The sequence below is a fragment of the Leucobacter triazinivorans genome, from assembly GCF_004208635.1.
Lineage (GTDB): Bacteria > Actinomycetota > Actinomycetes > Actinomycetales > Microbacteriaceae > Leucobacter > Leucobacter triazinivorans.
Map to the genome: position 1 here is coordinate 800,823 of NZ_CP035806.1, position 56,319 is coordinate 857,141.

Annotated in this window: 55 protein-coding genes (2 of these 55 running past the window's edge); 15 read left to right on the top strand and 40 right to left on the bottom strand. The window is 69.1% G+C overall.

Annotation, left to right across the window (positions count from 1 at the left end):
* From sucC to EVS81_RS03660, 3 genes are all read right to left on the bottom strand, one after another.
* Positions 1–1,002 carry the 5' portion of an ADP-forming succinate--CoA ligase subunit beta gene (gene sucC / locus EVS81_RS03650; RefSeq protein ID WP_130109184.1) on the bottom strand. It extends 165 nt beyond the left edge of the window, so 1,002 of the gene's 1,167 nt are visible here — the first part of the coding sequence; its start codon is at positions 1,000–1,002; its stop codon lies beyond the left edge, outside the window.
* Positions 1,003–1,108: 106 nt separating this feature from the next.
* The gene (locus tag EVS81_RS03655) at positions 1,109–2,134 is read right to left on the bottom strand and encodes a GGDEF domain-containing protein (RefSeq protein ID WP_240739951.1); all 1,026 of its coding nucleotides are present in this window, start codon (positions 2,132–2,134) and stop codon (positions 1,109–1,111) included.
* Positions 2,127–3,095 (bottom strand): GGDEF domain-containing protein, encoded by a 969-nt coding sequence (locus EVS81_RS03660; RefSeq protein ID WP_240739952.1) that lies wholly within the window; start codon positions 3,093–3,095, stop codon positions 2,127–2,129. Before EVS81_RS03660 ends, EVS81_RS03655 begins: the two co-directional genes overlap by 8 nt.
* Positions 3,096–3,289: 194 nt before the next feature.
* Between EVS81_RS03660 and EVS81_RS03665 the strand changes: the two genes are divergently transcribed.
* Positions 3,290–3,919 (top strand): TetR/AcrR family transcriptional regulator, encoded by a 630-nt coding sequence (locus EVS81_RS03665; protein ID WP_130109186.1) that lies wholly within the window; start codon positions 3,290–3,292, stop codon positions 3,917–3,919.
* Positions 3,920–4,012: 93 nt separating this feature from the next.
* Here the strand turns inward: EVS81_RS03665 and EVS81_RS03670 are convergent, their stop codons facing one another.
* Positions 4,013–6,610 carry an ATP-dependent helicase gene (locus EVS81_RS03670; RefSeq protein ID WP_130109187.1) on the bottom strand — a complete coding sequence of 866 codons (2,598 nt, stop codon included), beginning with the start codon at positions 6,608–6,610 and terminating at the stop codon, positions 4,013–4,015.
* A 132-nt stretch (positions 6,611–6,742) separates the two neighbouring features.
* Here EVS81_RS03670 and EVS81_RS03675 point away from each other — a divergent pair, with 132 nt between their 5' ends.
* The gene (locus tag EVS81_RS03675) at positions 6,743–7,735 is read left to right on the top strand and encodes an asparaginase domain-containing protein (protein ID WP_240739953.1); all 993 of its coding nucleotides are present in this window, start codon (positions 6,743–6,745) and stop codon (positions 7,733–7,735) included.
* Positions 7,736–7,859: 124 nt separating this feature from the next.
* Here EVS81_RS03675 and EVS81_RS15880 read toward each other — a convergent pair whose 3' ends face one another.
* The 4 genes from EVS81_RS15880 to EVS81_RS03695 form a co-directional block, all read right to left on the bottom strand.
* Positions 7,860–8,486 (bottom strand): TetR/AcrR family transcriptional regulator, encoded by a 627-nt coding sequence (locus EVS81_RS15880; protein WP_205879382.1) that lies wholly within the window; start codon positions 8,484–8,486, stop codon positions 7,860–7,862.
* A 10-nt stretch (positions 8,487–8,496) separates the two neighbouring features.
* Positions 8,497–9,798, bottom strand: coding sequence for an ABC transporter permease (locus tag EVS81_RS03685; RefSeq protein ID WP_130109188.1), 1,302 nt, complete (start codon positions 9,796–9,798; stop codon positions 8,497–8,499).
* Positions 9,795–10,517, bottom strand: coding sequence for an ABC transporter ATP-binding protein (locus EVS81_RS03690; RefSeq protein ID WP_130109189.1), 723 nt, complete (start codon positions 10,515–10,517; stop codon positions 9,795–9,797). The genes EVS81_RS03685 and EVS81_RS03690 overlap by 4 nt, the downstream gene beginning before the upstream one ends.
* Before the next feature lie 211 nt (positions 10,518–10,728).
* Complete coding sequence (locus tag EVS81_RS03695) at positions 10,729–11,751, bottom strand: glycerophosphodiester phosphodiesterase family protein (protein ID WP_130109190.1); 1,023 nt, start codon at positions 11,749–11,751, stop codon at positions 10,729–10,731.
* Between the two features lie 116 nt (positions 11,752–11,867).
* Here EVS81_RS03695 and EVS81_RS03700 point away from each other — a divergent pair, with 116 nt between their 5' ends.
* Positions 11,868–12,686: a Bax inhibitor-1/YccA family protein gene (locus EVS81_RS03700; protein ID WP_130109191.1), complete on the top strand. Its 819-nt coding sequence runs from the start codon at positions 11,868–11,870 to the stop codon at positions 12,684–12,686.
* A gap of 255 nt (positions 12,687–12,941) precedes the next feature.
* Here EVS81_RS03700 and EVS81_RS03705 read toward each other — a convergent pair whose 3' ends face one another.
* Positions 12,942–13,883: an NYN domain-containing protein gene (locus EVS81_RS03705; protein ID WP_130109192.1), complete on the bottom strand. Its 942-nt coding sequence runs from the start codon at positions 13,881–13,883 to the stop codon at positions 12,942–12,944.
* A 209-nt stretch (positions 13,884–14,092) separates the two neighbouring features.
* Between EVS81_RS03705 and EVS81_RS03710 the strand changes: the two genes are divergently transcribed.
* A complete protein-coding gene (locus EVS81_RS03710; RefSeq protein ID WP_130109193.1) occupies positions 14,093–14,839 on the top strand; it encodes a prepilin peptidase in 747 nt (248 codons plus the stop codon).
* Positions 14,840–14,875: 36 nt separating this feature from the next.
* On the opposite strand, the gene guaA is transcribed toward EVS81_RS03710, so the two are convergent.
* The 7 genes from guaA to groES form a co-directional block, all read right to left on the bottom strand.
* Positions 14,876–16,459, bottom strand: coding sequence for a glutamine-hydrolyzing GMP synthase (gene guaA / locus EVS81_RS03715; RefSeq protein ID WP_130109194.1), 1,584 nt, complete (start codon positions 16,457–16,459; stop codon positions 14,876–14,878).
* Positions 16,460–16,562: 103 nt separating this feature from the next.
* Complete coding sequence (locus EVS81_RS03720; RefSeq protein ID WP_130109195.1) at positions 16,563–17,033, bottom strand: DUF3817 domain-containing protein; 471 nt, start codon at positions 17,031–17,033, stop codon at positions 16,563–16,565.
* A gap of 318 nt (positions 17,034–17,351) precedes the next feature.
* Complete coding sequence (locus EVS81_RS03725) at positions 17,352–18,218, bottom strand: SURF1 family cytochrome oxidase biogenesis protein (RefSeq protein WP_240739954.1); 867 nt, start codon at positions 18,216–18,218, stop codon at positions 17,352–17,354.
* 14 nt (positions 18,219–18,232) lie between these two features.
* The gene (locus EVS81_RS03730) at positions 18,233–19,354 is read right to left on the bottom strand and encodes a GuaB3 family IMP dehydrogenase-related protein (protein WP_130109196.1); all 1,122 of its coding nucleotides are present in this window, start codon (positions 19,352–19,354) and stop codon (positions 18,233–18,235) included.
* Between the two features lie 126 nt (positions 19,355–19,480).
* Positions 19,481–20,983 carry an IMP dehydrogenase gene (guaB, locus tag EVS81_RS03735; RefSeq protein WP_130109197.1) on the bottom strand — a complete coding sequence of 501 codons (1,503 nt, stop codon included), beginning with the start codon at positions 20,981–20,983 and terminating at the stop codon, positions 19,481–19,483.
* Positions 20,984–21,056: 73 nt separating this feature from the next.
* On the bottom strand, positions 21,057–21,980 hold the full coding sequence (rarD, locus tag EVS81_RS03740; protein ID WP_130109198.1) for an EamA family transporter RarD: 924 nt from the start codon (positions 21,978–21,980) through the stop codon (positions 21,057–21,059).
* A gap of 271 nt (positions 21,981–22,251) precedes the next feature.
* Positions 22,252–22,548: a co-chaperone GroES gene (groES, locus tag EVS81_RS03745; protein WP_130109199.1), complete on the bottom strand. Its 297-nt coding sequence runs from the start codon at positions 22,546–22,548 to the stop codon at positions 22,252–22,254.
* A 316-nt stretch (positions 22,549–22,864) separates the two neighbouring features.
* On the opposite strand from groES, the gene EVS81_RS03750 reads away from it, so the two are divergent.
* From EVS81_RS03750 to EVS81_RS03760, 3 genes are all read left to right on the top strand, one after another.
* Positions 22,865–23,383: a DUF4190 domain-containing protein gene (locus tag EVS81_RS03750; RefSeq protein WP_130109200.1), complete on the top strand. Its 519-nt coding sequence runs from the start codon at positions 22,865–22,867 to the stop codon at positions 23,381–23,383.
* 101 nt (positions 23,384–23,484) lie between these two features.
* Positions 23,485–23,943 (top strand): DUF4190 domain-containing protein, encoded by a 459-nt coding sequence (locus EVS81_RS16165; protein WP_130109201.1) that lies wholly within the window; start codon positions 23,485–23,487, stop codon positions 23,941–23,943.
* A gap of 13 nt (positions 23,944–23,956) precedes the next feature.
* Positions 23,957–25,225: a class I SAM-dependent methyltransferase gene (locus tag EVS81_RS03760; protein ID WP_165384173.1), complete on the top strand. Its 1,269-nt coding sequence runs from the start codon at positions 23,957–23,959 to the stop codon at positions 25,223–25,225.
* A gap of 96 nt (positions 25,226–25,321) precedes the next feature.
* Here the strand turns inward: EVS81_RS03760 and EVS81_RS03765 are convergent, their stop codons facing one another.
* The 8 genes from EVS81_RS03765 to glmS form a co-directional block, all read right to left on the bottom strand.
* Complete coding sequence (locus EVS81_RS03765; RefSeq protein WP_130109202.1) at positions 25,322–25,714, bottom strand: DUF4190 domain-containing protein; 393 nt, start codon at positions 25,712–25,714, stop codon at positions 25,322–25,324.
* A 130-nt stretch (positions 25,715–25,844) separates the two neighbouring features.
* Positions 25,845–26,978, bottom strand: a complete 1,134-nt coding sequence (tsaD, locus tag EVS81_RS03770; protein ID WP_130109203.1) for a tRNA (adenosine(37)-N6)-threonylcarbamoyltransferase complex transferase subunit TsaD — start codon at positions 26,976–26,978, stop codon at positions 25,845–25,847.
* Between the two features lie 32 nt (positions 26,979–27,010).
* The gene (gene rimI, locus EVS81_RS16210; protein ID WP_338034665.1) at positions 27,011–27,736 is read right to left on the bottom strand and encodes a ribosomal protein S18-alanine N-acetyltransferase; all 726 of its coding nucleotides are present in this window, start codon (positions 27,734–27,736) and stop codon (positions 27,011–27,013) included.
* Complete coding sequence (tsaB, locus tag EVS81_RS03780; protein WP_130109204.1) at positions 27,733–28,398, bottom strand: tRNA (adenosine(37)-N6)-threonylcarbamoyltransferase complex dimerization subunit type 1 TsaB; 666 nt, start codon at positions 28,396–28,398, stop codon at positions 27,733–27,735. The genes rimI and tsaB overlap by 4 nt, the downstream gene beginning before the upstream one ends.
* Positions 28,374–28,862 (bottom strand): tRNA (adenosine(37)-N6)-threonylcarbamoyltransferase complex ATPase subunit type 1 TsaE, encoded by a 489-nt coding sequence (tsaE, locus tag EVS81_RS03785; protein ID WP_130111274.1) that lies wholly within the window; start codon positions 28,860–28,862, stop codon positions 28,374–28,376. Before tsaE ends, tsaB begins: the two co-directional genes overlap by 25 nt.
* Positions 28,863–28,900: 38 nt before the next feature.
* On the bottom strand, positions 28,901–30,046 hold the full coding sequence (gene alr / locus EVS81_RS03790) for an alanine racemase (protein WP_130109205.1): 1,146 nt from the start codon (positions 30,044–30,046) through the stop codon (positions 28,901–28,903).
* The gene (locus tag EVS81_RS03795; RefSeq protein ID WP_130109206.1) at positions 30,043–30,480 is read right to left on the bottom strand and encodes a holo-ACP synthase; all 438 of its coding nucleotides are present in this window, start codon (positions 30,478–30,480) and stop codon (positions 30,043–30,045) included. The genes alr and EVS81_RS03795 overlap by 4 nt, the downstream gene beginning before the upstream one ends.
* A gap of 61 nt (positions 30,481–30,541) precedes the next feature.
* Entirely contained in the window at positions 30,542–32,392 is a 1,851-nt protein-coding gene (gene glmS / locus EVS81_RS03800) for a glutamine--fructose-6-phosphate transaminase (isomerizing) (protein ID WP_130109207.1), read from the bottom strand.
* 32 nt (positions 32,393–32,424) lie between these two features.
* On the opposite strand from glmS, the gene coaA reads away from it, so the two are divergent.
* Positions 32,425–33,477 (top strand): type I pantothenate kinase, encoded by a 1,053-nt coding sequence (gene coaA, locus EVS81_RS03805; RefSeq protein ID WP_130109208.1) that lies wholly within the window; start codon positions 32,425–32,427, stop codon positions 33,475–33,477.
* 123 nt (positions 33,478–33,600) lie between these two features.
* Here the strand turns inward: coaA and EVS81_RS03810 are convergent, their stop codons facing one another.
* The gene (locus EVS81_RS03810) at positions 33,601–34,719 is read right to left on the bottom strand and encodes a class II histone deacetylase (RefSeq protein WP_130109209.1); all 1,119 of its coding nucleotides are present in this window, start codon (positions 34,717–34,719) and stop codon (positions 33,601–33,603) included.
* 86 nt (positions 34,720–34,805) lie between these two features.
* Positions 34,806–36,431, bottom strand: a complete 1,626-nt coding sequence (locus EVS81_RS03815; protein WP_130109210.1) for an amidohydrolase — start codon at positions 36,429–36,431, stop codon at positions 34,806–34,808.
* Positions 36,432–36,516: 85 nt separating this feature from the next.
* Between EVS81_RS03815 and EVS81_RS03820 the strand changes: the two genes are divergently transcribed.
* From EVS81_RS03820 to EVS81_RS03835, 4 genes are all read left to right on the top strand, one after another.
* On the top strand, positions 36,517–37,557 hold the full coding sequence (locus tag EVS81_RS03820; protein WP_130109211.1) for a LacI family DNA-binding transcriptional regulator: 1,041 nt from the start codon (positions 36,517–36,519) through the stop codon (positions 37,555–37,557).
* A 216-nt stretch (positions 37,558–37,773) separates the two neighbouring features.
* Complete coding sequence (locus tag EVS81_RS03825) at positions 37,774–38,748, top strand: sugar ABC transporter substrate-binding protein (RefSeq protein WP_130109212.1); 975 nt, start codon at positions 37,774–37,776, stop codon at positions 38,746–38,748.
* A gap of 222 nt (positions 38,749–38,970) precedes the next feature.
* Positions 38,971–40,461 (top strand): ATP-binding cassette domain-containing protein, encoded by a 1,491-nt coding sequence (locus EVS81_RS03830; protein ID WP_130109213.1) that lies wholly within the window; start codon positions 38,971–38,973, stop codon positions 40,459–40,461.
* A gap of 10 nt (positions 40,462–40,471) precedes the next feature.
* A complete protein-coding gene (locus EVS81_RS03835; RefSeq protein ID WP_130109214.1) occupies positions 40,472–41,512 on the top strand; it encodes an ABC transporter permease in 1,041 nt (346 codons plus the stop codon).
* Positions 41,513–41,584: 72 nt separating this feature from the next.
* Here EVS81_RS03835 and EVS81_RS03840 read toward each other — a convergent pair whose 3' ends face one another.
* The 9 genes from EVS81_RS03840 to EVS81_RS03880 form a co-directional block, all read right to left on the bottom strand.
* On the bottom strand, positions 41,585–42,721 hold the full coding sequence (locus EVS81_RS03840; RefSeq protein ID WP_130109215.1) for an alpha/beta hydrolase family protein: 1,137 nt from the start codon (positions 42,719–42,721) through the stop codon (positions 41,585–41,587).
* A 41-nt stretch (positions 42,722–42,762) separates the two neighbouring features.
* On the bottom strand, positions 42,763–43,956 hold the full coding sequence (locus tag EVS81_RS03845) for an NAD(P)/FAD-dependent oxidoreductase (protein ID WP_165384174.1): 1,194 nt from the start codon (positions 43,954–43,956) through the stop codon (positions 42,763–42,765).
* On the bottom strand, positions 43,956–44,162 hold the full coding sequence (locus EVS81_RS03850; RefSeq protein WP_130109217.1) for a ferredoxin: 207 nt from the start codon (positions 44,160–44,162) through the stop codon (positions 43,956–43,958). Before EVS81_RS03850 ends, EVS81_RS03845 begins: the two co-directional genes overlap by 1 nt.
* A gap of 55 nt (positions 44,163–44,217) precedes the next feature.
* Positions 44,218–45,423, bottom strand: coding sequence for an amidohydrolase family protein (locus EVS81_RS03855; protein WP_130109218.1), 1,206 nt, complete (start codon positions 45,421–45,423; stop codon positions 44,218–44,220).
* A complete protein-coding gene (locus tag EVS81_RS03860; protein ID WP_130109219.1) occupies positions 45,420–46,004 on the bottom strand; it encodes an amino acid synthesis family protein in 585 nt (194 codons plus the stop codon). The genes EVS81_RS03855 and EVS81_RS03860 overlap by 4 nt, the downstream gene beginning before the upstream one ends.
* A gap of 82 nt (positions 46,005–46,086) precedes the next feature.
* On the bottom strand, positions 46,087–46,869 hold the full coding sequence (locus EVS81_RS03865) for an SDR family NAD(P)-dependent oxidoreductase (RefSeq protein ID WP_130109220.1): 783 nt from the start codon (positions 46,867–46,869) through the stop codon (positions 46,087–46,089).
* Complete coding sequence (locus tag EVS81_RS03870) at positions 46,866–47,144, bottom strand: hypothetical protein (protein WP_205879383.1); 279 nt, start codon at positions 47,142–47,144, stop codon at positions 46,866–46,868. Before EVS81_RS03870 ends, EVS81_RS03865 begins: the two co-directional genes overlap by 4 nt.
* Positions 47,145–47,156: 12 nt before the next feature.
* Entirely contained in the window at positions 47,157–47,681 is a 525-nt protein-coding gene (locus EVS81_RS03875; protein ID WP_130109221.1) for an aromatic-ring-hydroxylating dioxygenase subunit beta, read from the bottom strand.
* A 3-nt stretch (positions 47,682–47,684) separates the two neighbouring features.
* Entirely contained in the window at positions 47,685–47,996 is a 312-nt protein-coding gene (locus EVS81_RS03880; protein ID WP_130109222.1) for an SRPBCC family protein, read from the bottom strand.
* A gap of 102 nt (positions 47,997–48,098) precedes the next feature.
* Here EVS81_RS03880 and EVS81_RS03885 point away from each other — a divergent pair.
* Positions 48,099–49,273, top strand: a protein-coding gene (locus EVS81_RS03885; RefSeq protein WP_130109015.1) for an IS3 family transposase whose coding sequence is annotated in 2 segments (ribosomal slippage) — positions 48,099–48,378 and positions 48,378–49,273 — 1,176 coding nt in all. Because the reading frame shifts where the segments join, the coding sequence is not laid out codon by codon here.
* On the opposite strand, the gene EVS81_RS03890 is transcribed toward EVS81_RS03885, so the two are convergent.
* The 4 genes from EVS81_RS03890 to EVS81_RS15750 all read right to left on the bottom strand — a co-directional run bounded on the left by EVS81_RS03890 (position 49,183) and on the right by EVS81_RS15750 (position 52,582).
* Positions 49,183–50,349, bottom strand: a complete 1,167-nt coding sequence (locus EVS81_RS03890) for an aromatic ring-hydroxylating oxygenase subunit alpha (RefSeq protein ID WP_130109223.1) — start codon at positions 50,347–50,349, stop codon at positions 49,183–49,185. The two genes, EVS81_RS03885 and EVS81_RS03890, sit on opposite strands and share 91 nt — an antisense overlap.
* Positions 50,350–50,394: 45 nt before the next feature.
* A complete protein-coding gene (locus EVS81_RS03895) occupies positions 50,395–51,420 on the bottom strand; it encodes a dihydrodipicolinate synthase family protein (RefSeq protein ID WP_130109224.1) in 1,026 nt (341 codons plus the stop codon).
* A gap of 62 nt (positions 51,421–51,482) precedes the next feature.
* Positions 51,483–52,331 (bottom strand): DODA-type extradiol aromatic ring-opening family dioxygenase, encoded by an 849-nt coding sequence (locus EVS81_RS03900; protein ID WP_130109225.1) that lies wholly within the window; start codon positions 52,329–52,331, stop codon positions 51,483–51,485.
* Positions 52,331–52,582, bottom strand: coding sequence for a hypothetical protein (locus EVS81_RS15750; RefSeq protein ID WP_165384175.1), 252 nt, complete (start codon positions 52,580–52,582; stop codon positions 52,331–52,333). The genes EVS81_RS03900 and EVS81_RS15750 overlap by 1 nt, the downstream gene beginning before the upstream one ends.
* 576 nt (positions 52,583–53,158) lie before the next feature.
* Between EVS81_RS15750 and EVS81_RS03910 the strand changes: the two genes are divergently transcribed.
* A complete protein-coding gene (locus tag EVS81_RS03910; RefSeq protein ID WP_130109227.1) occupies positions 53,159–53,833 on the top strand; it encodes a GntR family transcriptional regulator in 675 nt (224 codons plus the stop codon).
* 4 nt (positions 53,834–53,837) lie between these two features.
* Here EVS81_RS03910 and EVS81_RS03915 read toward each other — a convergent pair whose 3' ends face one another.
* Positions 53,838–54,767, bottom strand: coding sequence for a LysR family transcriptional regulator (locus tag EVS81_RS03915; RefSeq protein WP_165384176.1), 930 nt, complete (start codon positions 54,765–54,767; stop codon positions 53,838–53,840).
* 534 nt (positions 54,768–55,301) lie between these two features.
* Here EVS81_RS03915 and dctP point away from each other — a divergent pair.
* A protein-coding gene (gene dctP / locus EVS81_RS03920) for a TRAP transporter substrate-binding protein DctP (protein ID WP_130109229.1) crosses the window boundary here: on the top strand, positions 55,302–56,319 show its 5' portion. The gene runs 14 nt beyond the window's last position; the window shows 1,018 of its 1,032 coding nt (coding positions 1–1,018); it begins with the start codon at positions 55,302–55,304; its stop codon lies off the right edge, out of view.

Consider the following 56,319-nt stretch of genomic DNA (forward strand, 5'->3'; position numbering starts at 1 on the left):
GGCGAGCGCTCCCACGATGCCGTTGGCGACCGCGTCGCACGCGGTGATGCCGCCGAAGACGTTGACGAACACCGACTTGACCTGCGGGTCGCCGAGGATCACGTCGAGGCCGGCGGCCATGACCTCTGCCGAGGCGCCGCCGCCGATGTCGAGGAAGTTGGCGGGCTTCACCCCGCCGTGGTTCTCTCCCGCGTAGGCGACGACGTCGAGCGTCGACATCACGAGGCCCGCACCGTTGCCGATGACGCCCACCTCGCCATCGAGCTTCACGTAGTTGAGATCCTGCGCCTTGGCCTTCGCCTCGAGCGGGTCCTCCGCCGCCTTGTCCTCGAGCGCCTCGTGCTCGGGCTGGCGGAAGTCGGCGTTGGCGTCGAGCGAGACCTTGCCGTCGAGCGCGATGATCTCGCCGGCGCCGGTGAGCACGAGCGGGTTCACCTCGACGAGTGTCGCGTCTTCGCCCGTGTACACGTCGTAGAGCTTCTGGAACACCGGCACGACCTTCGCGACGAGCTCCTCGGGGAAGCGCGCGGCCCGGGCGATCTCCTCGGCCTTTGCCGCGTCGATGCCGACGAGCGGGTCGACCTCGATGCGCGCGAGCGCCTCGGGCTTCTCGACCGCCAGCTGCTCGATCTCCATCCCGCCCTCGACCGAGCAGAGCGACAGATACGACCGGTTGGCGCGGTCGAGCAGCACGGAGAAGTAGAACTCCTGCGCGATGTCGGCGCCCGCGGCCACCATGACGCGCTGCACGACGTGCCCCTTGATGTCGAGACCGAGGATCGCCTGCGCGGCGGCGAACGCCTCGTCGGGGTTCTTCGCGACCTTCACGCCGCCGGCCTTGCCGCGGCCGCCCGTCTTCACCTGCGCCTTGACGACGACCACGCCGCCGATCTTCTCGGCCGCGGCGCGCGCCTCCTCCGGCGTATCCGCGATGAGGCCGGCGAGCACCGGCACTCCGTATCGCTCAAAGATGTCTCGTGCCTGGTACTCGTACAGATCCACGTACTGTCCTTCGCTTGTCGGGGTGATCCGAGGCAGAAAAGTGTCTCGATGTCGAGATAAGTCGACCAGTCCGAAATTCTATCACCGCAGGATGTGGGCGCAGCGTTCAGCGGCGCTGCTTGCTGCGGTAGAGCGCCGAGTCGGCCCGGCCCGTCGCCGATTCGAGTGCCTCGTCCGGCTCGACCAGCACGGCTCCCCAGGTCCAGGAGTGACGCGCCGTCTGCTGCGCGTGCCGCAGGAGCGACTCGGCGGCGTCGAGACCCAACGGCAGCAGCAGCACGAACTCGTCGCCCCCGATCCGCGCCACGATCCCGTTGGAGCGGTCCCAGGCGCCGCGCATCCCCACCAGCTCGCGCCACGCGTGCGCCGATTCGCGCAGTGCGAGATCGCCGGACGAGTGCCCGCCCTCCTCGTTCACCAGCCTGAAGTCGTCGAAGTCGATGATGACGAGGGTCACGGGGAGGCCGCGGCGCGCCGCGCGCTGGCGCAGGCGCTGCGCGGCCCCGCGGAGACCGCGCCTATTGAGCACGCCCGTGAGCGGGTCGGTGGCGGCCTGCGTGCGCACCTGCCGACGCACGAGACGCGCGCCGGCGAAGGTGAACAGTGCGATCAGCACTGCGTAGCTCACGAGCGTGAGCGGCGAGCCGACCCCCGCTCCGAGGGAGGGATTCCACACCAGCGTCAAGCAGACGCGCAGCGCGCTCAGCGCCATGAAGGGGACGGCGATGCGCGCGGGGAAGAACCACCCGATGTAGAGTGCGGAGAGGGGCAGCGCGAGCAGCGCGTTGATCTCGGCGTGGGTGTGATGCGAGAACACGAGGAAGTAGGTCGACCACGCTTCGATCCCCACCGCCAGGATCAGCCCCAGCTGCCGCGAGTAGAGCCGCCCGAGGGCCAGGGGCACGGCCGCGCCCAGGGTGTACAGCACGAGCCACCACGTCACGATGTCGCGCTGGATCTCGGGATGCCCCACGACGAGGTCTACGGCGAAGACCAGCGCCAGGAGCAGCGAGATCATGGAGCTGACGAACGAGAAGGGCGTCTGCCAGCGCACGAATCGCGAGGCGAGCACGCGTGCGCGCTCGACGCCGTGCGCCCAGGCACTCGGCCGATCGGAGTGCCGCCTATGCACGCAGATCACCCCGCTTGCGGTGCTTCTGCTCGTAGAGCGCGCTGTCGGCGCGGGCCAGCAGCTCATCCGCCGTATCCCCGGGCACCGCCTCGGCGATCCCCCACGACCACGCGTTCACGGACCCCTGCTGCAGCCGCTGCACCACCGCGGTGCCCCCGGCGGCGTCCACCCCGGGCAGCAGCAGCACGAACTCGTCGCCGCCGATCCGGGCGACCACGTCGCCCGAGCGCATCTCCTCGCGCCAGGACTCGACGGTCGAGATGAGCGCCGCATCGCCCGCGGCGTGCCCGTGCGCGTCGTTCAACCGCTTGAAGTCGTCGAAATCGACGGCGACGACGCAGAATCCGCCGCGCCGCGCGGTGAGGCGCCGCAGCCGGGAATCGAGCCGCTCCACGAACCCCCGACGGTTGCACACCCCGGTGAGCGGATCGGTGGCGGCCACGCGCAGCTGCCGCCACCACAGCGTGAAGCCGACCCCGTAGCAGAACACCAGGCTCAGGAGTCCGTGCACCGCGACGGGCGTACCGATAGCGCCGTCGGGCCACAGGAGCGGGTTCCCCGCGATCACCGCGCTGAAGGCGCTCAGACTCACGAGAAGCAGAGGCACTGCGAACGCGGGGCGCACGAACCAGCCGAGGTAGAACGCGATCACCGGCATCTGCTGCAGCGATGAGATGACCGATTGCGGATCATCGGCGAGGCTGAGGAAGTACGACTGCGCGCCGATGAAGAGCATCACCCCGACGATCCCGATCCAGTTCGGCACGCTGCGCCCGAACGCGAACGCGGCGACACCCCCGACGAGACAGGCGATCAGCAGCAGCCAGACGAGCCACGGGCTGATCTGGTTGCTATGGAACAGCAGGTCGATGACGAGCGTGAGCGCGAGGAGCAGCGTCGCGAAGGTGAGGTAGAGAGAATGCGGGCTCTGACGTCGAAGCTGGTGAGACAGCCAGGCCATCGCGCACTTCCCCTCGTGCCGGATTCGCCCGCTCCGGCTGTTCGTATCCTTAGCGTACACAATTCGCCGGTTAGGAGCTTGACCGCACACTGCACGGTTCGTGCGCCGACCCGGATTCTCAGACTGGACGAGTACGCTGGTCTCGTTATTGCGCGGGATCTCCCCGCCGGGCGATGACGAGAATCGAGCGACTGGTGAACCGCACAGAAGAACCGAAGCCGGAGGGCCTCAGAGCGCGCAAGCGCCGGGCCACGGAGAACGCCATCGAGTCGTCGGCGGTCGCACTCGCCCTCGAGCTCGGCGTCGAGAACGTCACTGTCGAGGCCATCTGCGAGATGGCCGACATCTCTCGCAGCACGTTCTTCAACTACTTCTCGTCGCGCGACTACGCCATCGTGGGCCGCGCCGTCGGCATACCCGAGGGCAACGAAGCGTTCGCCATGCTCGACAGCGCTCCAGGCGACCTGGTGCTCGGCATCTTCCGCCTGTACTTCGCGGCGATCGGTCACTCCCACGTCAACTCTGACGTGGCGCGCCTGCGGATGCAGCTCATCGCCGAGCAGCCCGAGGCCGCTCGGCTCTCCCTCACCACCTTCCTCGAGTCCTCGTACCAGCTCACGGCGACCACGACGGCCTGGCTTACTGCGCACCCGGAGCACGCTCGGCTCGACGATCCGTTGCGCGAGGCCACACTCGCCGTGACCCTGGTGAATGGTCTGATCGCAGCGCAGATGAACGAGTGGTCCACCGGAAGCGGCGACACCTCCGCCACCGAAGACGGGGTGCGCGGGATCATGGACGACTACCGCGCGATCCTCGGCTGATCGGCGCCGGCCGACTGAGCGGGGCGCAGCAGCGCAGCCGAGCCCGCCGGTTGCGAGCCCGCCGGTTGCGAGCCCGCCGATTGAGCGAGGAGATCAATCGATCTTGGTGATCGGAGACAGCTTCACCAGCAGCTTGCGCTCACCGACCGAGTCGAAGACGACGTGAGCGATCCGCTTCGAACCGGATCCCGTGACCGCCGAGACCCTGCCGTCGCCGTACTCGTCGTGACGAATGCGGTCCCCCGGCGCGAGTTCGAGGTCGCCGTTGTCGCGCGCCGCGCCCCCGATCATGTTGGGGAAGCCCCCGCCCGCCGCCTGCGCCTCTTTGGCGAGACGCTTGCGCTCGCGCCACTTGTCGAGCGCCGACTGCATGTTGCCGCTCGCCGGCTCGCTGACCGCAGCGGAACCGCTGGACCGGCCGCCCCCGGCACCGGACCCCCCAGAGAACGACACCGACGAGTCCACGCCGCGCGAGCGAGACGCCGCACCCCCGTACCCCGATCCCGAGCCGCGCGGCGCGTTGAGCGCTCGCGAGGACGATCCCCCGCGCCCCGTGACCTCGCCCGGCGACTGCCGCCAGTCGATGAGCCCCTCGGGGATCTCCTGCAGGAAGCGCGAGGGCATGGCGACCGAGACGTCGCCGAAGGTGGCGCGGGTCGACGCGAGCGTGAGGTAGAGCCGCTCGCGGGCCCGAGTGATGCCCACGTACATGAGCCGGCGCTCCTCACTGATGCCGCCCACCTCGTCGACCGACATCTGGTGCGGCAGCAGCCCCTCCTCGACGCCGGTGATGAATACCGCCTTGAACTCGAGCCCCTTGGCCGTGTGCATGGTCATGAGCGAGACGGTGCCGCTCGTGTCGTCGAGATCGTCGGCGGCCGCGACGAGGCTGACCTCCGTGAGAAACGCCAGCAGGCCGGCGCCCGGCTGCTTCACGTCGAACTCGCGGGCCACGGCCACCAGCTCCTCGAGATTCTCGGCGCGCGCATCGTCCTGCGGGTCGCGCTTGGCCCGCAGCTTCTCGATCATCTCGGTCTCGTCGAGGATCAGCTTCAGCACATCCCCGACGGGCGCGGGCGTCGCCTCCTCGCCCGACACGTCCGTCGCGCCGCCCCCGGCGGCCATGCGAGCCGCACGCACCAGCAGCTCTCCGAGGGCCCGCACCGTGCCGCGCACCTTCGGGCCGAGCGCGCCCACCTCGTCGGCCCGCAGCATCGCGTCGTGGAACGAGATGGCGTGCGTCTCCTGGAAGTTGGCGAGGTGCGCCTCGGCCATCGGGCCGACACCGCGCTTGGGGGCGCCGAGCATGCGCGACCACGCGATCGGATCGTAGGGGTTCGCGATGCTCGTGAGATACGCCATCGCGTCCTTGATCTCGGCGCGCTCGTAGAACTTGGTGCCGCCGAGCACGCGGTACGGGATCGCGGAGCGGATCAGCAGCTCCTCGAGGGCGCGGGTCTGCGAGTTGGTGCGATAGAACACGGCGACATCGCTGTACGCCACCCCGGCGCGGTGCAGATCCTCGATCTCCTCGGCCACGAAGCGCGCCTCGTCGTGCTGCGAGTACCCCGTGAACCCGACGATCCTCTCGCCATCGCCCTCGGTGGTGAAGAGGTTCTTCTCCTGGCGGTCGAAGTTGTTGCCGATGACGGCGTTCGCCGCGGAGAGGATGTTCTGCGTCGAACGGTAGTTCTGCTCGAGCTTCACCACCTCGGCGCCGCGGAAGTCGCGCTCGAACTCGACGATGTTGCGGATGTCGGCGCCGCGGAACGCGTAGATCGACTGATCCGAGTCGCCCACCACCGTGAGACTCGACGCCGGCACGCGCCCGCTCCCGTCGAGCTCCCGCTCGCGCACCGGCGGCACGAGGCGCTCGACCTGGTCGGGCTCGATCGGCCGGGTCAGCTCGCGAATGAGGGCGTACTGGGCGTGGTTCGTGTCCTGGTACTCGTCGACGAGGATGTGCCGGAAGCGGCGCTGGTACACGGCGGCGACATCGGGGTGGGCCCTGAAGAGGTGCACGGTCTGCCCGATGAGATCGTCGAAGTCGAAGGCGTTGGCGCGGCGCAGCTCCTGCTCGTACATCTTGAAGATCTCGACGAACAGGCGATCGCGCGGGTCGCTCTCGTTCATGGTCGCCGCGTAGCCGTCGGCGTCCGTGAGTTCGTTCTTCAGCCGCGAGATCTTGGAGCCGGCGTTCGCCGGGGTGAAGCCGTAGGTGTCGGCGTCGACCTCCTTGATGATGCGCTTGAGCAGCGCCCGCGAGTCGGCCGAATCGTATATCGTGAAGCCGGCGACGTACCCGAACCGCTCCGCCTCGCGGCGCAGGATGCGCACGCAGGCCGAGTGGAACGTCGAGACCCACATGCCCTCGATACCCGCGCCGAGCAGCCCCTCGAGTCGCTCCCGCATCTCGGCGGCCGCCTTGTTCGTGAAGGTGATCGCGAGGATCTGGCTGGGCCAGGCCTCGCGGCCCCGGATCAGCTGCGCGATGCGGTGGGTGAGCACGCGGGTCTTGCCCGATCCCGCACCCGCCACGATCAGCAGCGCGGGGCCGCGCGCGATCACCGCGCGCTCCTGCGCCGGGTTCAGTCCGTCGAGCAGCGGATCGCGTCCGTCGAAGCCGTCGCCGCCCGCCGCGTCGAAGCCGCCGATCGGAGCCCCGGGCTCCAGAAGTTCAAAGTCGCTCATCGTCCCCCAAGTCTAGGCTGCGCCCCTGACACCGGTCTCCCCGCCCGGCGCGGCCCACCGGCGCAGAGGATCCGCGCACCGGTTCGACAGACCCCGCCGCAGGAGACCGCCTGGGTACGGGAGAATGGAGCAATGTCCGCACCCCAGCGCCCCACCGTGCTCGTCTTCGCGACGGGCGGCACCATCGGCATGCACCAGACCGACAGCGGCCTGGCGCCCGATCCCGACTTCCCCGAGGTGCTCGATCGCCTCGTGAGCGGCATCTGCGCTCCGCTCGGGATCGACGCCCGCATCAACCACCTACTGCCCGCCATCGACAGCGCCAACGCCGACGCCGAGACGGCCCCGCGCATCGCTCGCGCGATCAGCGCCAGGGTGCGCACGCATCGGCCCCGCGGCGTCGTCATCCTGCACGGCACCGACACCCTCGCCTACACCGCGGCCCGGATCGCCTTCGAGCTGTCCGGCCTCGGAAGTCCGGTGGTCGTGACGGGCAGTCAGCTCCCCCACGGGGCAGGGGGGACCGACGCCGCCGACAATCTGAGTCTCGCCATCCGCGCGGCGGTCAGGGCAGCGCCGAGTGCGCCCGTGTCGATCGCGTTCGGCGGCTCCATCCTGCCGGCGGTGCGGGCCGCGAAGCACGATGCCGTCTCGCTCACGGCGTTCCGCGCCGAGCGCGCGCTCGCGCCCGGAGGCGTCGGGATCCCGGCCGCTCCGAGTACCGAGGATGCCCCAGCCGCACCGGCCCGCGTGCTCTCATTCCGGTTCACACCGGCCGTCACCGCGGAGGATCTACGGGCCGCGGTCGGCGCCGGCCCCGACGGGCTGGTGCTCGAGTGCTACGGCAGCGGCAACGCGCCCGTGGCGCGCCCGGGCATGCTCGGCACGCTGCGCGAGCTCTGCGCGACGCTGCCGGTCGTCGCGATCACGCAGTGCGCCACAGGAGGCGTCGACCTCACCCGCTACGCGGTGGGACGGGAGCTCGCGGCAGCGGGTGTGATCGACGGTTCCGACCTCACCGTCGAGGCCGCGACGGCGAAGCTCGGCTTCCTGTTGGATCGCGGGCATCGGGGCGAGGATCTGCGCGTCGCCATGGAGCGCAACCTCGTGGGCGAGCGCGCCTGAGCGGCTCGCCCGCACTCCTGACCCGTCCGAGATCCCGATTTCCGCCGCATTCCGGCGGGACTCGCGACGGAAATCGGGATCTCGCGAGCACGGAATCTCGCGCGCGGGGCAGCAGCGGCGTCCCTCACCCTCCGGCGACGCGCCGGGCGAGCGCGGTGGCCCGGCGCACGACGCCGCCGTCCCCCGCGGCGGGCCCGCCGGCGATCCAGTCCTGCATGAGGTAGTGCACGACACCCATGGCGAGCGAGACCGTCATCCGGGTCTCATCGTCGAGCGCGGGATCCGAATCGCGCGAGGGGTCGTCCCCGACGAGCCGGGCGCGGACGAGGTCGACGATGGAGTTCTGCGCCTCCTCCATGCGGGCGAGCTCCTTCATCGCGAGCGAAGGGTTCTCCCGCAGGATCCGGTGCCGTGCGCGAAGCGTGTCCGGGCCGACCCCGCCGTGGTCGGCCAGGCCCTCGACGAGCGTGACGACGAGATCCTCGAGAGGGGATCCGCCGAGGCCCCCCGCGTAGGCCTCCCGGCGATCCGATGCGGGAAGCGGCGGATCGATCCCGAGCACCGCGCGCTCCTTGGAGCCGGCGTAGTTGAAGAAGGTGCGCGGCGAGATCATCGCGTACTCGCAGATCATCTCCACGGTCACGTGCTCGTAGCCGTGCTCGAGGGCGAGCTCCAGCGCGCCCCGCTCGATCGCCGCCCGCGTCGCGCGGCGCTTGCGCTCGCGCAGCCCGCCGCCCTCTGCCTCCCTCATACACCCATTGTCACTCATATCTCAGCGCATCGATGGGACGCTGCGCGGCCGCACGACGCGCGGGCAGCGTCCCGGCGAGGAACGCGATGAGCATCACCACGAGAATCACCGAGACGATCGAGACGGGCTCGAACAGCATGATCTGCAGGCCCGGAAGACCCGAGAGCACCGAGTTCGCGAGCGCCGAGCTGACGGCGGATCCCGCGAGGATCGCGATCCCGGCGCCCAGAGCGCTGCCGAGGAAGCCGATGAACACCGCTTCGCCGCTGAACAGCGCGAACACCCGACCGCTGCCCATGCCCATCGCCTTCATGAGCCCGATCTCGCGGGTGCGCTCCTGCACGCTCATCAGCAGCGTGTTGACGATGCCGAATCCGGCCGCGATGAGCGCGATCACGGCGAACGCGTTCAAGACCCCGATGATACCCGAGACGACGGTCTGGAACTGTCCGATCTGATCCTCGGTGGTCTGGGCGAGGAAACCCTCATCGGCAAGACTCGCCTTGATCGCTGCGATCTCCTCGTCCGTTGCGTCGGTATCGAAGAACGCGACCGCGGCCACGTACCCGGTCGGGGTTTCGACGAGCCGCCCCGTCTCCTGTGCCTCGACGAGCTCCTCGGTGAGGTGCGCGTTGATGCTCGCCCCCACGCTGAGCAACGAGGCGTTCTGCACGCCCGCGACGACGGCGAGCACCTCGTGAGACTCTCCGACGGCATCGGTCACCCCGAGCACGAGCTCGGCGCCGATCGCGGCCTGAGCGTCGTCGAAGCCGAGCGCATCGAGGAAGCTGTCCGGCAGCAGGATTTCGCTGCGGGCCTCGTCGGTCAGCGGCTCCCCCGCGGCAAGATCGGGCACGGTCGCGGCCGACATGGGGTTCAACGCGATCTCGAAGCGATCGCTGCCGGCCGCGGCGACGTAGTCGGCGCTCGTGAAGACGGTCGGATCCACGCGGAGCACGCCGTCGACGGCCTCGATCGACGCGATGTCGTCGTCGGTGAGGAGCTCCCCGAATCCCGGCGCGGCGCCTCCCGGGAAGCCGCCGCCGGCGGTCGCCTTGTCGGGATCATAGGGCGTCGGCCCGTCGTCGGCGGCGAGCGCATCCTCGTCGAGCGCGTGCGTGACGCTCAGCACCCCGTCGGCGCCGATCGCGCCGAGCTGACTGTCGATGTACTGGGAGATGCCTGCGCCGATCGCGCTCGTGATGGTGAGGGTGAACGCGCCGATGAAGATGGCGATCACGGTGAGAGATGTGCGCAGTCTGCTGCGGAACGTGTTCTGCACCGCGCTGCCGAGGATGTCTGCGAGCCTCATGCCGACGCCTCCTTCGCATGGTCGTGTGCGCCGGGCGGCGGAGCATCGACCTCCAGGCCGTCGCGCAGGTAGACCTGCCGGTCGCAGCGCGCCGCGAGTTCGGGGTCGTGGGTGACGATCACCAGCGTGATCCCGTGATCCCGATTGAGCCCGAAGAGGATGTCTTCGACCACCTCGCCGGTCGCAGTGTCGAGATTGCCCGTCGGCTCGTCGGCGAAGATCACCTTCGGATCGTTCACGAGCGCCCGCGCGATCACCACGCGCTGCTTCTGGCCGCCCGAGAGTGCGGTCGCCCGGTTCTTCGCCTTGTCGTCGAGCTCCAGGGCCCGGAGCGCCGCCATGCCGCGCTCGGTGCGCTCGCGCACGCCGACGCCGGCGATCTTCAGCGGGAGCACGACGTTGTCGAGCACGGTGGCGTTCGGAATGAGGAAGAACTGCTGGAACACGAAGCCGAAATCCTGGTTGCGCAGCCGATTCACCTCTCGGCCGCGCAGCCCCGAGGCGTCCGTGCCCTCCACGAGCACCGCGCCCCGGTCTGGTTCGTCGAGCAGCGCGAGAATGTGCATCAGCGTCGACTTCCCCGAGCCGCTCTTGCCGACGATGGCGACCGATTCGCCGGCGCGCACGGCGAGCGACACCCCCTTCAGCGCGGTGAATCGGCCGGCGCCGTGGCCGTACGATTTCTGGATGTCGACGGCGTCGAGGACGGTGGTTGGCATGCGGTCTCCGCTCATTCTTGCAGTCGTGCAATTCGGCACTTCTGCAAAAATACTCCACCCGTTCACCCGCCGTCTGAGTGCGGCCTGTGCCCTCGAGCAAGGATCCCGCGACTCGCAACCCCGCACAGGATGACGGCTGAAGCATCACGCGATGCTGCACCTGTCATTCTGCGCGCAGTCCCAGAATCCATGGCGTCGGCTCCCACAACCGCTATGCCTGCGCGAGCGCCTCGCGGATCGCGACCCCCAGGTCCGGGTGATCCACGAAGATCCCGTCGACCCCGGAGCTCAGCGCCATGCCGAACTCGCCCTGCCAGTCTCCCCACTCCGCACCGCGCAGCGAGGTCTGGAATCGGAGATTCAGGTAACGGTTCTCGGGACGCAACGTCCAGGTGTAGACCAGCAGGCCGCGCTCGTGCGCACGACGCACCAGGCTCGTGGAACCGACCGCCCGCCCCAGCGCGTTGACGCGCAGCAGATTGCCCTTCGCGACGCTGATGCCGTCCACGCGCTGCGCGAGCAGGTCGAGACCGGCATCGCCGCGGTACCAGGCGTAGCTGCGCGCCGGCGCTCCTCCCACGGGCTCGTCGGCCGGCGCACCGAAACGCTCGGTGAGGAAGACGAGGCGGGCGGGCGCGCCGGCCTCGCGCAGCCTGTCGAGCACACCCAGCTCGAAGCACTCGATCACCACGCGCTCCGGCCGCTCGTCCCAGCCCGCCGCGGCCAGCTCGGCGAGCAGCAGCGCACCCAGGTCCCAGCCCAGGCCGAGGTAGTACTCCGCGTGCTTCACCTCGATCACGGCCCCCAGCGGCCGCCCGAGGCTCGAGCTCTGCTCATCGACGATGGCCAGCACGTCGCGCAGGCGCAGGATCGGCTCTCGGCCGTCGAACCGGCGGTTCTCGGGCCGGATCCTCGCGAGGCGCTCCCGGCACCGCAGGGTCGAGAGTTCGGCCCAGGTGAAGTCCTCGGTGAACCAGCCGGTCTGGCGCGCACCGTCGATGGTCTTCGTGGTGCGCCGGCCCGCGAACTCGGGCCGATCCGCCACATCGGTGGTGCCCGAGATCTCGTTCTCGTGCCGCACCACCAGCACGCCGTCACGGGTCGCGACGACGTCCGGCTCGACGGCATCGGCTCCCAGCTCGCAGGCGAGCCGGTACGAGGAGGCACTGTGCTCGGGGCGATACCCCGGGGCCCCCCGGTGACCGATGACGATCGGCGCGGGCTGGTCTGGCATGCCTCCCACCCTAGCGAGCGGGGACACGGGCTCCCCGGCCCGAGAATCACAGCGTCGGCATAGCCTCGACCACTAGGATCGTGTCAGACCCATACGCCAGGAAAGGATTCCGACGCATGAGCAATCCGGCACTCAGCAACAACCCGGCACTCAACGGCAAGACCCTCACCGCCGACGAGTTGCGCCGCATCTACGAGCAGCCCGCGGCGCAGACGCAGCGGCCGGGCGTCGATACCCCGGCGACGGAGAGCGGCTTCGAGCAGCCGCCCGCGGCCACTCCGTCCGACCGGCCGATGACCTACGAGAACACCATCTCCAAGACGGCGATGCTCTTCATCATCGTGCTCGCCACCGCGGCCGTCGGCTGGTTCATGCCGGCGCTCGCCCTGCCCGCGGCGATCATCGGCCTGGTGCTCGGGCTCGTCAACGCCTTCAAGAAGGAGCCGAGCGTTCCGCTCATCGTGCTCTACGCGGTGTTCCAGGGCGTGTTCCTCGGTGGCATCTCGGGCATCTTCGAGGCGCAGTGGCCGGGAATCGTATCGCAGGCGGTCATCGGCACCCTCTCCGTCTTCGGGGTGACCCTGCTGCTGTTCCGCAGCGGCAAGGTGCGCACGAGCCCCCGTCTCAACAAGATCTTCCTCGTGGCGATCGTGGGCTACGCGGCGTTCTCGCTCATCAACTTCGTGCTGGTGATGTTCGTGCCGGGCATCGACGGCTGGGGCCTGCGCTCGGGCTGGATCGGCGTGGCGATCGGCGTGCTCGCGGTGCTCCTCGCCGCATACTCGCTCGTCATGGACTTCGAGCTCATCCAGAACGGCGTGCAGAACCGGGTGCCGGAGAAGTGGGCCTGGTCGGCCGCATTCGGCCTCATGGTGACGCTCATCTGGCTGTACGTCGAGATCCTGCGCATCCTCGCGATCCTGCGCGGCGACTGACACCGCTCGACCGCTGCAGAAGGGGTCCGGCTGATGCCGGACCCCTTCTGCTGTCTGCGCCACGGTGGCGCGCACTCCCGGTCATTCTGTGCGCAGTCGCAGAATCCATGCGCGATGGATCCTGCGACTCGCAAACTCGCGCAGGATGACGGCGCACGGACCCCCAACGCAGGATGACGGCGCACGGACCCCCAACGCAGGACGACGGCGCACGGCAGCCGCACCCAGGACGACGTATCGCCCGCCGGGCGCCGCCTAGGACTGGTCCTTCAGGCGCACGAGCCTCTCGTGGCCCGACTCCTCGAGCTCGACGACGTCGGAGCGGGAGCGCAGGAAGTCGGAGAAGGAGCGGAATCCCAGCGCCTTCTCGCTGAACGAGGGATCCATGCGCCGCATCTGCTGCTTCACAGCCGAGCTGTAGAGCCAGCCGGAGTCGTCCTTGTCCTGGCTCAACCAGAGCGCGCGGATCAGCAGCCCCGTCACGGCGATCTCGGGCTCGTCGGTGTCGAGCGGCTCGCCGTCATCGCCCACATCCGTCGACGACTGGGCCGCGGCGCGCTCGGCCTCGTCCTTCGTCGCGGCGGTGCCGGCGCCCTTCCGCTGCCGCTTCGCCGGCTGCTCGCGTTCGATCGCCTCGACGCCGGGAAGGGCATCGTAGGAGGCGAACTCGTCGCAGGCCGCGGTGAGCGCCTTCGCCGTCGAACCGGCAACCCCGATGCCCACCACGTAGCGCCCGAGGCGCTTGCAGCGCTGCGCCAGCGGCACGTAGTCGGAGTCGCCGGCGACGATCACGACGTGCGTGAGGTCGTCGAGGCGGAACATGTCCTCCACCGCGTCGACGGCGAGCCGGATGTCGGCCCCGTTCTTCGCGTAGGCCGCCGCGGGGAACAGCTGCACGAGATCGACCGCGCGGGCCACGAGCTGCGTGCGGTAGTCGGCGTTGATGGGCGCAGACCAGTCCGCGTAAGCGCGGGTGAGCACGAGGGTGCCGAACGACGAGGCGTAGTCGATGATCGCCCCGACGTCGACGATGGCTGCGCGCAATCGGGCCGCCGTCTCGGGATCGCCCGGGTTCTCGGCGATCCGCTGCCGATCCCGGGCGAAGGAATTGCGACCGTGCACGCGGTCATACCAGGAGAGCACGATGTTATCGAAGTCGAGGTAGACCGCCACGCGGCCGTTCTGAGTATCCGGCACCCGTCCAGTCTGCCAGCACCGAATGGATCGGGCCACCGCCCCGCCGCAGTCGTCGGTTACACTCCAGGTGTGATCGGACCTCCCGGGAGCCCCTGCGCCGGGAGCCGCGGGATCACAGTGGGCATCGAGCATGCAGTGCGCTGCGTACCGAGCGCCGGATCCCCGCTCCCCCGCTGCTGGGCTCGTACCCTCGACCGACGGGGCCGGCCGTGAGCACGGCGTGCCCGAGCCTGCTCCTCGCGTCGACGGCGCTGCTCGGGCTGCTGATCGGCGGATCACTGAACGAGCTGATCCTTCGCGCGACCGCCGGGCAGAAGTCGGGCGTGCCCGGGCGCGCCCGACGCGCATCGTGCGGGCGCGGCCCGATCCGCGATCCGCTCGTCGTAACCACCACCGGCGTCTGTTTCACCGCCGTGACCTGGTGGTGGCTCATCGACAGCGCAGACCCCGCGCTCGGAGACGGGGCGTCAGCCGTGATGCTGATCGCCTACCTGCACCTCGCAGCCGTGTCGATCGCGCTCGCGCGGATCGACCTCGACACCTCGCGGCTACCCAATGGGATCGTGCTGCCGTCGCTTCTGGTCTTCGCCTCGCTCACCGCCGCAGCATCGCTGCTCGATGCCGAACCGCGGCCGCTGCTGCGCGCGCTGTGCGGGGGTGCAGCACTCGCAGCGTGGTACGGCGCGTTCGTCCTGATTCGCCCGGGCGCCCTGGGTATGGGCGATGTGAAGCTCGCCGTTCTGCTCGGCACCGCATCGGCCTGGCTCGGCTGGGGGCAACTGGTCATCGGGGCGCTCGCGACGTTCGTACTCGGCGGGATGTACGGATCAGCACTGCTGCTCACGAGGCGAGCGGGTCGCGGCAGCGGTATCCCCTTCGGGCCCTGGATGATCATCGGCGCCTGGGCGGGGATGATCACCGGAGAAGGGGTCGCCGCCTGGTGGTTCGCCTCGTGAGACACCCGGGCGCCGTCGAGCGGCGGCACGTCGCCGCTACTCCCACTCGATCGTCCCCGGGGGCTTCGACGTGACATCGAGCACCACGCGATTGACCTCCGGCACCTGGTTCGTGATGCGATTCGAGATGCGCGCCAGCACCTCGTACGGCACCCGAGTCCAGTCGGCCGTCATCGCGTCCTCTGACGAGACGGGCCGCAGCACGATGGGGTGACCGTAGGTGCGGCCGTCGCCCTGCACGCCCACAGAGCGGACGTCGGCGAGCAGCACCACCGGGCACTGCCAGATCTGCTGGTCGAGCCCGGCCGCTGTGAGCTCCTCGCGGGCGATCGCGTCTGCCTCGCGCAGCACGTCGAGCCGTTCGCGCGTCACCTCGCCGACGATTCGGATCCCGAGACCCGGGCCCGGGAACGGCTGGCGACCGACGATGGCCTCGGGGATCCCGAGTTCGCGGCCGATCGCTCGCACCTCGTCCTTGAAGAGCGCCCGCAGCGGCTCGATGAGTTCGAAGTCGAGATCGTCGGGCAGACCGCCCACATTGTGGTGAGACTTGATGTTCGCGGTGCCCGATCCGCCACCCGACTCGACCACGTCGGGGTAGAGCGTGCCCTGCACGAGGAACTTGACCTGCTCCCCCTCGGCCTTCGCCTCTGCGACGAGATCGCGCTGCACCTGCTCGAATGAGCGGATGAACTCGCGGCCGATGATCTTGCGCTTCTCCTCGGGATCGGTGACGCCCTCGAGATGCCCGAGGAAGGTGTCGGCCGCGTGCACCGTGATGAGGTGCACGCCCGTGGAAGCCACGTAGTCGCGCTCGACCTGCTCGCGCTCGCCCTTGCGCAGCAGCCCGTGGTCGACGAACACCGCGGTGAGCTGGTCACCGATGGCCTTGTGCACGAGCGCGGTCGAGACCGCGGAGTCGACGCCGCCCGAGAGCGCCGAGATGACCCGGGCGTCGCCCACCTGAGCACGGATGCGCTCGACCTGCTCGGCGATCACGTTGCCCGCGTTCCAGTCGGGGGCGATACCCGCTACGTGGTGCAGGAAGTTCTCGAGAATGCGCTGGCCGTGGTCGGAGTGCTTCACCTCGGGGTGCCACTGCACGCCGTAGAGCTTCCTCTCGGGTGAGCCGAACGCCGCCACGGGGGTCACCGACGTGCGCGCGAGCACATCGAAGCCGGCGGGCGCCTGCTGCACGGCATCGCCGTGACTCATCCACACGTTCTGCGTCTCCGGCTGACCGCCGAGGATCGCGCCGCCGCCGCCCAGCACCTCCGCCTCGGTCGCACCGTACTCGCGGTCGCCGGTGTTGCCGACCTCGCCGCCGAGGGCGCGCGCCATGACCTGGAATCCGTAGCAGATCCCGAGCACCGGGATGCCGAGCTCGAAGACCGCCGCGTCGAATCGAGGGGCCCCCTCCTCGTACACCGACGAGGGACCGCCGGAGAGGACGATGCCGAGCGGCTGCTTCGCCTCGACCTCGGCCGCCGTGATCGTGTGCGGCACCAGCTCGGAGTAGACTCCGGCCTCGCGCACACGGCGGGCGATCAGCTGCGCATACTGCGCACCGAAATCGACGACGAGAACGGGACGATGCCCGGTATCAGTCTGTTCTGCCATTACCGGCCTTTCGGATCAAGAAGCTCGAGGAACAATTCTAGCGAGATTCCGCCCGCCGGTTGAGCGAGCAGAGCGAGTCGAATCCGCGGGCACTGGGCCAGGACTACCCGGCGGATCGCGCCGACGTCTCGACGACCGGGGCGTCCTCGCGGGACTCGAGGAACCCTCGCACCTCGCGCACGATCCGCGCCTCCAGGAAGAACGACATGAACGGGATCACGCCGCCCAGTGCGATGAGCAGGAATCGTCCGAAGTGCCACCGCATGGGGCTCCAGAGCAGGAAGTCGGAGATCAGGTAGACGACGTAGAACCAGCCGTGGGCGATGAGGATCGCCCGGAAGAGGTTGAAGCCCTCCGCCTGGAACTCGCTCTCGAGCCCCTCGGGCGCGAGCTCGATGAACTGCGCGAAGCCGTCGGGCGTGAAGAGGAAGAGCTGCACGTTGAAGGCGTACTTCATGACCATGACGGCGCACAGGAGCAGCAGCATGACTCCGGTGATGACCGACGTCACCTTGTAGAATCCGAGCGCCTTGCGAATGCGCGGGTAGTCGGTGGGCCTCGGCTGCAGTTGCATGAGTCCCATTCTATTTCAGCGATGCTGAGCACCTGGTCGATGCGGGGGCGGGCACCGCGCCGGTCGGCCGGGCCGAGCCCGGCGAGGCCGAAGCCGCCGGGTATCGTCCGCGAGGCCGCGTGGATCCTGCGACTCGCTCCGCTCCCGCAGGATGACAGACCGCAGCCCATCATCCTGCGCGCACCCCGTCATCCTGCGCGCAGTCGCAGGATCCATACTGCAGACGCGTGGATCCTGCGACTCGCTCCGCTCCCGCAGGATGACAGACCGCACCCCGTCATCCTGCGCGCAGTCGCAGGATCCACCCCGCGACTCGCGTCACTCGCCCTCGGCCGCCCGCAGGAGCTGGAGCTCGTGCTCCTTCTCCCACGCGTCGCGCGCGAGCCGATACCACAGGAAGATCGCGAACGCCGCGAACACGATCCACTCGACCGCATAGAAGACGTTGAGCCAGTTCACGCTCTCGGCCGGCTCGGGCGGGACCGAGTCGATCGCGTCGAGCCCGACTGCGGCGAGCAACTCGGCTCCCCCGTCGGCCGGATGCAGCACCAGGTACCCCGAGTGCACCGGCCCCGGGACCCGCTGCCAGGAGTTGACGAGCTGGGCGGGCACCATCGCGTGCATCACCTGCGGCGCCTCGTCAGCCCGCGGCACGACGGGCCCCTCGGGAGGCATGAACCGCCCCTCGAGATCTCGCACATCGCCGAGACCGGAGACCCGCGCAAGTTCATCGGCGGCCGCCTCGGCCTCCGCGACGCCCGGCGCCCACCCGATCGCCACCGCCAGACCGGTCTCGGGCGTACCCGGATCCGCCGCCACCGCGAGGTGGCCGACCACCCACGCCCCGGTCTCGCCGTCGTTCTCACGGGGGGTCACGATCTCCAGATCCTCGGGCACGAATGCCCCGCTCACACGCACCACCATTCCGGCCGCGACATCGGTCACGCCCGAACCGGCCTCGGCGAGTTCCGAGAGCGGCCGCGGGGTCTCGGTGTCGATCACCTGCTGCGCATCCGTGCGGATCGCGTTGTCCATCTGCCACTGGCCCAGCCACGCGAACACGGCGGCCACCAGCAGCGCGAACAGCAGCGCCAGGATCCAGCGCGGCCTGCGCATCACCTGGCCGAGCGTGGGCTCGCCCAGGTACTCCGGTCGCCGCGCCGGCGCGTGAAGGGTCGGTGACACGGTTCTCGCGCTCCTCAGCGCTCGGCGTGCACGATGCCGATGCGCTGGAAGCCCTTGAGCTCCGAGTAGCCGGTCGTCGCCATCGCGCGGCGCAGTGCGCCGATGAGGTTCGCGCTGCCGTCTGCGACGTGCGCGGGGCCGTTCACGATCTCGGAGAGCGGCGCTACCGAGCCGACGGGCATGCGCTTGCCGCGCGGCAGGTCCTCGTGATGGGCTTCCTGCCCCCAGTGCCACCCATTGCCGGGCGCATCGGATGCCTTTGCCAGCGCAGCGCCCAACATCACCGCGTCGGCGCCGCACGCCATCGCCTTGATCAGGTCGCCCGAGGTGCCGAGACCGCCATCGGCGATCACATGCACATAGCGCCCACCCGACTCGTCGAGGTAGTCGCTCCGCGCGCCCGCGACATCGGCGATCGCCGTCGCCATCGGGGCACGGATGCCGAGCGTGGCGCGCGTCGTGGAGGACGCGCCGCCCCCGAAGCCGACGAGCACGCCGGCCGCGCCCGTGCGCATGAGGTGCAGCGCAGACTGGTAGGTGGCGGCGCCGCCCACGATCACCGGCACGTCGAGCTCGTAGATGAACTGCTTGAGGTTGAGCGGCACCCGCCCCTCCTCCGCGACGTGCTCGGCCGAGACCGTGTTGCCGCGGATCACGAACAGGTCGACGCCCGCGTTCACCACGGTCTCCGTGAACTCCGCGGTGCGGTGGGGAGAGAGCGCGCCGGCGACGGTCACGCCGGCCTCGCGGATCTCGCCGAGGCGAGCGCGGATCAGCTCGGGCTGGATCGGCGCCGAGTAGAGCTCTCGCATGCGCTTCACCGCGACGATCTCGTCGTCGATGCCCGCGAGCTCCTCGAGCAGCGGCTCGGGATTCTCGTGGCGGGTCCAGAGCCCCTCGAGGTTCAGCACGCCGAGGCCGCCCAGCCTGCCCAGCTCGATCGCCGTCGCGGGTGACATCACAGAGTCCATCGGGGCGCCCAGCACCGGGATGTCGAACTGGAACGCATCGATCGACCAGGCCGTCGAGACAAGCTCCGGATCGCGCGTGCGCCGTGTCGGCACGATGCCGATCTCGTCAAAAGTGTATACGCGCCGTGCGCGCTTCCCGCGGCCGATCTCGATCTCGTTGCTCACCGGACCAGTCTATCGGGCCGCCGCCTGAGCGGTCGGTCTCCGCCAGTCGACGAGCGGCGGGTCGGGGCCGTTCGCAACGCGCGAGTCCCCCGCTCATCTCGATGAGGGGGGACTCGCGATCGGAGCCTACCGCCGGTAGTTCGGAGCCTCCACGACCATCTGCACGTCGTGCGGGTGCGACTCCTTGAGCCCGGCGGAGGTGATGCGCACGAAGTTGCCGCGCTCCTTGAGCTCGGCGACCGACCGGGCCCCGACGTAGAACATCGACTGGCGCAGGCCGCCGATCATTTGGTGCGTCACGGCGCCGACGGGGCCGCGGTAGGGCACCTGCCCCTCGATGCCCTCGGGGATCAGCTTCTCGTCGCTCGGCACATCGGCCTGGAAGTAGCGGTCCTTCGAGTACGAGGTGCGCTCGCCGCGGGTCTGCAGCGCGCCCAGCGATCCCATGCCCCGGTAGTTCTTGTACTGCTTGCCGCCCACGAACACGAGGTCTCCCGGGCTCTCGTCGGTGCCGGCGAGCAGCGAACCCATCATGACCGAAGAGGCACCGGCCACGAGGGCCTTCGCGATGTCGCCGGAGTACTGCAGGCCACCGTCGGCGATCACGGGCACGTCGAGCGGGGTCGCGGCCCTCGACGCTTCGTAGACGGCCGTGACCTGCGGCACGCCCACCCCCGCGATGACCCGGGTGGTGCAGATGGAGCCGGGGCCGACGCCCACCTTGACGGCGTCGGCGCCCGCCTCGGCGATCGCCTTCGCGCCGGCGTAGGTGGCCACGTTGCCGCCGATCACGTCGACCGCGGCGAACGCCGGATCGGCCTTGATCTTCGCGATGATGTCGAGCACGCCCTTGCTGTCGCCGTTCGCCGTGTCGACCACGAGCACGTCGACTCCGGCGTCGACCAGTTCACCGGCACGCTTCCAGGCGTCGCCGAAGAAGCCGACCGCCGCGCCCACGCGCAGCCGCCCCGCGTCGTCCTTCGTGGCGTGCGGGTACTGCTCCTCCTTGTCGAAGTCCTTCACCGTGATGAGTCCGGTGAGGCGCCCCTCTCCGTCGACGAGCGGCAGCTTCTCGATCTTGTGCTGACGGAAGATCGCCGCGGCGTCCTCCCGCGAGATGCCCTGGGGGCCGGTGATGAGCGGCATCCGGGTCATCGCGTCGGACACGCGCACCTGGGAGCGATCCTTCGGGTCGATGAAGCGCATGTCCCGGTTCGTGATGATCCCGAGCAGCACGTCGTTCGAGTCGACCACGGGCAGTCCTGACACGCGATACTCGCCGCACAGGGCGTCGACCTCGGCCACGGTCGCGTCGACCGAGGTGGTCACGGGATTCGTGATCATGCCGGCTTCGCTGCGCTTGACGCGGTCGGCCATCTCGGCCTGATCCTGGATCGAAAGATTGCGGTGCAGGATGCCCAGTCCACCGTTGCGGGCCATCGCGACCGCCATGCGCGTCTCGGTCACCGTGTCCATCGCCGCCGAGATGAGCGGGATGTTCAGGCTGATGCGGCGGGTGAGCCGAGTGGACGTGTCCGCATCGCTGGGGATGACGTCGGTGTGCGCGGGAAGCAGCAGCACATCGTCGTAAGTCAGACCGGTGAACGCGAAGGGGTCACGCTGTTCCATGGAACCTCATCTGTGTTGTGGTGGGAGCCTGGTCGGTGCCGAGGGTCGCCGATAGCTCTCCCCAGCATCTCACTCAGTCTAAAGGAACCGGGGCGGTGTTCGTCTGTGCCGTCGGCGAACGACGCAGCTGCGCCACCATGTCGGCGATGAGGATCATGAGTGCGACCCACACGGCGATGAATCCGATCCAGCGGCTGAGCGGCATCTCCTCGTGCATCACGAAGTAGCCGTAGAGGAACCCGAGAATCGGTGTGAGGAACTGCAGGAATCCCAGATACGAGAGCGGGAGCCGCCGGGTGGCCTCCCCGAAGAGGATCAGCGGCACCGCCGTCATGATCCCGCTGAGCAGCACGAGCACGGTGACGCCCGGCCCGAAGGAGAACGCATTGATCCCGACGAGACCGATCACCGCGACCAGCTGCACCGCGGCGACGGGCAGCGACGCCAGCGTCTCGACGGTGAGCCCCGTCACTCCGTCGACGTCCTCACCCGCGTGCTTGTGCACGGCGCCGTAGAGTCCGAAGGTGACCGCGAGGCCCAGGGCGATCCACGGGAACTGGCCGTAGGCGATGGCGGCGGTCGCGACCCCGACGGCCGCGATCCCCACGGCGATCCACTGCGGGCGGCTGAGGCGCTCCTTGCGCACGAGCACCCCGATGAGGATGGTGAAGAGCGGGTTGATGAAATAGCCGAGCGAGGTCTCGAGCACGTGCCCGGTCATCACACCGAGGATGAAGATCTGCCAGTTCGCGTACAGCAGTATCGCCGAGAGCGCGAACCACCCGAACAGGCGCGGTGATCGGAGGATCCTCCCGACCTGACGCCAGCGCCGCGTCAGGGTCACGAGGAGAGCGCAGAAGGCGAGCGTGGTCGCGACCCGCCAGGGCACCACCTCGAACGGCCCGACCATTGCGATGAGGCCGAAGTAGAAGGGGAAGGTCCCCCAGAGCAGATATGCCCCCAGCCCGTATCCCAGGCCCGCACGAGTTCGCGTCACCGCGTCAGTCTATCCCCGCTCTCGCCGCACGCTCACCGGTACGGACTCGGCGCGGGTTCGGGGCGGTCACGGTGCGTGCTCGGCGCGGGTGAGATGCGGGTCGGCTGCGGGTGAGGTGCGGGTTCGGCGGAGCCCGGTGCGCGCCCGGCGCGGGCGACGCACGGGGGCCGTCGGAGAACATCCGGGGCGCGGGAGACGGGGAGCGGAAGCCCCGGTACGACGACGGGCCCGCCGATCGAGAGGATCGGCGGGCCCGTGCGAGGGAGCGCGATTAACGCTCGACCACTGCGAGGATGTCGCGGGCCGAGAGCACCAGGTAGTCGTCGCCGCCCACCTTGACCTCGGTGCCGCCGAACTTCGAGTAGATCACCAGATCGCCGACGGAGACGTCGAGCGGGATGCGGGTGCCGGCATCCGAGACGCGGCCGGGGCCCACGGCGACGACCTCGCCCTCCTGCGGCTTCTCCTTCGCGCTGTCGGGGATCACCAGACCGGACGCGGTGGTCTGCTCTGCCTCGACCTGCTTGATAACGATACGATCTTCGAGCGGCTTGATGGCAACCGACACAGTTGACCTCTTTCCAAATGTCTGAAGGGTTCTCACGCCCGCCCCGTGCGAGCGCGCCTACAGCAGAGTCTATGACTCCGGTTGGCACTCTCGCAAGGGGAGTGCCAACCGACAGGGGCGGGATCGCGCACAGCGAACGAGCGGGCTCCACCGGGGAGGGACCCCGATGGAGCGGAGCGCTGCCGCAGGGCCCAGGAGAATCCGACTCGCTCGCGCGACCGTCCCCTAGAATTGGACGTGGCGCACAGCAAGACGCGTGCCGCAGAACCCACGGCCCCGCGGGGTCGGCGTACCGCCACGACCTCGAGGAGGGCTCATGTCCACACCCAGCACACCCCAGCAGCCGGGCGAACGGCCGGGAGCCGCGCAACCGGGAGACGCCCAGCCCACAACCCCCCTGCCCGAGGCCCCGCGACAGCCGGAGCACTCCGCGCCGCAGGGAGGCCAGCCCGCGTACAGCGGCGCCGCACCGTCGTACCAGCAGGCTGCGCAGCAGCCGTACGCGCCGGCGGGATCCACCCCGTACCGTCCGCAGAGCGCGCCCGTCCCGTCTCCCGCGACGACGCTCGGCCAGACCAACACCTACGCGCTCCTGGCGATCGTCTTCGCGTTCCTCGCGCCGCTGGCCGGCATCATCTTCGGCCACCTCGGCCTCGGCCAGATCAAGCGCACGGGAGACGCCGGGCGCGGCATCGCGCTCACCGGGCTCATCATCAGCTACGCCTACTTCGTGTTCCTGGCTATGTTCGTCATCATCTACGTCGGGTTCATCTTCGCCATGATCGGCGCCATCGGCTCCTTCGGCTCGATGGGCTCGGGGTACGATTCCTTCTGATCCGCGGCTCGAGACCGCGCCGCCGAGTGCGCCGCGCCCTCGCGAACCGCCCAGCACGCAGCGTCAGCGCTGCGCACTCTGCACCACGAAAGGACCACGCAGTGTCTCAGAATCAGCCTCCCGTGAACGGCGCTCCGGAGCCGCAGGATCCTGGCCAGGCGACGCAGCCGCCTGCACCGCAGGCACCTCAGTACTCGGCGCCGCAGCAGCCCCAGTACCCGGCGCAGCAGCAGTACCCCGCACCTCAGCAGCAGCAGTACGCGCAGCAGCAGTACGCGCAGCCTCAGCAGCCCTACGTAGCCGCGCAGCCGGCGTACGCGCCGGCGCCGCCCACCAACACCCTCGCGATCATCGCGCTCGTCGGCGCGTTCTTCATCTCGCTGGTCGGCGTGATCTGCGGGCACATCGCACTGAAGCAGATCGCCCGATCGGGCGAGGGCGGTCGCGGCCTGGCTCTGGCGGGCCTCATCATCGGCTACGTCGGCATCGCGGTCTGGGTCATCATCATCGTCTTCTACGTGTTCATCATCGGAGTGGCCATCTCGGCCAACAGCTACTGACCGCACGCCGGGAATGAGCACGCGTCACGGCGGAACGGGGGCACGGGGAACTTCCCCGCGCCCCCGTTCCGCGTCCGCCTCCCCCGGCTGGCACGAGCTCGCCTCCCCGGAGGGCCTCGCTCTGCTCGATCGCATCGCCGCGCGACAGCGCGACGGGCACGGTGTCGACGCGATCTCCCGCGCGCTGCGCGGTGAAGGCGTCGAGCCCGCACTGCTCGCCGCGGCACTGACCCAGACCGGGCTGCGGGCCAAGGCGCGCGCCAAGTTCGGCGAGATCGCTGCCGACCTGCTGTTCACGCGCGCGGCGCTGGAGCAGGCGACGCGCGAGCGGGTGGCCGACCTGCACGCCGAGCGGTTCCGGGCGGCCGGGTGCCGTTCCGTCGCAGACCTCGGGTGCGGCATCGGCGCCGAGTCCCTCGCGCTGCTGCGCGCCGGAATCGCCCCGCTGCCCGTCGAGCTCGATCCGCTGACAGCAGTGTTCGCCCAGCACAATCTGGCGGTCGCGGCCGGGCGACTCGGAGCCGCGATCCCCGGCGTGCGCGTGGGCGACGCGGAGCAGCTCGGCGCGGAAGACGCGGACGGCGTCTTCCTGGACCCGGCGCGCCGCACCGCGGGGCACAGCGACACCCGGCGCGTCGCGTCGCCCGACGATTACTCGCCGTCGCTGCGCTTCGCGTTCGCGCTGGCCGAGCGGCGGCCGACCGGCGTGAAGCTGGGGCCGGGCCTCGACCGCGATCTGATCCCGGATCGCGCCGAAGCGCAGTGGGTGTCGGTCGACGGCGATCTCGTGGAGACCGGTCTCTGGTTCGGCGCGACGGCCCGTCCCGGCATTCGCCGCGCGGCGCTGGTGCTGCGCGGCGCTGCCGCGCACGAGCTGACGGCCGACGCCGACGCGCAGGACGCCCCGGTGGAAGCGCTCGGCTCGTACCTCTACGAGCCGGACGGCGCGGTGATCCGGGCGCGTCTGATCGGGGCCCTCGCGCAGCGCCTCGACGCCGGCATGGTGAGCGGCGGCATCGCGTACCTCACCGGGGATCGGCTCGTGGAGACCCCGTTCGCGAGCGCGTTCCGCGTGGTCGAGGAGCTCCCCGCGCGTGAGAAGGACCTGCGTCGAGCGCTCGCAGCCCGCGGGATCGGCACGCTCGAGATCAAGAAGCGCGGGGCCGATGCGGATCCCGCCGCGCTGCGGCGTCGCTTGAAACTGCGCGGTGACGCATCGGCGACGCTGTTCCTGACCCGTGCAGCGGGCAGGCACGTCGCGCTGCTCGCGGAACGCTGCTGAGCGTCCCCATCCGCGATGCGCCGGCGGGCGCAACGACGGGACCGCGGGCTTCCGACCCCATGGCTCCTCGTCGCCGCGCCCGCACGAGCGCGGCGGCTACTGGGTCATGATCTCCGAGCAGAGCACTTCCTGCCCGGCGACGGTCACGGAGTACGCGCCGTCGAGGCACTGCTGGGCCGCGTCGATGCCCGCGCCCGCGAGGCTGGCGATCGACACGATCAGAATGATGTAGCCGATGGTGCCGAGCGCGCCGATGACGATGCCGATCACGCCGGGCACGTTGCCCGCCCCCGCCTTGCGCGACTGCACGACGGCGACGATGCTCAGCACGAGGCCGATGATCGGCAGCAGGATCGCCAGGATGAGGCCGACGATGCCGAGGGTCTTGCCGGGCACCGGCTGGGGCGCGGCCGCGTAGCCGGGCGCTGCGGGTGCTGCGGACGGTACGGGATTCGAGGCCGGCTGGCCGTTGGGCAGGTTCTCGGACATGATGCTCCTTCGTTCGTGCTCGGAGGAGGGTTTTCCCCACTTGCACTCTCCACACTAATGTTCACCGGGCACAAATGTCTGCTGCACCCGCCGCGCGCGCCGGGCCGATGCGGCGGAGCCGCGCCCGCGGTCAGCGCACCTGGATATCGGTGACCGGGAGCGTCGAGTCGGCCCCGAATGCGAGCCCGGAGGGAGCGTGACCCTCGGCGACGAGCCTGGCCCCGATCGCCGCGATCATGGCGCCGTTGTCGGTGCAGAGCGAGAGCGGCGGCACGCGCAGTTCCACCCCGGCTGCGACGCAACGCTCGTGCGCCAGGTCGCGCACGCGCGCATTCGCGACCACGCCGCCTCCCAGGAGCAGACGGGGCACACCCAGATCGCTGCAGGCAGCGAGCGCCTTCGTGAGCAGCACATCGGCGACCGCCTCGCGGAAGCTGGCGGCGACGTCCGCGACGGGCAGCGGTGACGCGCCACCATATTCCGCCTCATGCTTCTCGACCCATCGCGCCACCGAGGTCTTCAGGCCCGAGAACGAGAAGTCGTAGCGATGCCGCTCGAGATCCTTGGGGCGGGTGAGTCCGCGCGGAAACCGGATCGCACCGGGATCCCCGGCGACGGCGACGCGGTCGATCTGCGGGCCGCCCGGATACGGCAGCCCCAGCAGCCGCGCGACCTTGTCGAACGCCTCGCCGGCGGCGTCGTCGATCGTCTCCCCGAGCATCTCGACGTCGCTCACGAGATCGCGCACCAGCAGGAGCGAAGTGTGCCCGCCGGAGACGAGCAGCGCGACAGTGGGCAGTTCGAGCTCCCCCACCGCTCCGAGGGTCTCCCGCAGCCCGGGGCCCTGCAGTAGATCCGCACCGACATGCCCGACGAGGTGGTTGACCGCGTACAGCGGCACCCCGAGTGACACCGCGAGCGCTTTCGCGGCCGAGATCCCCACCATGAGCGCCCCAGCCAGACCGGGACCGCAGGTCACCGCGATCGCATCGAGATCCTCGAGCGCCACACCGGCGTCGTCGAGCGCGCGCTCGATCGTCGGAGTCATGGCCTCCAGGTGCGCGCGCGCCGCAACCTCGGGGACCACACCGCCGTAGCGCGCATGCTCGTCCATCGACGAGGCGATGGCGTTGGCGAGCAGCGTGCGCCCGCGCACGATGCCCACACCGGTCTCGTCGCAGCTCGTCTCGATGCCCAGCACCAGTGGCTCTCGCTGCGCCGTCGGGTCTGCGTCCTGCGCCGGCGACGCTCCGCTCTGCACCATCTGCGCTCCTCGCCCAGAATGACGGGTTCCACTCATCGGCGATCCTTCATCTCGAGTTTCATGACCAGCGCGTCGACCCCGTCGGGCTGGTAGTAGCGCGGGCGCACGGCGATCTCCTCGAATCCGAGCGACCGGTAGAGCGACTGCGCCACCGGGTTGTCGGCCCGCACCTCGAGGAACACGCTGCGCACGCCGCAGCGCACCGCCTCATCGAGCAGCGCGTCCATCAGACGCCGCCCGTTCCCGCCGCCGCGGGCCTCCGGGGCGACAGCGATGGTCTGGATATCGCCCTCGGCACCCACGGCGAGCAGTCCCGCGTATCCGCGCACCGCTCCGGCTGCGTCGACGAGCGCCAGGTAGCGTCGATGCTCGGCCGTGAGCTCCTCGCGCATCATCTCGCGACTCCACGCCTCCGCGCCGAACACCGCGCTCTCGATCGCCCAGATCGCGTCGAGGTCGTGGATCTCCGCGTCGCGGAGCCGCAGCTCCGCCGTACGGTCCGGGTGCTCGGCGACCGGGCTGACGGTGCTGGATCCTGCGAGTCGCTCCGCTCCCGCAGGATGACGAGGAATGGGGTCCGCTCCCGCAGGATGACGAGGAATGGGGTCCGCTCCCGCAGGATGACGAGAAACAGGCTCCGCTCCCGCAGGATGACGAGAAACAGGCTCCGCTCCCGCAGGATGACGAGAAACAGGGTCCGCTCCCGCAGGATGACCGGCGGAGCTGCTCGGCTCCGGGCGCCCCTCGGGGGCGCTCACCGGGAGACCCGTTTCGGGGCGCCGGGCTGGGCGACATCGGGCGCGCGCAGATAGACGGCGCGATCGGGTTCGAAGCCGCGCCCGGACGCCAGGCGCCGCGCCGCCAGCCGCACGAGCGCGGCCGCAGGGATCCGGTCCGGCCAGACATCATTCGCGCGCTCCTCGTAGTCCGCGCGAGCGAGCAGCAGCGGATCGGACTCACGGATCGGGATCCCCGCCCAGTCGAGCCCGGCGTACTCGGAGACGAAGAGCTCGCGCCGCTTCGCGTCCTGCACCACCCGCACACCGGTCAGCGCCGTGCCCTCCAGCGCATCGAGGGCGACGCCCTCGTGACCGTGGAGCGGCAGCAGAGGCACCCCGCGCCCCAGCGCGAACGCGTGCGCGGCGGCGATCCCGACGCGCAGGCCGGTGAACGGCCCCGGGCCGACGCCGGCGACGACGCCCGTCACCGAGCGGGGACTGGCCCCGCTCGCGCGGAACACCTCTTCGAGCAGGCCGCCGATCGCCTCGGAGTGGCCGCGCGGATCGTCGCTCGCGGCGACGTGCACCCGCCCGCGGCACCCCAGGGCCACACTCGTGCCGAGCGCGGTGTCGATCGCGAGCAGCGCGTGGCCGCCCAGTTCCGGCGCCTCCAGCATCACGACAGCACTCCCGTCCGCCATCTCGGCCCGTGCCCGGTGACGGTCACGGTGCGGCTCTCGACCGGCGTCTCCGACCAATCAACCTGCTCCTCTTCACGTGCGGCCTCGGCTGGAGCATCGGCCTCGGCATCGTCGCTCCCGCGAGGGCGATCGATCACCACTTCGACCCACGACTCGGGCGTCTCGACGAGGCCGGCGCCCCACTCCGCCACCACCACGGACCCCTCGAAGTCGAGGTCGAGGTCGTCCAGTTCGTCGGCTCCGGCGAGCCGGTAGGCGTCCACGTGCACGAGCGGCGCACCGCCCACGAGCGACGGATGGGTGCGCGCCAGCACGAACGTGGGGCTCTGCACCGGTCCGCGCACGCCGAGCCCCTCCCCGATGCCACGGGTCAACGTGGTCTTGCCCGCTCCGAGCGGGCCCGTGAGCAGCACGAGATCCCCCGCGCACAACCGGCGCCCCAGCTCGACCCCGAGATCGTGCATCGCGTCGGGATCCGCGACTCGCCGGATGACCGCGCCGCTCACGCCCCGCCCCCTTCGAGCTCCTCCGACGGCACCCGGAGCACTCGCGGGCCGACGCCGACCACGATCTCGTAGTTGATGGTGCGCATGAGCCCGGCCCAGATCTCCACCGGCGGGTGGCCGCACTCCGGGTCTCCGAAGAGCACGACGGGGTCGCCCAACCCCAGGCGGCCCGCCAGCGGGCCCACGTCGACGATGAACTGGTCCATGCCGATGCGGCCGACGATGGGTCGGTGCTCGCCGGCCACGGTGACCCAGGCCCCGGCCCCGTTCAGTGCCCGGGGCATGCCGTCGGCGTACCCCATGGGCACCAGGGCCAGCGTGGTGGCGGTCTCGCAGACGTGGTTGAAGCCGTAGGAGACGCCGGCGCCTGCCGGTACGCCGCGGAGCGCCACGATCTCGGAGCGCAGGGTCATCGCGGGGATCAGGCCGAGCTGCGCCGAGGTCTTGTCGGCGAACGGGCTGAGTCCGTAAGCTACGACGCCCACGCGCACCGTGTTGTAGTGCAGATGCGGTGAGGAGAAGGTGGCGGCGCTGGCCGCCAGGTGGATCATCTCGGGCTCGATGCCCGTGGAGCGCAGCAGTTCGACCGCCTCGTCGAAGCGGGCCGCCTGGGCCCGGTCGTTCTCCTCGCCCGCGTTGGCGAGGTGGCTGAACACGCCGCGCACCCGCACCAGACCGGCGCGCTCGAGCTCGGCCGCGCGAGCGAAGAGCGGAGCCCACTCCTCGGGGGCGGCCCCGTTGCGGCTGAGGCCGGTGTCGAGCTTGAACTGCATCGAGGCCGGCCGGCCCGCACGGTCCGCTGCCGCGGCGAGCGCCTCGAGCTGCTGGAGATGACTGACCCCGATCTCGATGTCGGCGGCCACCGCCTGCTCGAAATCGGCGTGCACGCCGTGCAGCCAGCAGAGCACCGGGGCCTCGATCCCCGCGTCGCGCAGCGCGAGCGCCTCCTCGAGATCGGCCGTGGCCACCATGGCCGCACCGCCCGCGAGCGCCGCCTCGGCCGCGATGCGCGCGCCGTGCCCGTAGCCGTCCGCCTTCACCACCACGATCACGGCACCGCCCGTGAGCTCGCGCACGCGGGTCACGTTGTGCCGGATCGCAGGAAGCGAGATCTCGGCGACCCGCATCGATCCTGTCCTCATGCCTGCCCCCGTCCGTCGTGCGATCCTGCCGTCGTGGCGAGCGTACCGCGCTCCGCAGCCGTCCCCGCCGACGCCGCGCTGCCGTCCGATTCCACCACCACGAAGGCGGTCGCCGCTCCCCCGTCGTGCGTCATCGAGAGGTGCGCGCGCCGGGCGCCGCGCGCGGCGAGGGCGGTCTCGAGCCCCGGCGTCGGTGCGAAGTACGGGGCGCGATCCTCGTCGCGCTGCACCTCCATGTCTTGCCACCGCAGCTCTGCGGAGCCGCCGAGCGCCTTGATGAGGGCCTCTTTCGCGGCGAACCGCGCCGCGAGCGACGGCGTCCCCAGTACCGCCTCCGCAGGAGTGAACAGCCGTGCGCGCAGCGCGGGCGTGCGCGCGAGCTGTCGTTCGAAGCGCGCGATGTCGACGGTGTCGACGCCGATCCCGACGATCATGTGGTCTCCGGTTCCCGCCGGCTCAGCCGCACCGCAAGGGGTCTCCTCCGCACCCGGCGGACTACTCGACCGTCACGGACTTGGCCAGGTTGCGCGGCTGATCGACGTCGAGTCCCTTCGCCGTCGACAACTCGAGCGCGAACCACTGCAGCGGAACGACCTGCAGCAGCGGCTCGAAGAAGGCATCGGCGAGCGGCAGGCGGATCACGTCGTCGGCGTAGGGCAGCACCGCGGTGTCGCCCTTCTCCACGACGGCGATCACGCGTGCGCCGCGGGCCCGGATCTCCTGGATGTTGGAGACGACCTTCGAGTGCATGAGCGGGGACGTCCGGGGGCTCGGCACCAGCACGAACACGGGCTGCCCGTGGTCGATGAGCGCGATCGGCCCGTGCTTGAGCTCGCCGGCGGCGAAGCCCTCGGCGTGGATGTACGCGATCTCCTTGAGCTTGAGCGCCCCCTCGAGCGCGATCGGGTAGCCCACGTGGCGCCCGAGGAACAGCACGGACCGGGTGTCGGCCATCCAGTGCGCCAGCTGCGCGATCTGCTCGTGCGTATCGACGGCCTCGCGCACCTTCGCCGGCAGCTCATCGAACTGGGCGATGGCCTGCGCCGCGGCCTCCGCGGACAGTGCGCCCTTCACGCGGCCGAGGTGCAGCCCGATCAGGTAGAGCGCGGTGATCTGCGCCACGAACGCCTTCGTCGACGCGACCGCGACCTCCGGCCCGGCGTGGGTGTAGACCGCCGCGTCCGACTCGCGCGGAATCGTGGCGCTCTGCGTGTTGCAGACCGAAACCGTGGTCACGCCGCGCTCGGCCGCGTACTTCACGGCCATGAGGGTATCCATCGTCTCACCGGACTGGCTCACCGAGATGACCATGGTGCGGTCGGAGAGCACGGGCTCGCGGTAGCGGAACTCATGGCTGAGCTGCACTTCGACGGGAATGCGCGCCCACTGCTCGATCGCGTAGGCGCCCACCTGGCCCGCGTACGACGCGGTGCCGCAGGCGATGATGATGATGCGATCGATGCCGCGCAGGCGCTCGTCGCCGAGGGCGGTCAGCTCGGGGATCTCCACGCCCGACGGTGAGACGCGGCCGCGCACGGTGTTCTCCACCGCGTCGGGCTGGTCGTTGATCTCCTTCGCCATGAACGAGGACCAGCCGCCCTTGTCGGCGGCCTCGGCGTCCCACTCCACCTCGAACTCCTCGAACTCGACGGGGTGACCCGCGAAGTCGGTGATGCGCACCTCTTCGGGAGTGATGACCGCGATGTTGTCCTCGTCGACGGCGACCGCGCGGCGAGTCGAGGAGACGAAGGCCGCGACGTCGGAGCCGAGGAAGTTCTCGCCGTCGCCCAACCCCACCACGAGGGGCGAGTGGTGGCGGGCGGCGACGACCTTGCCCGGCTCGTCGCGGTGCATCGCGAGCAGCGTGAAGGTGCCCTCGAGCCGCGTGACGACGGAGCGGAATGCGGTCTCGAGGTCTCCCTGTCGCGCCACCTCGCGCCCCACGAGCGCGGCGACGACCTCGGTGTCGGTCTCGCTGATCAGATCAACGCCGTCGCCCTCCAACTCTTCGCGCAGCTCGGCGAAGTTCTCGACGATGCCGTTGTGAATGAGCGCCAGCTTGCCGCCGTCGCCGAGGTGCGGGTGCGCGTTCGCGTCGGTCGGCCCGCCGTGGGTGGCCCAGCGGGTGTGACCGATGCCCGTGCCGGCGGCCTGCAGCGGGTTCGCCTCGAGCAGCTCCTCGAGCCGGGCGAGCTTGCCGGAGCGCTTGCGCACGGAGATCTCGTGCGCGTCATCGATCACCGCGACGCCTGCCGAGTCGTATCCGCGGTACTCCAGACGGCGCAGGCCGTTGAGGAGCACTTCGACCGTGTCATTGGGGCCGACATATCCGACGATTCCACACATGGGTATGAGTTTAGTGGCACGATGGATGAACGATGGCCGAGTACAGCACCGCCCCAGACCCCTCCTCGCACGCGCGCGCCGAATCGGCCGAGGCGGGCGCCGGCACGACGGCACCGCCCCACGAGGTGAGCACCGACACCCACGCGCTCGTGCGCCCGGAGTACACCTCCCCGTTCACCGAGATCGACCGCGAGCAGTGGGCGCGTCTCGCCGGTGAGACGCCGATGCCGCTCACCGAGCGGGAGATCGCCGCCTTCCGCGGCCTCGGTGAGCCGCTCGACCTCGCAGAGGTCTCCGAGGTGTACCGCCCGCTCAGCCGTCTCATCAACCAGTACGCCATCGCGGCCCGCGAGATGCACCGGCGCACCCGCGGGTTCCTGCAGCTCGACGGCGAGCGCCAGAGCCCCTTCGTGATCGGGATCGCCGGATCCGTCGCGGTGGGCAAGTCGACCGTGGCGCGCATCCTGCGCGACCTGCTCGCCCGCTGGCCCGAGACGCCGAGCGTCGAACTCGTGACGACCGACGGCTTCCTCTACCCCAACGCCGAGCTGCAGCGCCGGGGCATCACGGCGCGCAAGGGCTTCCCCGAATCGTACGACCGCCGCGCGCTGCTGCGCTTCGTGTCGCAGGTGAAGGCGGGCGTCGCCGAGGTGCGGGCGCCCCACTACAGCCATCTCGTCTACGACATCGTCCCCGGCGAGTGCACGGTCGTGCGGCGCCCCGACATCCTCATCGTCGAGGGCCTCAACGTGCTGCAGCCGCCGTCGATGCAGCACCCGCTCGCGGTGAGCGACCTCTTCGACTTCTCGGTCTACGTCGACGCGCGCACCTCGGACATCCAGCGCTGGTACCGCAATCGCTTCCTGCAGCTGCGCCAGAGCGCATTCTCCGACCCCAGCTCGTACTTCCGGCGCTTCGCCACGCTCGACGACGACGCCGCGGTGGCACTCGCCGATGAGTACTGGAGCAACATCAACGAGCCCAACCTCGTCGAGAACATCCGTCCGACCCGTGCGCGGGCCACGCTCGTGCTGCGCAAGGAGCGCGATCACCGCGTGCAGAAGGTGCTGCTGCGCAAGATGTGACGGCGACACCACCCCAGCCTGTCGAATTCGAGGACGCGTCTGCTGCGGTATCGGCCGGATGATGCAGCAGACGCGTCCTCTTTTCTGGCCCACCCGAGCCGACGGCAGCATCGGGGCGGGCGACTACACGACGATGCGGAGCGCCCGGGCCAGCTCGGCCGAGCGCTCGATCACTCCGGCCTGCCACTCCGTGAGTTCACGGGTCGGCGAGGATCCGATGGAGATCTCGAACGGATCCTCCACCCCGGTTTCGACTCCGGTGAGCGCCTCGATGACCGCGACGCCGCAGAACGGCACGTGCACCGGCGAGTACCCGCCCTCGTGCGAGAACACGATGCGCCCCTCGCAGACCTCGTCGGCGATCGCGAGCAGCCGCTCGGCGACGCCCTTGAACCCGCGCGAGGTGACGCTCATGCGGCCCAGCGGGTCGAGCGCGGAGGGGTCGAAGCCGCTCGACACGATGATGATCTCGGGCTGGAAGGCCCGGATGGCCGGCCCGGCCACCTCCTCGACCACGGACCAGTAGGCGCCGTCGCCCGAACCCGCCGGAAGCGGGACATTGATGTTCGTGCCCGCCCCCGCGCCGGCGCCCTGCTCGTCGACGAGGCCGGAGTCGACCGGGAACAGACGATCCTGATGCACCGAGATGGTGAGCACGTCGGGATCCTCCCAGAAGATCTTCTGCGCGCCGTTGCCGTGGTGTACGTCGTAGTCGAAGATCGCGACGCGTCGCACGCGGCCCGCCGCGCGGAGCGCCTGCACCGCCACCCCGACGTTCGAGAACAGGCAGTAGCCCCGGCCCTGATCGGGTTCGGCGTGGTGCCCGGGCGGCCGCACCAGGGCATAGGCGTTGTCGACCGTCCCGTCGAGCACCGCCTCCGCGGCCACCAGCGTGCCGCCGGCGGCGAGCTTCGCGATCTCGTAGCTGCCCGCCCCGAAGGGTGAGAATCCGTCGCCCGCATCGCCGCCACCGTCGTCGGACTGGGCGCGGATCCGCTCGATGTGCTCCGAGGTGTGCACCCGTGCGAGGTCTTCCTCGTCGACCGGGCGCACCGGGATGCGCACGAGGCTGTCGACGAGGCCCGAGACCTCGATGAGGCTTGCAAGACGAGCCTTCGACTCGGGGTTCTCGAAGTTGCGGTAGGGCTGCACGTATCCGCCCGACGGGAAGATCCCGGCGTGCGTGCCCGTGTCGTGCCACGCGAACCGCTCGTGCCATACGTACCCTGTTCTGCGCTGCATTGCGTTCCTCTGCATTCTCATTCTCATGGTGCGGATGCTCCCGGCGCCGAGCTCTGGGCACCGGGAACAGCTCGCGGGATCTCGGTTCAGGCCCCGACGATGCGCTCGCCGTCGAGGTAGGTCGCGACGACGTCGAGTCGGGGATACTCCTCGGGCGCGGACTCGAACGGGTCGGCTCCGAACACGGTGAACTCGGCCCGTTTGCCGGGCGCGATCGATCCGAGACGGTCCTCATGCCCCACCGATCTGGCGGCGTGCAGCGTGTACCCCTCGAACGCCTCTCGGGCCGTGAGCGCTTGCTCGGGCTGCACCGGCGCCAGCCCGGGCTGCTCGACGGGGCGCCGCAGAATCGTGTCGGCGATCATGCGTCGCGGGTCGAACGGCGTCACCGGCCAGTCGCTGCCGAGCGCCACGGTCGCGCCGGTATCGCGGATGTCGCGGCAGCGCCAGCCGTGGGAGGCCCGCTCCGCGCCGAGCCGCACCGACCAGTTGTCGCTGCGGTCGGCGCGCGTGTGGCGCGTGCCGTGGATCGGCTGCATGCTCGCCGCCACGCCGAGCTCGGCGAAGCGGCGCACAGTCCGATCCGTGATCGTCTCGATGTGCTCGATGCGGTGAGGGGCACGGCCCCGGATCTCGTCGCCGAGCGACTCGAGCGCATCGAGCACGAAATCGACGCCGCGGTCGCCGATGGCGTGCGTGGTGGTCGGGATCCCCCGCTCTGCGAAGAAGCGCTGCGCCGCCCGGTACCGCTCGGGATCGGTCCAGATGGAGCGAGTGCCCTGCCCGGCGCTGTCCGGCTCGTGCAGCCAGGCGGTGCCGTTGTCGACGGTGCCGTCGATGAAGAACTTCACGCCCTCGACGCGCCACCGCTCTCCGCCGCTCCCCTGCAGCTCGACGATGCGCCAGAGCTCCGTGTCCGTCATCCCCGGGAAGATCATGGGCGAGAAGCGCAGGCGGATCGGCAGCCCGCCGCGATCCTCCACCGCGGAGATGAGCTTCGCGCCCTCCTCGGAGAAGTCGAGCACGTGATTGGCGGTGAGGCCGCTCTGCGCCATACTGCGCAGCAGCTCGGCGATGCGCGCCACCGAGGCGTCGAACCCCTCCGGCGGGATCTGTGCGAGCACACGTTCGATCGCCCCGATCTCGATGATGTAGCCGGTGGGGTTCCCCGCCGAGTCGACGTCGATCCGGGACTCGTCGTCGAAGCGCTCGCGGCCCGTGAGGCCGAGCTCCCGCACCGCCGCCGAATTGACGATGGCGGAGTGCGCGTCGCGCATGCGGAGAAAGACCGGGCGATCCGGGGCGATGTCGTCGAAGATCCGGCCGGTGAAGCCGGACTCTGCGAACACGTTGGGATCGAGGCCCCAACCCAGGATCCAGCGCTCCTCGCCGTCGTCACTCCCGACGGCCTCGGAGATCGCCAGCCGCACCTCGTCGAGCGAGCGATCGGTGAGCCGGATCCCCCGGCTGAGCGGCAGCCCCATCACGATGTGGGTGTGGCAGTCGGTGAGGCCCGGAAGCACCGTGGCGCCCGGGTAGCGGTGGACCGCGGTGCCGGGCCCGACGTGCCGCGCGAGCGCGTGCTCCGTCCCCACGTCGATGATCTCCCCGTCGCGCACGGCGATCGCGGTCGCCGTGTCGGCGCGCTGCGGATCGAAGGCGCGGACACGGTCGGCGACGATGAGCAGCTCTGCTCGATTCTCTGATGCCATCAGCACTCCAGGGGTATGCAGGAACGTTCCTGCACCCGCACTCTAACCCATTTCGACGGCCCTCGCGAGACCCTAAGCTGAGAGGGTGAGCCCGAGATCCGTTACCATCGTCGACATCGCCCGCGAGCTGGGCATCTCGAAGACGACCGTCTCCTCCGCCCTGCACGGAAGCGGCCGGGTCTCGGAGACCACCCGCACCCTGGTCGCCGAAACCGCGGAACGACTGGGCTACGTCTCGAACCGTGCGGCGCAGCGGCTCCGGGGCAGTCGGTCGCAGAGCATCGGCCTGCACCTCTTCCCCAACAGCCAGGGGCGACGGTTCTACATGCAGTTCGTGTTCGGCGCGATGGAGCACTCCTCGGAGATGAGCCTCGACCTGACGCTGCTCACGGAGAATCACCGCAACCCGCGCCCGCGCAGTCTGTGGGCCGACGGGATGCTGGTGCTCGACCCCGCGCCGAACGATCCCTTCATCGAGCAGGCCGCGAAGACCGGCATTCCGGTCGTCGCCGTCGGCGCGCTCTCCCCCGAGCAGCGCGCACTCGTGCGCGGGCAGTACTCGGGCGGACAGGACGAGTTCACGCCCATCGTGCTCGACCGCCTCCGGGCGGCCGGGGTCTCGCGGCCGGCGATCATCACCCTGCGCGAGGAGTTCGAGCCGCTCTGGGCCGCGGAGGCGCGGGAGATCTACATGGACTGGGCCCGGCGCGAGGGCATTCCGCCGCTCGTGCTGCCGACCGGGTTCTGGCCCTCCGAGAACGAGATAGAGCGCATCCTCGACGCGCTCGACGACGAGGGGGACATCGACGGCGCGCTCGTCGTGCAGCAGGGCATCGCGGGTCCCCTCGCGAAGCGCTACCGCGCGCGGCACGGGCGCGAACTGTGGGTCGCGACGCTGGCCTCCGATCCCGCCACCGAGCAAGGCCTCGAACGCGTCATGGCCGTGGACCTCAACGCGCAGACCTTCGGCCGCAACGCGGCCAGGTTCCTCACCGGGCTGATCGATCGCGACGACGGCGACTTCGAGTGGCGCGTCAATCGCGACGTCGCGCTGCTGGTGCCGGGCAGGGATCCCGAGTACCTGCTCGCCCCACCGCTCGAGAAGCACCAGACCTCGGATCGCTAAGCCGAGCAAAGGTGCCCGACACCTCGCGATCCGCGCATGCTACGGCACGGCGACGCGTTGGTAACAATTGAGATTCCCCGCTCCCCCGGGGCCCGGAGCATGTTACGCTCTCCGATGCAGGAACGTTCCCGCTTGTTCCGCTCGGACCCGCTTCCCTCGGGTGCACGATCGAGAGCGCGGTCGCGATTCCTGCCAGAGCAAAGGAGCTACTACACAATGAAACGCCTCAATCGTGCACTCGGCGCCATCGCCCTCGCTTCAGCCGCCGCACTCTCCCTCGGCGCCTGCACCTCCACCGCGAACGGCTCGGGCGAAGAGTCCCAGGGAGCCGTCGCCATGAGCTTCGCGGGTCTCGACATCCAGATCTGGAACGACATGCTCCCCTTCATGGAGGAGATCGTCACCGACGCGGGGTACGAGTTCGTGACCGACGATCCGAAGTGGAACGCCCAGACCCAGGTGCAGGACTGGGAGTCCTGGATCGTGCGCGGCGACATCAAGGCGATCATGGGCTACCCGGTCCAGTCCGACGCGATGGTCGCGGTCACGAGCCAGGCGAACGACGCCGGCATCCCGGTTCTCGGCTACGGTTCGAGCTGGGAGGGGGTCGTCGCGGCCGTCGGCCTCGATCACCACGCGGACGGCGTCGCCGCGGGCGAACGCGCGGCCGAGTGGATCCGCGACACCTACGGCGACGAGCAGGTGGATGTCGCGTTCCTCGGCTGGCCCGACACGGACCTCGGCCGCCTGCGCGGCGAGGGGATCATGGAAGCGCTCGACAATTCCGGCCTGAACCTCGACATCACCGAGCACAAGACCCTGAGCCTCGACGACGGGTACGCCGCCGCTCAGACCCAGCTGCAGTCGAAGCCCGACACCAAGGTCTACCTGGCGATCTCGAACGATCCCGCACTCGGCGCATACCAGGCGCTCACCGACTCGGGGATCTCCCCCACCGACGACAGCATGCTGCTGCTCAACCTCGACGCGACGGACGCCGAGCTCGAAATCATCGCCGAGGAGGGCTCCTTCTGGCGCTACACCTTCATGGTGCCGGCGCGTCAGCTCGCCGAGGCCAACGCCGAGATGCTCGTCGCCGCGGCGAACGGCGAGGCCGTCGAGGACGTCACCGTCGAGATCAACGAGGTGACGAGCGAGAACGCAGAGGACTTCCTCCTCGCGAACCAGTAACCGCAGCACGCGGGTCCGCCCGACCAGCTCGACCGGGCGGACCCGCGTGCCTCACCACCGCTCACGCGCGCTCCGAGGAGCCGTCGCCGACGGCGCCTCGTCAGGAGCCGTCGCCAGGCACCGTCGGCCCTGGCCGCGCGGCGGGCCCGCACGACGCGTGCCGCGAGCGCCGGGGCGCCGCCCGCACCCAGACACCCACGAACCACATCGAAGGATCACGACATGGGGAACTCGCAGCCGCGCCTCGCATTTGCGGGCGTCACGGTAGATTTCGGCGCCACTCGAGCGCTCGACGACATTCGATTCGAGGTACAGCCGGGAGAGATCATCGGCCTGCTCGGGCACAACGGCGCCGGGAAGAGCACGCTGCTCAACGTCGCGACCGGGGTCATCGGCGCGACCGAGGGCAGCTTCTCCGTCGACGGCGCCGAGGTGGAGCGCAAGCTCTCCCCTCGCGATGCGGCGAGAATGGGCATCACCGTCATCCACCAGGAGCCGGCACTCGCGCCGAACATGAGCGTGCTCGACAACCTCTTCCTCGCCCGAGAGCAGCCCCGCTCCGCCGAACGGACCGCGCTCGCCGAGCAGGCGCTCGAAACGGTCGGCGCGGATCTGCCCTTCGACATGCCCGTCGAGGCCCTCGGCCTCGGAGAGCGGCAGCTCGTCGACCTGGCGCGCGGACTGCTCGCTGGCGAGATGAAGGTGCTGATGCTCGACGAGCCGACCGCCGCGCTCGGGAAGGCCGAGACAGAGGCGCTGCACGCGCTGATCCGCGACTTCGCCTCCCGCGGGGTCTCCGTGCTCTACGTCTCCCACCGGCTTCCCGACATCCTCGAGGTCTGCACGCGCATCGTGGTGCTGCGCGGCGGTCGCGTCGTCGTCGACGGCGCAGCCGGCGAGTTCACGCCCGCGAGACTCGCCGAGGCGCTGGTGCCGGATCTCCGCTCCCTCGACTTCACCCACGTCGAGGCCGGAGCCGAGGTGCTGCGCTACGACGCGCCCGGCGGCGCGATCGACGCGCGGGAGGGCGAGGTGGTCGGGTTGTTCGGCATGGCGGGCGGCGAGCAGTTCGACATCGCCGCGCGACTCGCAGGTGCAGCCGGCTCGCCGCACGAGTACACCCTGTGCGGCGCGCGCGTCAGGTTCTCCTCGCCGGCACGCGCGATCCGCCGCGGCGTGTTCTTCGTTCCGCAGGACCGCGACACCGAGGGGCTCATCGCCTCCGAATCGGGTCGCGACAACGTGATGCTCCCCTGGTACGGAACCGGCCCCTCTCGCGGTTGGTGGGTGTCGGCGAAGACCGGGGCGGAGGTGTACGAGCGGGCGCGCAGCGCTCTCGACGTGCGCGGGCCCTCCGGGGACGCCGAGGTGGGTCAGTTCTCCGGGGGCAATCGCCAGAAGCACCTCCTGGCCCGCTGGCTCTACCCGCAGAAGCCCGTACTCCTCGTGCTCGCCCAGCCCACCCAGGGGGTCGACGTCGGCGCGAAGCTCGACATCGTCGAGGGCGTCCGCGCCGCGGCGCACAGCGGCGCCGCAGTCATCGTGGCGTCGAGCGAGTCCGACGAGATCGCCAGCATGTGCGACCGGGCCTACATCGTGCTCGGGGATCGGATGGTCGAGATCCCGCGCACTCAGAACTTCAACGAGGAGCTTCTGGCCTCGCTCCTCTCACTGGCCGAGCCGGCCGCCGATTCGATCCCGCAGACCACCTGAAGGAACCGCTATGAATACCGAACGCCTCAAGATCTTCGCAGCAAAGAACGGCATCTTCCTCGCGCTGATCGTGCTCATCGCCGTCTTCTCGATTCTCCGCCCCAACTTCTTCTCGCTCGGCAACGCCCAGAACATCCTGATGCAGGCCAGCGAGCTCGGCCTGATCGCGATCCCGGTCGCATTCCTCATCATGTCGGGCACGATCGACCTCTCGGTCGGCGCCATCGCGTCCGCGGCCGCCATCACCGGGGGCCTCACCATGAGCACGACGGGGTCGACCGCGCTCGGCTTCGCGGCGGCGCTGCTCACCGGCGTCGTCGCCGGTGCGCTCAACGGCTTCCTGGTGTCCTATCTCGGGCTCAACTCGTTCGTCGTGACGCTCGGCGCCCTGAGCGTGTGGGGAGGGTTCGCGCTGCTGCTCTCCGGGGGCAGGACGATTCCGCGCGCCGAGCTGCCCGACGCGTTCCGCGCGCTGGGCACGCTCAAGCTGGGGCCGGTCCCGATCCAGATCGTGGTGCTCGCCGTGGTCGTCGTGATCGGCTGGTACGTGCTCAATCGCACGAAGTTCGGTCGCGAGGTGCGCGCGATCGGCGGCAACGAACGCGCCGCGCGCCTCATGGGTATCGACGTGAGGCGCTCGCGCTTCCTCCTCTTCGTGGCGTCGGGCGTCTTCGCGGCCCTCGCCGGGCTCTTCCTCTCGGCGAAGGTGCAGTCGGCCAACCCGACGATCGGCTCGGGGCTCGAGCTCGAGGCGCTCACGGTGGTGCTGCTCGGCGGCGTGGCGTTCGAGGGCGGGGTGGGCCGGATCAGCGGCGTCGTCGCCGGCCTGCTCTTCTTCCGCGTGCTCCGCGCGGGCCTCGTCTTCCTGCAGGCCTCTCCGTTCCTGCAGACCATCCTCGTCGGCGCGACGCTCATCGTCGCGGTGGCGCTCGACAGCTCGATCCAGAAGATGATCCGCAGCTCCTGGGCGAAGCTGGGACGCAAGGCGACCGAGCAGCCCCAGCGCACGGACCCACCGCAGCGCACCGAGCAGCCGCAGCGCATCGAGTAGCCGCGGGCCCGGGCGCGGGGGTGCGCCGCGGGCCCGGGCGTCAGCGCCCGGCCCGCGGCCGCAGGGGGTGCGTCAGATGCGGTGCAGGAACCAATCTCCGAGCCGCGCACCGGCGACCGACATGTAGTCGTAGCTGCAGTGCAGCGAACCGGCCGCATCGTAGATGTCCACCGTCACATCGTCCGAGGTGAGCGCTTCGACGAAGCGGTGGGCCCCCTTGATGTCCATGATGATGTCGGCGGTGCCGTGCATCACGTAGACCGGGATCTTGATCTTGTCGGCGATGCCGTCGAGCGTGAACTCCGCGAGCTTCGCTCGGGCCTCGGCATCGTCCTTCGAGCCGCTCAGCCACTGCAGTTGCTGCTGCAGCGGCGGATAGAACTCGTAGAAGTCGGTCAGGATGCTCCACGTGCCGCACCACGCGGCGACCGCCTTGACCCGCGGCTCGAATGCGGCCGCCCTGGGCGCGTAGTATCCCCCGAAGCTGACGCCCGCGAGGCCGATGCGGTCGGAGTCGACGTCGCTGCGCTCCTCCAGGAAATCGAGGATCGCGGCCACGGGCACCTCGTAGTCGGGACGGCTGTACATCTCCTTGAAGCGAAGCGAGCTGCCCCGGCCAGGTGTGTCGACCATGACGACATTCATGTTGCGAGCGGGGAACTCGGTGCCACCGAGGAAGTACAGTTCTTCGGCCCAGGAATCGGCGCCGCCGAGGAAGAGCACGGTCGGCCGGGCCTCTCCCGAGTCGTCCGGGCGCACGATGTACCCGTCCATCTCCTTGCCTTCGAACGGGACGGCGATCTGCTCGATCAGACCGCCGCTGAGCTCAGCCGCCTTCCGGAAGTTGTTCCGTCCTTCGTTGTACGCCTCGGTGCGGCGCGGATCGGACGAGTCGAGGAAGAACTCCGAGTGGCGCCAGTAGCTCATGGCGCGGAAGAACGCGCGTCGAGCCGTCGTGATCTCGCCCCTCTCCAACGCCGCCCGGGCGGCCTCGGAGATCTCCCGGCCGGTGCGGCTCCACTCGCGCTGCCAGACCTCTCCGTCGGTCGTCTCCCGACCGATGCGCGCAGCGGTCCGGGCGCACTCGAAGAGGTCGGCTCCGCCGACGGCGACCTGCGAGAGCAATCGCATGGTCTGCAGCGACCAGTCCTCATCCTGCGGGAATAGTTCGATGAGCGACAGGGCATCGCCGTTGTTCACCGTAGTCATATCTGTCTCCTTCTGGGTGGTGGTTGTCGTGTCGGGTTCGTTCAGACGGTCGATGCCAGCTGCGATTCGGCCGCGTCCTCCCACGGGACGCGATTCTGGATCGCTACCTTGTACTTCGCGAGCTGCCTCGGGGCGCCGACGCAGACGGCTCCGATCAGCACGCCGTCGCGCCCATAGGTCACGACCAGCTTGTCGTCGGAGATGAGCTCGACTCGGGTGTCGGTCGCCCCCGCCGCCCGGCCGACGAATCGCATCTTCGTGTCGTGCTGATCGGTCCAGAAATACGGCACGGAAGCGAATGGGGACCGGTCGCCGAGCAACGTCGCCGCCGCGTGACGCCCTTGATCCACTGCGTTCGACCAGTGCTCGACGCGCATCTCCTGACCGAATATCGGATTGTGCCAGCGGGCGATGTCGCCCGCCGCGACCACCCCCGGCGCACTGGTCGCCAGATCCGGGGTGCAGAGCACGCCCCCGGAGAGCGCGACGCCGCTGCCGGCCAACCAGTCGATCGAGGGGATGGAGCCGATCCCTGCGACGACGATATCGCCGGTGATCGCCGAGCCGTCGCTCAGGCCCAGCACGGTCCCGCCACGATTCGTCCCGATGGAGTCGATCGCGCACTCGTGCACGAACTGGACCCCGTTGCGCTCATGCAGGCGCCGGTACCAGTCTCCCGTGTCGCTGCCGAACGCGCGCACCAGCGGGATCGGGGAGTTCTCCACGAGCGTGACGTCCAGGCCGAGTCGGCGCGCAACGCCGGCGACCTCCAGCCCGATGAATCCGCCGCCGATGACGACGAGGTGCTTGCCGGGCTGGAGCGCCGGACGGAGCGCGAGCGCGTGATCGAGGTCTCGGAGCACGTGGACCGTCGGGCCGTCGGGGACGGCGGGCAATCGTCTCGCGGTCGACCCGGTCGCGAGGATCAGGCCGTCATACGCGAGCTCGCTGCCGTCCGCCAGTGCAATCGTCCGCGCCGCGGGATCGAGGCCCCGGGCCGCGGCGCCGAGGCGCAACTCGACACCGCGCTCGTGGTACCAGGACTCGGGTCGCAGCAGGAGCTGCTCGGACTCCATCGTGCCGAGCAGCAGTTCCTTGGAGATGGGCGGCCGATCGTACGGGAGCCGGGCTTCGGCTGATACGAGCGTCAGCTCCCCGTCGTAGTCGCGCTCGCGGAGCGCCTCGGCGGCGTGCACCCCGGCGAGCGACGCACCGACCACGACGATTCGGCGCATCAGACGTCCTCGATGAAGATCGCGTGCGCCGGGCATCCGCGTTTAGCCGCCTCCGCCTGTGCGCGCAGCGACTCATCGTGCTCGTCGCTGCCGATCACGACGGCCTTGTTGGTGTCGTCATCGATGTCGAAGAGGGCGGGCCCCTCGATGAGACAGTTCGCATAGCCTTGGCAGGCTCCCAGATCGACGGTGATCTTGAAGGTCATTCCGATTCTCCTTTCGTGTGGGCCGGCGTGATGCTCGGTCCTCGGCGTGAGGTGCTCAGTGCCCCGCGTGTTCGAGGTGCTCGATGCGCGGTGTCACCTCGGCAGCGCGCGCCGCCTGCGGCGTGTTCCGACTGCGCAGGGTGCGCACGACCCCGCTGGTGATGACTGCGGAGATGCCCGGGATATCCCCGACCGCAAGGGCGCCCAGCGCATCCTCGCGGGTCGATCCCCAGGGCGCGTCGAGGACCACCAGGTCCGCAGCCCGTCCGGGCTCGACGAATCCGGCCGGCAGGTTCCAGACACGAGCATTGCTGCCACTCGCGGCCGCCCACACTCGCGCCGGGTCCACCTCGGAGAGCGAGGACAGCTCGGCGACGGTCTTCAGCACTCCGAGGGGCATCACTCCGGTTCCGGTCGGCGTATCAGAGCCGATCACCACGCGGTCGAAGATTTCGCGTTCGGCGGCCCGGTTGATGATGCGCACGGCCGATCGCAGGTTCCCCGCCTGCACGAGCTGCAAAGCCATATCCGTCTCGTCCATGATGAGGTCGACGCCGGCCTCGTCCAGCGCCGTCGGGCCTCCGTTGACGTGTCCGCAGACATGCGGCGCGAGCGTGCGGAGATGCTCCGGCGTGATCGGCTTGCTGCCCGGAATGCTCGCACCTCCCGAGTGGCTCATCACGGTGATGCCGTGCTGCTTGGCCCAGCGCACTTGATCGACGCCGTCGGCCGGATCGGCGTAGCGACCGAATCCGAACTTCGCGAGCCGCACACCGGCCTCCTGCAGATCGGCGAAGTCACGTTCTTGGAGCGTCGGCTCGAGGACCACAGCCCCCGCGTGCACGGTCATCCCGCCCGGGCGGAAGTTGTCGAAGCACTCCTTCGCAGCTATGGCCAGAGCCTTCACCCCGATCGCGCTGCTGGGCCGCCCGGGAGCATGGATCTCTCCCGGCGAAACCACGCTCGTAATGCCACCGTGAACGTAGCTGGCGAGGAAGTCGACCGTCTTCTGGCGAGGAGTGTAGTCGCCGAGCACCACGTGGCAGTGCGAATCGATGAGACCCGGGGCGACCGTGGTTCCCACGGCATCGACGGTCTGCTCCGAGGCCGCGATCTCGGAGCGCAGATCCGCCTCGCGCCCCACGGCAGAGATCATCCCGTCCCGCACGATCACCGTGTCGGCTCCCTGAACGACGGGCGCGCGCCAGTCGCCGGAGAGGATCGCACCGGCCCCGACAATCGCGAGCGAACCGCTGCTCACAGCCCCTTCTCCTGCACCTCTGCCACCGACATACCGCCCACTCGAGCATTGATGCGGCCGCGGTTGGTGACGGCCGCGATCACGACAATCTCATCGGCTTGCGGGGCGTCGGGCACGCGCACCTCCATGCCGTCGTAGTGCGAGCGCACCCAGACGTCGTCCTTATAAGCGGTCGGGACGTCGATGAGCGTGCCGGCGCCGGCGCGCTTCGTCATCGATGTGATCCAGGCCTCACCGCCGCCGATCGCGGCGCGGAACGCGTTGCCGAAGACCGATGTGAGCGCCGCGTTGATGTGCTCCTGCTCGCCGGAGCTGCCGACGAGACCGGCCTTCCCATAGCTCGCGACCGGTGCCCCGAGCAGGCGCAGCGCCTCCGCTCCCAAGAGCGTGCCGACCTCGCCCGAGGCATCGATAAGGGCCGACAGATCCTCGACGTATCCCCGCCCCGCGTAGGGATTGCGGATCACAGCGCAGACGGCGACCTTCCGCAATGGGCCGCCGCTGTCGGTGGTTCCCGCCGAAGTCCTGACCTCCTCGATCTGGGAGAAGGTCTTGCGGATCTCGATCGTGTGTTCTGCCATGGTGCCTTCCTTAGTTCTTCACTGATGCATGAGTCGTCGGGCGGCGCCCGCTCCGGGGGCGCCGCCGAGTTCGGGCGGCGGGCTACAGGCGCCTTCCGCCGTCGCTCCGGATCACGACGCCCGTGATGACACGGGCATCGACCGGATCCGCGAGAAAGCGGTATGCGCCGCTGTGGTCCGCGGGCATTGCCGTGACGCCGAGGAGCGTCTGCGCCGCGATCCGCTCATCGCGCCCGTCGACCTGATCCGCGGTCGCCGTCTGCCCGATCGACTGCAGGCCGCCGAAGCGAGTGCCCCCGGTGCCGCCCGGGGCCACGCCGTTGACACGGATCTCAGGGGCGAGTTCGGCCGAGAGATGGTCCACGATCCCGCGGAGCGCCCACTTGGAACTGCCGTAGAGCGCTCCTCCCCCGATCGCATTGAACGCCGACTCGGAGAGCGTGAGCGTAATGGAGCCGCGCGCAGCGCGGAGAGCCGGAGCGGCGAGGTTGACCGCGAGCAGCGTCGAGCGCACGTTCACGCGCCAGCTCTCCTCGGCGGCGACCATCAGCGCTTCGGCGCTGAGCTCGCTCACGCGCGCGTATCCGTCGAACACCCCGACCCCGCAGGTCAGATGGTGCAGCCGCCCTTCCGTGTCCACCGCCTCCGAAATCGCCCGGCGGAGGGCCTCGGGATCGGTCGCGTCACCCACGATCGCGTGGATGCCGCCTCCGGAGGTCGCACGCACGGCGTCTGCCCCCGCCCGGGAGCGATTGAGCACGGTGACGACCGCACCCTCGCGGTGATAGCGCTCGGCCGCGGCCCGCGCGATACCCGACCCGCCGCCCGTCACGAGGACGTGCATCCCTGAGAGCGAGCCGCTCATGCGCCCGGCGTCCGGCTCAGCAGGTCGGTGATGAACTCGGGCTCCTGGTAGCTCAGGGCGTCGAGAGCGACGGCGTCGTAGCGCACGCACGTGCCCCGCCGCGGGGACCAGAGCTCGAGCCGCACGCCGTTGCGCGTCTCTACCTTGCGGACGACGACATCCGCGAACTCGTTGGCGATGACGATGGGGCCTTCATTGCCCCCGTCGCGCGGGAACTCCAGGGCTTCGCCCTCGTCCGGGTTCTCGGCCCTGGGCTGTGCTGATGATTCAGACATGTTCTCCCTCCCTCAGATGAAGATGGACAGGTTGTGGGCGTTGATGACCGCCTGGTCGATCGCCGCCCAGCGGCGCGCGATCTGAAAGCTCTCGCCTACCCGGCGGACCAGGTCCTTGCGGGCCACCGAAACGAAGTTGGGGTCGATGCTGTCGCCGCGGCTCCGGTAAATGAGACAGGAGGAACTGACTGCGAACTCGCCGTCCACCTCTGTCGGGTCGACCAGCACGCCCGTGATGAAGTGCCTCGTGCGCGAAGGGGGCTGCTCCGCCCAGGAGAAGTCCGTCTCCAGACGCCGCACGCGCACTTCGAGCGTGTCCTTGGTGTCTTGGAAGATCCGACCGTTGGGAGACAGCTCCCATTCGGCGAGGTCTTCCCGGACGACCCGCAGCGGCACGTCGTAGGTGATGTCGTCCGCGAGGAACTCCAGCCAGTCGCGGAAGCGGCGCTCGTCGAGTGCGTGGACCTCCCGCTCCATGAACTCGCGGATGTCGAGCTGCACATGCCGGTCGACGGGGCTCAGCGCTGTTGCGTTCATGGTTCAGGCCTCTCCGAGCAGGTAGTCCGCCCAACGCGTCCAGAGGTTGCGGAAGTTGGAGTCGTTGACATAGGGCTTCACCACGTGGCCGGGACCCGGGAAATCGTGATCCCGCTCGGCTTCGAGGCCCATCATGTAGGGAAAGCGGAGATCCTTCGCCGCCGACGACTTCGCCATGCGCGTGACGCGCGCCCAGTTCTCGAGGTCGTCCTGCTCGAAGGTGCCCGCCTGAGCGAATGCCAGCGTGTAGGCCTGGTACGCGGCCTCCTTGTATTCGTCGGAGGCGTCCTTGGGGACCAGGCACCACGAGTACATCTCAGTCCTTCCCGGTCCGATCGGGTGGTACAGGGGGTCTGATGTCGGTTTGGTTGACTCTTGTCCGCCAGTTCTGAACGTGCTGGCTGGGAGGATAGAACCATGGCGAAATACTCGGAGGAGTTCAAAAAAGACGCGGTCGCGTTAGTGCGGCAGGGTGCGACACAACGAGAAGTCGGACGAGATCTTGGAGTCTCAAAGTCGGCGCTGTCGAAATGGGTGGCTGATGCTGAACGGCGTGATGCTGGCCTACCCGTGACGAAAGACGTGACCGCGGCGGAGGATGCGCAGATTCGTGAGTTGATACGCCGCAATAGGCTCCTCGAGCAGGAGAACGAAGTGCTTAGGCGGGCAGCAGCGTATTTGTCGCAGATTCATATCACGCCCCCAAAATAGTGTTCCCGCTCGTCCAAGAACTGGCCGCGAAGGACGCCCCGATCCGGGTGCCTGTCGTGGTGGCGTGTCGGGTACTCGGGTTTTCGAAACAGGCGTACTACCAGTGGGTAAAGCAGCCAGTTTCGAAACGCGAAGCTGATGATCGGCATCTCATCGGGGTGCTGCGTACGCTTCATGCTGAAGATCCCGAGTTTGGGTACCGGTTCCTCGCTGACGAGATGCAGGGCCTCGGCTATGCCGTCACTGAACGGCGTGTGTGGCGGCTGTGCAAACAGGCAGGCATTCGATCAGTGATCACGAAGCGGAAGGGCCGTGCCAGTCGTGCTGGTGCTCCGGTGGGTGACGATCTCGTCGAGCGCCAGTTCACCGCCCAGGGCCCGAACCGGTTGTGGTTGACCGACATTACAGAGCAATGGACGAACGAGGGTCGCCTGTACATGTGCGCGGTGAAAGACGTCTGGTCTAACAAAGTCGTCGGCTACTCAATCGGGCCACGCATGCAGGCATCGCTTGCGGTGGGGGCGCTTGAGAACGCGGTCATGCAGCGCGGTCGTCCGGTCGGGACGGTGGTGCACTCAGACAGAGGCGGTCAATTTCGTTCCCAGAGCTTCCAATCGGCGTTACGTCGGCACCAGTTGCAGGGCTCGATGGGGCGCGTGGGTGCTGCTGGGGATAACGCGGCGATGGAAAGTTTCTTCTCGCTTTTGCAGAAGAATGTTCTAGATCGGAAGGTGTGGGAGACCCGGGAAGAGCTTCGTTTGGCGATTGTTTCTTGGGTTGAGGGGAAGTATCACCGGAAGCGTCGCCAGCGCAGGCTAGGGAGACTTACCCCAGTGGAGTTTGAAGTTGTTAATGTAGGCAGCGTCGCACTCGCGGCGTGAAGAGAAACCCGAGTCAACATAACCGACATCAGACCCAGGCGCATCGTGACGAACCGCACGCCTTCGCCACCCGGGGTGAGGCTGAAGGGCTGCATCAGGAACGAGAGGTTCGGGAACACGGTGCCGACCGCGGTCCGAGTGTTGCTGAAGACCTCGATCTGCTCGGGCGAGAAGCTCCGCCTCATCTCTTCCGTGAGCTCCTCCGGGAAGCCGGCGAAGGGGGTGAACCCCGGCGTGTGGCCGAGCCCGATTCCGTGTCCCTTTCCGGGGATGCTCGCGGCCCAGCCCTGGCTGTGCGTGGATCCCGACGAGGGGAAATAGCCCAGGTTGAAGCCGAACTGATGCGCAACGGGCGTGTGGTACCCGTCACCCGCGAAGTTCTCCGCTGCGATCTTCCAGTCCGTCTCGGTGATCCAATGATCGGGCGGTCCGTGCACCTCGCTGCCCGCCACGCCCTGCTTCAGATAGAGGTCGAGGTAGAACTGGAACCCGCCCAGGTACTCGTCGAGTGACGGGGCATCGGGATCGAAGGTACCGAAGACCAGGCCCGCATAGCTGTCGACGCGAGCCGGGACCAGGCTCCAGTCCTTCCGTTTCAGTCGGCCTTCGTACCCCTCGGCCATGTACGGAACGCCGATCAACTGGCCGGAGTTCTTGTACACCCATCCATGGTACGAGCAGCGGAAGTGTGAGGCGTTCCCCATCTCCGACTTGCACATCATGTTCCCCCGGTGGCGGCACATGTTGAGATTCGCGTGGATCTCACCGTGCTCGTCGCGGGCGACGATCAGGTTGTTGTTGCCGATGTAGCGGGTGACGTAGTCACCGGGTTTCGGGATCTCCGTCTCGTGCGCCAGGAAGCTCCACGCCTTGCCGAAGAGGTGCTCCTGCTCGAGATCGAAGATCTCTTGATCGTTGAACACGTGAGCCGGGAATCGCCCCTCCGCGAGATCACTGCGAATCTCGCGGAGGCGCGCCACCACGTCCTCCGAGGCGACCTTCGACCGCTTGGGGCGGGTGGGTCGCAGCTCGGTGGTCCATGGGGTCGGGCTCTCGGGTATGGACTCCGTTGTCATGATTGCCTGCCGACTTCCTCTATGTGGTGATGGTGATGCGAACGGCTACTTGTCGCGCGCGCCCAGACGCGCTTCGATCTCGGCGCTGATCTGCTTGTACCGCTCGACGTGCTGAGTGGTGGTGTCCCAGTGCACCTGCGGCACGAGGTCCTCGGTGTAGGGCACGCGGCTCTGACCCACGTGGATGTACCCTGCCTGGTTGACACGGATCTTCTCGAGCGGAATGTTGTACTTGGCGAACTCGAAGAAGTCCTGGCCGACGATGAACGGCTCGTGCGCCCAGCGCAGCCGCTCCGTCAACCAGCGCGCGTCCTCGGTGCGGCCCTGCTGCAGCGCGTCGCGCAGGTGCAGCACGGGATCCGGGCCCATGGCCGTGGTCGACGACCAAGCCATGCCGACGAGCTCCTCGCCGTACATCTCCCACGCGGGGAACCAGTCGGTCTCGATGGGCATGAGCGGAAACTTCGTGCCGGTGTGGGCCATGTCGTTGTGGTAGCGGAACCCCACCGAGGCGCCGCCCGCGTACTTCACCGCGACGACCTGGGGCAGTTGCACCAGCGTGCGATACACCGAGCGGGGGATGATGCCGCCGAACGCCGCGGTGTTGTCGTACACCACGATCGCCATCTCGGGAACCGCCTCGGCGACATCGCGGTAGAACTTCTCCATGACCGGGGCCACCATCTCCCCCCACATCGGTCGGCCCAGCAGGGTTCCGGTGGCGCCGAGCTCGGACAGGAAGCGCATGCGCGATACCGTCTCGCGGGTGCTCAGCGTCGTCGCACCGACGAAGATCGGGAAGTCGGGATCGATCGAGTGGGCCGTCTGCACGGCGCACTCGGCGAAGGCCTTCCACTCGTCGAGCGTCAGCGTGGCCATCTCGCCGAGGGTGCCGTTGAGCGCGATCGCGTCGACGCCGTCGCGCATCAGCTGCGTGATCATGCGCTCGGTCTCGGCGAGATCGACCGTGTTCTGCGCTTCGACCTGATCGGAGCCGGGCAGGGCGGGGGTGGGCGGGTAGGACATGACACCGCGCATGTCGCGGCCGGTGACCTTGGGAAGCTTGCTCATAGTGTGTGGTTCTCCTTGTCGATGTTCGACGGCTGCGGGTGCGGCGCCGAATGGGGGGTGGTCTATCGGCCTTCGAAGCCGGGAGTCGCAGCGGCGACGGCGGTACCGGTCAGCCACTCGGGAACCGGCTCGTAGGCGAGCACCTCGAACGGCGCTCCGATCGCGCCGGCCGCCGCGATCCACGTGCGCACCTCGTGCGCGCCGTTGCCGGCGGCGTCGATCTCGGCCGGCGAGTAGCTCTTGAGCTGTTCGGGATCGCCGCTTTCGATGCGGGCGATGAAATCGCGGTCGAACTCCTCGTTGACCGTGCCCGACTCGGGCAAGCCGACCCAGTGGGACAGGCCACCGGTGCCGATGACGACGACGCGCTCGACCTCGTCCTGCGCCTCGACCGCGCGGCGGATCATCTCGCCGAACTCATAGCTGCGCTTGGCCGTGGGCCACGGCGGGTTGACGCCGTTGACGATGATCGGCACGAGCGGATACTTCGAGTCGGGGTCGAAGTGCTTGAACGGCACGCAGAAGTTCTCGTCGAACGCCATGCCGCCCTCGACGAGGGCCGGATCGAACTCGTTGGCGATCGCGAACTCGTAGACGTGGCGGCCCAACGCGCCGTTGCCCGGGTACTGGTGCTGCTCCACGTTCAGAAACTCGGCCATCTCCGGGGTGACCGGCCCGAGGTGCGAGTCGGCAGTCGAGATCGCGAAGGCCGGCAGATTGCCGAAATTGAAGTTGGTGAAGTGCTCGACCGAGATGCCGATGATGGCGTCGGGCCGGAGCGCGTCGATGCGGCGCCGCGCCTCGGCGAACGCACCCTCGATGGCTTCGCGCTTCGCCTGCTCCGCCCGCTCGGGCCAGCCGGTCACGCCGGGGGAATGCGATCCGGTGAATGCGCCTACGATCTTGCCCATCAGTTCTCCTCCTCACGGATCTGCGCGTAATATGCCGCGCGATCGACTTTCAGCTGGATGGCGCAGAAGTAGATCAGATAGGGGTTCGCCCCGATCTCGTGGAGCTTCTTGAAGTCGAGCTCGAGCATCGCGTACCGGGCTTCCCCCTCCACCCCGTACTCGTCGAGAATCGGGTACGGATTCGTGCGAAACCGTGCTGCGAGAGCGGGATCCTTGCGGATGTCCCACAGCAGTTGGTGCAGGCTGTACATCTGGACCTCCTCCTTCCTCAGTTCAGGCGCTGCGCGGCGCCAGTGCATCGCCGCCGGCCCGGCCGGAGTGCGAACTGCGCGAGCTCGAGACGTGCGGATCGAACCGTCCTGGACCGCGAGACTTTCGAGCAGTGCAGTCAGCATAGGTACAAATGTCGACAAAAGGCAATGCCGTTGCGGGAGAAGTGGAGCAGTTCCTGAAAAACAGTCATTCGATGCCGAAGAAGACGTCAGGTGCCGGAGGAATCCCCACCCAGGAAAGGTGCGGAACACCCCGCCGCGTCGACTGCCGACAGCTCGGTTTCCCCCGCGAATACGCACATCACGCTCGTTCTACGACGATGCTCCGCTCCGACGCGCATGGCCCGCAGCAGTGCCCCGCAGTGGCCCGCTGCGCACGCAGAGGATCCCCGCGTCACGCCACCATGAACCCGCCCGCCCGCCCCGAATGTCGCGTGCAGCGAACGCGAGATCCCCACAATTGTCGACAAAGTGGTGCACCCCGCGCGCCGACTCGACGTGCACTCGGTATGCTCGGTGCACCAGAGGATTCGTCCAGTCAGGAGGCACGTCGCCATGTCGCTCGCCGAGCCCGCAGGAACCCGCGGATCCACCTCGGATCTTCGCGACGCACTCAGGCGCGCCATCGCGTGCGGGGAGTACGCGCCCGGCGCAAAGCTGGTGGAGCGCGAGCTCACCCTCCGGTACGGTGCAGGCCGCACCGCGGTGCGCGACGCGCTGCGTCACCTCGCGGCCGAACGCATCACTGTACTCACCGAGAACCGCGGCGCTCGCGTCCGCGAGCTCAGCTATGCGGAGGCGGCCGACATCTACCAGGTACGCAGCGTGCTCGAGGGGCTCGCCGGCGAACTCTTCGCCGTGCGCGGGACACCTGACGAGAAGAAGGCATTCGCCGAATCCTTCGTCGCAGTGCGCGAGGCGATCACGAACTCCGAGATCACGGAGGCACTCCTCGCCAGCGACATCTACTACGCGCACCTGCTGCGGGGAGCTCGGAATACCGAACTGAACGAGATCGTCGAGCGGCTGCACGTCCGCATCAATCAGATCAGGCGCGTATCGCTATCGATGCGAGAACGCGCTCAGCCCACCATCGAGGCCCTGCAGCACATCGTCGACGCCGTGCTCGTCGGCGATCCCGCGGAGGCGAGGGCGGCCTGCATCGAACACATCCGGGCCTCCGCTGCAGCGACACTTCCCGTACTCGCAGCGCGCGAGCACGGCCTCTGACCGCTCACGACTCCCCGTCCTGATACAGGGACGATTCATGCGGCGGCTTTGCGAGGAGACGCAGGGCTGATCTCGCGCCGCGCGCAAGCGGCGTCAACGCTCGGCCGGCGTGCCAGGCGCAGGACACCGGGGTGGGGAACGGTACCGGATCGAGTGGGCGCGCGACCACTCCGAGGCCTTCATAGGAGTGCTCGGAGGCCGGGCGCTGAATGACGATCGAGTAGCCGATGCCTCGCGCGACGAGCGACCGCACGACCTCGTAGTCCTGGAAACGGAACGCCGGCTTCGGAAGGAAGCCCTGTCCCGCGAAGTAGCTGCGGACGTTCTCCGGGCTCGGCGAGGCGTCGAGCAGCACGAGCGTCTCGTCGCGCAGGTCCGCAGCCCGCACGCGAGGACGTGATGCGAGCCGATGACCGTGCGGCAATATCACGTGCATGCGATCCATGTACAGTTCTTCCGTCTCGATCCCCGACGCATAGCTCAGCCCGTAGCCGACCGCCAGCTCGATCTCGCCGGTGCGCAACAGCTCGACGAGCCGATCCGCGTGCCCCGTGTGCAACTGCAGCGTGACATCGGGGTGCCGCTTCCGGAAGAAGTCGAACAGCGCGGGCACGACGGTCGGGCCGAGCGATGTGAAACAGCCGATCCCCAATCGCCCCGCAAGATCCCGCCCCTGCAGAGAGGTCGCGATCCGTTCCGCCCGATCGATGACGTCACCGCTCATTTCGAGCAATTGCGCACCGAACGGCGTGAGCACGACGCCCTTCGCCTTCTGGCGGGTGAGCAGCTGACAGCCGAGAGCGGTCTCGAGGTCCGAGACCGCCGCCGCCAACGCGGAGCGGGAGACCCGCTCCTTCTCCGCCGCGGCGCTGATGCTCCCCTGCAGCGCTACCGCACGGAAGTACTCGATCTGCCGAAGCGTGAAGTTCAGCAACCGGGGTCCTCCGATCCGCACTGCCGACCACCTCGAGCCGAGGATCAGTGCGCGATCCGCGCATCTCCAGAACCTCGATGTTCTCTGCACCCGGTGGACTGGGGCGCACTGGGCGCTATCATGCCACAGGAACGCACGAATGTCGACATTCATCGAGTACCAGGCCTGCCGAGCGGCGCATCGGGAGCATCAGCGAAGACGTGAGCAGAACGGCGCATGAAAGGCCGCTTGAGCGGTGATTTCCTCGGCTGCATCAGCACGCGCGCCCGGATCCGGAATGATCGCTTTCGCGTCATCACACGCCGAATTTTCCTTCCGCATAGGGAAATATCTCCTCAATGTCGACATTTTGGATTATGGTCGGTGCAAGGACCTCGGCCCCCAATCAATTCCGGCCGCTGAGTCACCCTCCGATGTCCTTGCGCACGACCCGTGCCCGTTCGCAGTACTCCCCCGTCGCCGCAGATCCCGGAGCGCCCCGCGAACCGGACGGCGTCGTACTCAGTGCCGGTACACAGTTCGAAGGAGAACGCCATGTCCGCTCGACGCCGTCTCACCGCCCTCGCGCTCATCGCATCCGGCGCGCTCGCACTGACCGGGTGCGCAGGCTCATCCCCCGACGGCGACAGCGGAGGGGAGATCAAGCTCACCTACGCGTTCTTCGCCCCTGCCGCATCCTTCCCCGCCGTGCAGATGCAGGAGTGGGCCGACCAGCTGAATGCGAAGACCGACGGTCAGGTCGAGGTCGAGCTCTTCGTCGGAGGCACCCTGCTCGGTGCCGGCGACATCTACGAGGGCGTGAGCCAGGGCGTGGTCGATGTGGGCCTCGACTCGCCCGCGTACGACACCAGCCGCTTCCCGCTCTCGTCCGTCATCAACGTCCCCCTCGGGCTCACCGATCCGGCGGTCTCCTCCCGCGTGTTCCTCGACCTGCTCACCGAGTTCGCACCGGAGGAGTACCAGGACTACGAGGTCATCACCGCGTTCACCACTGAAGCCTCCTACCTGCAGACGCTGACTCCCGTCACCCGTCGCGCAGACCTGCAGGGAACCACGTTCCGAGGCACCGCGGCGACCATTCCGGTGCTGGAGGAGCTCGGGACCAGTCCCGTGGGGCTCCCGATGAACGAGGTCAGCGAACAGCTCAACACGAGCGTCATCGACGGCTACGCCTCTTCCCGCGAGGTACTGAAGGACTTCGGCCTCGCGGAGTCGGTGACCCACATCACCGACTACCCGATCGGGATCAGCAACAGCTTCGTCGCGGTCATGGACAAGGCGAAGTTCGACGCGCTGCCCGAGGACGTGCAGGACGCCATCGTCGATCTCCGAGAGGAGATGTCGCAGTTCGCCGCCGAGGAGCACGCTGCGGGCATCGAGGCATCCCTGGCGTACGCCGAGGAGCAGGGGGTCGAGACGGTAGACGTAGACGCATCCGACGTCGCGGCATGGGACAGCATCCTCGAGGACCGTGCGACCGCGTGGGTCGAAGCGAATGCCGATGCACCATTCGACGCCCAGGCGGTACTCGACCGAGCCCGCGAGCTTGCCG

Bases quoted from the DNA above. Each gene is read 5' to 3' on its own strand.
- EVS81_RS03880 (WP_130109222.1), bottom strand. From the start codon at position 47,996: ATGTACTCGTGGTGCCTGGTCCCCAAGGACGCCTCCGACGAATACAAG.
- EVS81_RS15750 (WP_165384175.1), bottom strand. From the start codon at position 52,582: ATGTACAGCCTGCACCAACTGCTGTGGGACATCCGCAAGGATCCCGCT.
- EVS81_RS03675 (WP_240739953.1), top strand. From the start codon at position 6,743: ATGTCCGCACCCCAGCGCCCCACCGTGCTCGTCTTCGCGACGGGCGGC.
- alr (WP_130109205.1), bottom strand. From the start codon at position 30,046: ATGAGGACAGGATCGATGCGGGTCGCCGAGATCTCGCTTCCTGCGATC.
- EVS81_RS03765 (WP_130109202.1), bottom strand. From the start codon at position 25,714: ATGTCCGAGAACCTGCCCAACGGCCAGCCGGCCTCGAATCCCGTACCG.
- EVS81_RS03760 (WP_165384173.1), top strand. From the start codon at position 23,957: ATGAGCACGCGTCACGGCGGAACGGGGGCACGGGGAACTTCCCCGCGC.
- EVS81_RS03865 (WP_130109220.1), bottom strand. From the start codon at position 46,869: ATGAGCGGCTCGCTCTCAGGGATGCACGTCCTCGTGACGGGCGGCGGG.
- EVS81_RS03670 (WP_130109187.1), bottom strand. From the start codon at position 6,610: ATGAGCGACTTTGAACTTCTGGAGCCCGGGGCTCCGATCGGCGGCTTC.
- EVS81_RS03830 (WP_130109213.1), top strand. From the start codon at position 38,971: ATGGGGAACTCGCAGCCGCGCCTCGCATTTGCGGGCGTCACGGTAGAT.
- EVS81_RS03690 (WP_130109189.1), bottom strand. From the start codon at position 10,517: ATGCCAACCACCGTCCTCGACGCCGTCGACATCCAGAAATCGTACGGC.
- EVS81_RS03825 (WP_130109212.1), top strand. From the start codon at position 37,774: ATGAAACGCCTCAATCGTGCACTCGGCGCCATCGCCCTCGCTTCAGCC.
- EVS81_RS03895 (WP_130109224.1), bottom strand. From the start codon at position 51,420: ATGAGCAAGCTTCCCAAGGTCACCGGCCGCGACATGCGCGGTGTCATG.
- coaA (WP_130109208.1), top strand. From the start codon at position 32,425: ATGGCCGAGTACAGCACCGCCCCAGACCCCTCCTCGCACGCGCGCGCC.
- EVS81_RS03660 (WP_240739952.1), bottom strand. From the start codon at position 3,095: ATGGCCTGGCTGTCTCACCAGCTTCGACGTCAGAGCCCGCATTCTCTC.
- EVS81_RS03910 (WP_130109227.1), top strand. From the start codon at position 53,159: ATGTCGCTCGCCGAGCCCGCAGGAACCCGCGGATCCACCTCGGATCTT.
- tsaB (WP_130109204.1), bottom strand. From the start codon at position 28,398: ATGGCGGACGGGAGTGCTGTCGTGATGCTGGAGGCGCCGGAACTGGGC.
- EVS81_RS03720 (WP_130109195.1), bottom strand. From the start codon at position 17,033: ATGCAACTGCAGCCGAGGCCCACCGACTACCCGCGCATTCGCAAGGCG.
- EVS81_RS03695 (WP_130109190.1), bottom strand. From the start codon at position 11,751: ATGCCAGACCAGCCCGCGCCGATCGTCATCGGTCACCGGGGGGCCCCG.
- EVS81_RS03850 (WP_130109217.1), bottom strand. From the start codon at position 44,162: ATGACCTTCAAGATCACCGTCGATCTGGGAGCCTGCCAAGGCTATGCG.
- EVS81_RS03860 (WP_130109219.1), bottom strand. From the start codon at position 46,004: ATGGCAGAACACACGATCGAGATCCGCAAGACCTTCTCCCAGATCGAG.
- EVS81_RS03815 (WP_130109210.1), bottom strand. From the start codon at position 36,431: ATGGCATCAGAGAATCGAGCAGAGCTGCTCATCGTCGCCGACCGTGTC.
- EVS81_RS15880 (WP_205879382.1), bottom strand. From the start codon at position 8,486: ATGAGGGAGGCAGAGGGCGGCGGGCTGCGCGAGCGCAAGCGCCGCGCG.
- glmS (WP_130109207.1), bottom strand. From the start codon at position 32,392: ATGTGTGGAATCGTCGGATATGTCGGCCCCAATGACACGGTCGAAGTG.
- tsaE (WP_130111274.1), bottom strand. From the start codon at position 28,862: ATGCACGATCTCGGGGTCGAGCTGGGGCGCCGGTTGTGCGCGGGGGAT.
- EVS81_RS03835 (WP_130109214.1), top strand. From the start codon at position 40,472: ATGAATACCGAACGCCTCAAGATCTTCGCAGCAAAGAACGGCATCTTC.
- EVS81_RS03870 (WP_205879383.1), bottom strand. From the start codon at position 47,144: ATGTCTGAATCATCAGCACAGCCCAGGGCCGAGAACCCGGACGAGGGC.
- EVS81_RS03840 (WP_130109215.1), bottom strand. From the start codon at position 42,721: ATGACTACGGTGAACAACGGCGATGCCCTGTCGCTCATCGAACTATTC.
- guaB (WP_130109197.1), bottom strand. From the start codon at position 20,983: ATGGAACAGCGTGACCCCTTCGCGTTCACCGGTCTGACTTACGACGAT.
- EVS81_RS03750 (WP_130109200.1), top strand. From the start codon at position 22,865: ATGTCCACACCCAGCACACCCCAGCAGCCGGGCGAACGGCCGGGAGCC.
- EVS81_RS03795 (WP_130109206.1), bottom strand. From the start codon at position 30,480: ATGATCGTCGGGATCGGCGTCGACACCGTCGACATCGCGCGCTTCGAA.
- EVS81_RS03875 (WP_130109221.1), bottom strand. From the start codon at position 47,681: ATGAACGCAACAGCGCTGAGCCCCGTCGACCGGCATGTGCAGCTCGAC.
- EVS81_RS03700 (WP_130109191.1), top strand. From the start codon at position 11,868: ATGAGCAATCCGGCACTCAGCAACAACCCGGCACTCAACGGCAAGACC.
- EVS81_RS03900 (WP_130109225.1), bottom strand. From the start codon at position 52,331: ATGGGCAAGATCGTAGGCGCATTCACCGGATCGCATTCCCCCGGCGTG.
- guaA (WP_130109194.1), bottom strand. From the start codon at position 16,459: ATGGCAGAACAGACTGATACCGGGCATCGTCCCGTTCTCGTCGTCGAT.
- EVS81_RS03685 (WP_130109188.1), bottom strand. From the start codon at position 9,798: ATGAGGCTCGCAGACATCCTCGGCAGCGCGGTGCAGAACACGTTCCGC.
- EVS81_RS03810 (WP_130109209.1), bottom strand. From the start codon at position 34,719: ATGCAGCGCAGAACAGGGTACGTATGGCACGAGCGGTTCGCGTGGCAC.
- EVS81_RS03890 (WP_130109223.1), bottom strand. From the start codon at position 50,349: ATGACAACGGAGTCCATACCCGAGAGCCCGACCCCATGGACCACCGAG.
- tsaD (WP_130109203.1), bottom strand. From the start codon at position 26,978: ATGGTGCAGAGCGGAGCGTCGCCGGCGCAGGACGCAGACCCGACGGCG.
- EVS81_RS03845 (WP_165384174.1), bottom strand. From the start codon at position 43,956: ATGCGCCGAATCGTCGTGGTCGGTGCGTCGCTCGCCGGGGTGCACGCC.